At 42.9% G+C, this 57,671-nt stretch carries 46 protein-coding genes, 8 tRNA genes and 1 pseudogene (1 of these 55 running past the window's edge); 26 read left to right on the forward strand and 29 right to left on the reverse strand.

All coding sequences use genetic code 11. The annotated features are described in order from the left end of the window. Window positions 1-316: 316 nt before the first annotated feature. The 9 genes from ACTQ16_RS07610 to ACTQ16_RS07650 form a co-directional block, all read right to left on the reverse strand. Window positions 317-390 (reverse strand) — tRNA-Asp (locus ACTQ16_RS07610). Window positions 391-426: 36 nt separating this feature from the next. Next, window positions 427-500 (reverse strand) — tRNA-Asp (locus tag ACTQ16_RS07615). A gap of 31 nt (window positions 501-531) precedes the next feature. Beyond that, window positions 532-605 (reverse strand) — tRNA-Asp (locus tag ACTQ16_RS07620). Between the two features lie 96 nt (window positions 606-701). Beyond that, window positions 702-1,232 (reverse strand): GNAT family N-acetyltransferase, encoded by a 531-nt coding sequence (locus ACTQ16_RS07625; RefSeq protein ID WP_294972390.1) that lies wholly within the window; start codon window positions 1,230-1,232, stop codon window positions 702-704. Between the two features lie 79 nt (window positions 1,233-1,311). Then, entirely contained in the window at window positions 1,312-2,412 is a 1,101-nt protein-coding gene (locus ACTQ16_RS07630) for a glycosyltransferase family 2 protein (protein ID WP_441936837.1), read from the reverse strand. An 11-nt stretch (window positions 2,413-2,423) separates the two neighbouring features. After that, the gene (locus ACTQ16_RS07635; protein WP_153122728.1) at window positions 2,424-2,852 is read right to left on the reverse strand and encodes a hypothetical protein; all 429 of its coding nucleotides are present in this window, start codon (window positions 2,850-2,852) and stop codon (window positions 2,424-2,426) included. 49 nt (window positions 2,853-2,901) lie between these two features. Further along, window positions 2,902-3,513, reverse strand: a complete 612-nt coding sequence (gene recR / locus ACTQ16_RS07640; RefSeq protein ID WP_294972398.1) for a recombination mediator RecR — start codon at window positions 3,511-3,513, stop codon at window positions 2,902-2,904. A 6-nt stretch (window positions 3,514-3,519) separates the two neighbouring features. Further along, on the reverse strand, window positions 3,520-4,008 hold the full coding sequence (locus tag ACTQ16_RS07645; RefSeq protein WP_217761001.1) for an outer membrane beta-barrel protein: 489 nt from the start codon (window positions 4,006-4,008) through the stop codon (window positions 3,520-3,522). Between the two features lie 21 nt (window positions 4,009-4,029). Beyond that, the gene (locus tag ACTQ16_RS07650) at window positions 4,030-5,538 is read right to left on the reverse strand and encodes a carbon starvation CstA family protein (RefSeq protein WP_441936839.1); all 1,509 of its coding nucleotides are present in this window, start codon (window positions 5,536-5,538) and stop codon (window positions 4,030-4,032) included. Between the two features lie 136 nt (window positions 5,539-5,674). Between ACTQ16_RS07650 and ACTQ16_RS07655 the strand changes: the two genes are divergently transcribed. The 5 genes from ACTQ16_RS07655 (at window position 5,675) to ACTQ16_RS07675 (ending at window position 7,904) form a co-directional block, all read left to right on the forward strand. Further along, entirely contained in the window at window positions 5,675-7,429 is a 1,755-nt protein-coding gene (locus tag ACTQ16_RS07655) for a glycoside hydrolase family 10 protein (RefSeq protein WP_441936840.1), read from the forward strand. 85 nt (window positions 7,430-7,514) lie between these two features. Beyond that, window positions 7,515-7,587 (forward strand) — tRNA-Lys (locus tag ACTQ16_RS07660). A 25-nt stretch (window positions 7,588-7,612) separates the two neighbouring features. Beyond that, window positions 7,613-7,686, forward strand: a tRNA-Arg gene (locus ACTQ16_RS07665). A gap of 37 nt (window positions 7,687-7,723) precedes the next feature. Beyond that, a tRNA-Arg gene (locus tag ACTQ16_RS07670) sits at window positions 7,724-7,797 on the forward strand. Between the two features lie 34 nt (window positions 7,798-7,831). Beyond that, window positions 7,832-7,904, forward strand: a tRNA-Lys gene (locus ACTQ16_RS07675). A 361-nt stretch (window positions 7,905-8,265) separates the two neighbouring features. On the opposite strand, the gene ACTQ16_RS07680 is transcribed toward ACTQ16_RS07675, so the two are convergent. Both ACTQ16_RS07680 and ACTQ16_RS07685 read right to left on the reverse strand, forming a co-directional pair. Continuing rightward, window positions 8,266-9,873 carry an OmpP1/FadL family transporter gene (locus tag ACTQ16_RS07680; RefSeq protein WP_441936842.1) on the reverse strand — a complete coding sequence of 536 codons (1,608 nt, stop codon included), beginning with the start codon at window positions 9,871-9,873 and terminating at the stop codon, window positions 8,266-8,268. A 32-nt stretch (window positions 9,874-9,905) separates the two neighbouring features. Then, the gene (locus tag ACTQ16_RS07685; RefSeq protein ID WP_294967637.1) at window positions 9,906-10,901 is read right to left on the reverse strand and encodes a hypothetical protein; all 996 of its coding nucleotides are present in this window, start codon (window positions 10,899-10,901) and stop codon (window positions 9,906-9,908) included. Window positions 10,902-11,115: 214 nt separating this feature from the next. Here ACTQ16_RS07685 and prmA point away from each other — a divergent pair, with 214 nt between their 5' ends. Continuing rightward, window positions 11,116-11,988: a 50S ribosomal protein L11 methyltransferase gene (gene prmA / locus ACTQ16_RS07690; protein ID WP_441936844.1), complete on the forward strand. Its 873-nt coding sequence runs from the start codon at window positions 11,116-11,118 to the stop codon at window positions 11,986-11,988. Window positions 11,989-12,092: 104 nt separating this feature from the next. Here prmA and ACTQ16_RS07695 read toward each other — a convergent pair whose 3' ends face one another. Together ACTQ16_RS07695 and ACTQ16_RS07700 are read right to left on the reverse strand one after the other, a co-directional pair. After that, window positions 12,093-13,007 carry a GH25 family lysozyme gene (locus tag ACTQ16_RS07695; protein WP_294967640.1) on the reverse strand — a complete coding sequence of 305 codons (915 nt, stop codon included), beginning with the start codon at window positions 13,005-13,007 and terminating at the stop codon, window positions 12,093-12,095. A gap of 146 nt (window positions 13,008-13,153) precedes the next feature. Continuing rightward, the gene (locus ACTQ16_RS07700; protein ID WP_441936846.1) at window positions 13,154-14,803 is read right to left on the reverse strand and encodes a diphosphate--fructose-6-phosphate 1-phosphotransferase; all 1,650 of its coding nucleotides are present in this window, start codon (window positions 14,801-14,803) and stop codon (window positions 13,154-13,156) included. A 195-nt stretch (window positions 14,804-14,998) separates the two neighbouring features. Between ACTQ16_RS07700 and ACTQ16_RS07705 the strand changes: the two genes are divergently transcribed. The 5 genes from ACTQ16_RS07705 to ACTQ16_RS07725 all read left to right on the forward strand — a co-directional run bounded on the left by ACTQ16_RS07705 (window position 14,999) and on the right by ACTQ16_RS07725 (window position 21,425). Continuing rightward, window positions 14,999-15,271 carry a hypothetical protein gene (locus ACTQ16_RS07705; protein WP_441936848.1) on the forward strand — a complete coding sequence of 91 codons (273 nt, stop codon included), beginning with the start codon at window positions 14,999-15,001 and terminating at the stop codon, window positions 15,269-15,271. Window positions 15,272-15,375: 104 nt separating this feature from the next. Continuing rightward, complete coding sequence (locus tag ACTQ16_RS07710) at window positions 15,376-15,933, forward strand: 1-acyl-sn-glycerol-3-phosphate acyltransferase (RefSeq protein WP_153124915.1); 558 nt, start codon at window positions 15,376-15,378, stop codon at window positions 15,931-15,933. Between the two features lie 22 nt (window positions 15,934-15,955). Continuing rightward, the gene (locus ACTQ16_RS07715) at window positions 15,956-18,646 is read left to right on the forward strand and encodes a golvesin C-terminal-like domain-containing protein (protein ID WP_441936850.1); all 2,691 of its coding nucleotides are present in this window, start codon (window positions 15,956-15,958) and stop codon (window positions 18,644-18,646) included. Between the two features lie 117 nt (window positions 18,647-18,763). Beyond that, entirely contained in the window at window positions 18,764-19,105 is a 342-nt protein-coding gene (locus tag ACTQ16_RS07720) for a hypothetical protein (protein ID WP_441936851.1), read from the forward strand. Window positions 19,106-19,115: 10 nt separating this feature from the next. After that, window positions 19,116-21,425 carry a YgiQ family radical SAM protein gene (locus ACTQ16_RS07725; protein ID WP_441936853.1) on the forward strand — a complete coding sequence of 770 codons (2,310 nt, stop codon included), beginning with the start codon at window positions 19,116-19,118 and terminating at the stop codon, window positions 21,423-21,425. Window positions 21,426-21,584: 159 nt separating this feature from the next. On the opposite strand, the pseudogene ACTQ16_RS07730 reads toward ACTQ16_RS07725, so the two are convergent. Beyond that, window positions 21,585-21,908 (reverse strand): annotated as a pseudogene (locus ACTQ16_RS07730) (PDDEXK nuclease domain-containing protein); the annotation flags it as partial. A gap of 519 nt (window positions 21,909-22,427) precedes the next feature. Between ACTQ16_RS07730 and ACTQ16_RS07735 the strand changes: the two are divergent. Both ACTQ16_RS07735 and ACTQ16_RS07740 read left to right on the forward strand, forming a co-directional pair. Beyond that, window positions 22,428-23,312 carry an Rpn family recombination-promoting nuclease/putative transposase gene (locus tag ACTQ16_RS07735; protein WP_441936854.1) on the forward strand — a complete coding sequence of 295 codons (885 nt, stop codon included), beginning with the start codon at window positions 22,428-22,430 and terminating at the stop codon, window positions 23,310-23,312. Window positions 23,313-23,708: 396 nt separating this feature from the next. Then, window positions 23,709-23,966, forward strand: coding sequence for a hypothetical protein (locus tag ACTQ16_RS07740; protein WP_441936855.1), 258 nt, complete (start codon window positions 23,709-23,711; stop codon window positions 23,964-23,966). A 100-nt stretch (window positions 23,967-24,066) separates the two neighbouring features. On the opposite strand, the gene ACTQ16_RS07745 is transcribed toward ACTQ16_RS07740, so the two are convergent. The 8 genes from ACTQ16_RS07745 to ACTQ16_RS07780 are packed head-to-tail and all read right to left on the reverse strand — an operon-like array spanning window position 24,067 to window position 36,785. Beyond that, complete coding sequence (locus tag ACTQ16_RS07745) at window positions 24,067-26,319, reverse strand: hypothetical protein (RefSeq protein WP_441936857.1); 2,253 nt, start codon at window positions 26,317-26,319, stop codon at window positions 24,067-24,069. A 21-nt stretch (window positions 26,320-26,340) separates the two neighbouring features. After that, window positions 26,341-26,940, reverse strand: a complete 600-nt coding sequence (locus ACTQ16_RS07750) for a glycoside hydrolase family 15 (protein ID WP_203041044.1) — start codon at window positions 26,938-26,940, stop codon at window positions 26,341-26,343. Between the two features lie 14 nt (window positions 26,941-26,954). Next, window positions 26,955-29,084 carry an AAA family ATPase gene (locus ACTQ16_RS07755; RefSeq protein WP_264958773.1) on the reverse strand — a complete coding sequence of 710 codons (2,130 nt, stop codon included), beginning with the start codon at window positions 29,082-29,084 and terminating at the stop codon, window positions 26,955-26,957. Beyond that, window positions 29,081-29,317 (reverse strand): hypothetical protein, encoded by a 237-nt coding sequence (locus ACTQ16_RS07760; RefSeq protein ID WP_022328753.1) that lies wholly within the window; start codon window positions 29,315-29,317, stop codon window positions 29,081-29,083. The genes ACTQ16_RS07755 and ACTQ16_RS07760 overlap by 4 nt, the downstream gene beginning before the upstream one ends. After that, a complete protein-coding gene (locus ACTQ16_RS07765; protein ID WP_441936858.1) occupies window positions 29,314-31,554 on the reverse strand; it encodes a DEAD/DEAH box helicase family protein in 2,241 nt (746 codons plus the stop codon). Before ACTQ16_RS07765 ends, ACTQ16_RS07760 begins: the two co-directional genes overlap by 4 nt. A 35-nt stretch (window positions 31,555-31,589) precedes the next feature. Further along, complete coding sequence (locus ACTQ16_RS07770; protein ID WP_441932262.1) at window positions 31,590-32,690, reverse strand: phosphoadenosine phosphosulfate reductase; 1,101 nt, start codon at window positions 32,688-32,690, stop codon at window positions 31,590-31,592. Between the two features lie 29 nt (window positions 32,691-32,719). Next, the gene (locus ACTQ16_RS07775; RefSeq protein WP_441936859.1) at window positions 32,720-35,935 is read right to left on the reverse strand and encodes a hypothetical protein; all 3,216 of its coding nucleotides are present in this window, start codon (window positions 35,933-35,935) and stop codon (window positions 32,720-32,722) included. Continuing rightward, a complete protein-coding gene (locus tag ACTQ16_RS07780; RefSeq protein WP_441936860.1) occupies window positions 35,922-36,785 on the reverse strand; it encodes a DUF4007 family protein in 864 nt (287 codons plus the stop codon). Before ACTQ16_RS07780 ends, ACTQ16_RS07775 begins: the two co-directional genes overlap by 14 nt. Before the next feature lie 520 nt (window positions 36,786-37,305). Between ACTQ16_RS07780 and ACTQ16_RS07785 the strand changes: the two genes are divergently transcribed. After that, window positions 37,306-37,839: a hypothetical protein gene (locus tag ACTQ16_RS07785; RefSeq protein WP_294967667.1), complete on the forward strand. Its 534-nt coding sequence runs from the start codon at window positions 37,306-37,308 to the stop codon at window positions 37,837-37,839. Window positions 37,840-38,258: 419 nt separating this feature from the next. After that, window positions 38,259-38,714, forward strand: coding sequence for a DUF6078 family protein (locus tag ACTQ16_RS07790; protein WP_217761015.1), 456 nt, complete (start codon window positions 38,259-38,261; stop codon window positions 38,712-38,714). A 546-nt stretch (window positions 38,715-39,260) separates the two neighbouring features. On the opposite strand, the gene ACTQ16_RS07795 is transcribed toward ACTQ16_RS07790, so the two are convergent. Further along, window positions 39,261-40,571, reverse strand: a complete 1,311-nt coding sequence (locus tag ACTQ16_RS07795) for a S28 family serine protease (protein ID WP_441936939.1) — start codon at window positions 40,569-40,571, stop codon at window positions 39,261-39,263. A 213-nt stretch (window positions 40,572-40,784) separates the two neighbouring features. Between ACTQ16_RS07795 and ACTQ16_RS07800 the strand changes: the two genes are divergently transcribed. Next, window positions 40,785-41,222 carry a Fur family transcriptional regulator gene (locus ACTQ16_RS07800; protein WP_441936862.1) on the forward strand — a complete coding sequence of 146 codons (438 nt, stop codon included), beginning with the start codon at window positions 40,785-40,787 and terminating at the stop codon, window positions 41,220-41,222. A gap of 168 nt (window positions 41,223-41,390) precedes the next feature. Here the strand turns inward: ACTQ16_RS07800 and ACTQ16_RS07805 are convergent. Next, window positions 41,391-41,463: transfer RNA gene (locus ACTQ16_RS07805), tRNA-Lys, on the reverse strand. Between the two features lie 206 nt (window positions 41,464-41,669). Here ACTQ16_RS07805 and ACTQ16_RS07810 point away from each other — a divergent pair. Further along, window positions 41,670-42,038, forward strand: a complete 369-nt coding sequence (locus tag ACTQ16_RS07810; protein WP_217761017.1) for a DMT family protein — start codon at window positions 41,670-41,672, stop codon at window positions 42,036-42,038. 39 nt (window positions 42,039-42,077) lie between these two features. Then, on the forward strand, window positions 42,078-43,361 hold the full coding sequence (locus ACTQ16_RS07815; RefSeq protein ID WP_294967675.1) for an O-acetylhomoserine aminocarboxypropyltransferase/cysteine synthase family protein: 1,284 nt from the start codon (window positions 42,078-42,080) through the stop codon (window positions 43,359-43,361). A gap of 173 nt (window positions 43,362-43,534) precedes the next feature. On the opposite strand, the gene ACTQ16_RS07820 is transcribed toward ACTQ16_RS07815, so the two are convergent. After that, window positions 43,535-44,338 (reverse strand): MBL fold metallo-hydrolase, encoded by an 804-nt coding sequence (locus ACTQ16_RS07820; RefSeq protein WP_218416730.1) that lies wholly within the window; start codon window positions 44,336-44,338, stop codon window positions 43,535-43,537. 112 nt (window positions 44,339-44,450) lie between these two features. Between ACTQ16_RS07820 and ACTQ16_RS07825 the strand changes: the two genes are divergently transcribed. Beyond that, window positions 44,451-44,930, forward strand: coding sequence for a hypothetical protein (locus ACTQ16_RS07825; protein ID WP_294967680.1), 480 nt, complete (start codon window positions 44,451-44,453; stop codon window positions 44,928-44,930). Here the strand turns inward: ACTQ16_RS07825 and tamL are convergent. Further along, window positions 44,884-47,076, reverse strand: coding sequence for a translocation and assembly module lipoprotein TamL (tamL, locus tag ACTQ16_RS07830; protein ID WP_441936863.1), 2,193 nt, complete (start codon window positions 47,074-47,076; stop codon window positions 44,884-44,886). The genes ACTQ16_RS07825 and tamL overlap by 47 nt on opposite strands. A gap of 153 nt (window positions 47,077-47,229) precedes the next feature. Between tamL and ACTQ16_RS07835 the strand changes: the two genes are divergently transcribed. From ACTQ16_RS07835 to hisB, 3 genes are all read left to right on the forward strand, one after another. Then, window positions 47,230-47,979: an RNA methyltransferase gene (locus ACTQ16_RS07835; protein WP_441936864.1), complete on the forward strand. Its 750-nt coding sequence runs from the start codon at window positions 47,230-47,232 to the stop codon at window positions 47,977-47,979. Between the two features lie 105 nt (window positions 47,980-48,084). Next, the gene (locus ACTQ16_RS07840) at window positions 48,085-48,762 is read left to right on the forward strand and encodes a hypothetical protein (protein WP_441936865.1); all 678 of its coding nucleotides are present in this window, start codon (window positions 48,085-48,087) and stop codon (window positions 48,760-48,762) included. Between the two features lie 28 nt (window positions 48,763-48,790). Continuing rightward, window positions 48,791-49,867, forward strand: a complete 1,077-nt coding sequence (hisB, locus tag ACTQ16_RS07845; RefSeq protein WP_254970427.1) for a bifunctional histidinol-phosphatase/imidazoleglycerol-phosphate dehydratase HisB — start codon at window positions 48,791-48,793, stop codon at window positions 49,865-49,867. Window positions 49,868-49,966: 99 nt separating this feature from the next. Here hisB and ACTQ16_RS07850 read toward each other — a convergent pair whose 3' ends face one another. Next, window positions 49,967-51,028, reverse strand: a complete 1,062-nt coding sequence (locus ACTQ16_RS07850) for a porin (RefSeq protein WP_441936867.1) — start codon at window positions 51,026-51,028, stop codon at window positions 49,967-49,969. Window positions 51,029-51,377: 349 nt separating this feature from the next. Here ACTQ16_RS07850 and ACTQ16_RS07855 point away from each other — a divergent pair, with 349 nt between their 5' ends. From ACTQ16_RS07855 to ACTQ16_RS07865, 3 genes are all read left to right on the forward strand, one after another. Then, complete coding sequence (locus ACTQ16_RS07855) at window positions 51,378-51,884, forward strand: RNA polymerase sigma factor (protein WP_295347978.1); 507 nt, start codon at window positions 51,378-51,380, stop codon at window positions 51,882-51,884. A gap of 76 nt (window positions 51,885-51,960) precedes the next feature. Beyond that, complete coding sequence (locus tag ACTQ16_RS07860; protein WP_441936869.1) at window positions 51,961-52,956, forward strand: hypothetical protein; 996 nt, start codon at window positions 51,961-51,963, stop codon at window positions 52,954-52,956. A 14-nt stretch (window positions 52,957-52,970) separates the two neighbouring features. Continuing rightward, window positions 52,971-53,393, forward strand: coding sequence for a hypothetical protein (locus ACTQ16_RS07865; protein WP_441936871.1), 423 nt, complete (start codon window positions 52,971-52,973; stop codon window positions 53,391-53,393). On the opposite strand, the gene ACTQ16_RS07870 is transcribed toward ACTQ16_RS07865, so the two are convergent. After that, window positions 53,377-54,063, reverse strand: coding sequence for a response regulator transcription factor (locus ACTQ16_RS07870; protein ID WP_441936873.1), 687 nt, complete (start codon window positions 54,061-54,063; stop codon window positions 53,377-53,379). The two genes, ACTQ16_RS07865 and ACTQ16_RS07870, sit on opposite strands and share 17 nt — an antisense overlap. Before the next feature lie 34 nt (window positions 54,064-54,097). Continuing rightward, a complete protein-coding gene (locus ACTQ16_RS07875) occupies window positions 54,098-55,516 on the reverse strand; it encodes a sensor histidine kinase (protein ID WP_441936875.1) in 1,419 nt (472 codons plus the stop codon). Between the two features lie 161 nt (window positions 55,517-55,677). Between ACTQ16_RS07875 and ACTQ16_RS07880 the strand changes: the two genes are divergently transcribed. Then, a protein-coding gene (locus ACTQ16_RS07880) for an outer membrane beta-barrel protein (RefSeq protein WP_441936877.1) crosses the window boundary here: on the forward strand, window positions 55,678-57,671 show its 5' portion. 247 nt of this gene lie beyond the right edge of the window; 1,994 of the gene's 2,241 nt are visible here — the first part of the coding sequence; the start codon lies at window positions 55,678-55,680; its stop codon lies off the right edge, out of view.

Below are 57,671 nucleotides of genomic sequence, written 5' to 3' on the forward strand. Positions count from 1 at the left end.
GGATGGTGGCTACATATTGATGTTGTGCTGTTGCTTTTTACTGAAAGCTGCTACTAACGACTCATAAATCTACCCTTAATCGTGTATTGGATGATAGTTGCGGATTTTAGGATCTATTATTCCTTAACAGAGAATTTTAAACATTCCCTTTATGGATGCAAAGATACAGATAATTAAGGAAATATCAAAATTATTTCTAAACCTTAACAAAGAAATAACATACAGAAAGAAAGTGAAGAGTGAAGAGTGAAGAATGGAGAGAATCAGGGGGTATAAAAACAAAAAACCTCCGAGAATCACTTCTCGAAGGTTTCTGCGGTGCGTACGAGACTCGAACTCGTGACCTCCTGCGTGACAGGCAGGCATTCTAACCAACTGAACTAACGCACCATAATGCTTATGGAGGATTCAAATTTAAAATGTTTGCGGTGCGTACGAGACTCGAACTCGTGACCTCCTGCGTGACAGGCAGGCATTCTAACCAACTGAACTAACGCACCAAACAAGTGGCTTAGAAGACAAATGATTAAGCGGTGCGTACGAGACTCGAACTCGTGACCTCCTGCGTGACAGGCAGGCATTCTAACCAACTGAACTAACGCACCAATTAAATCAAATTGAATTGCTAAACGCTCATTTTTCATTTGCGGTTGCAAAGGTACTACAAATATTTGACTCCACCAAATTTTTCTGCAACTTTTTTACAAAAAACATTGAAAAAGATAGGCATCTACGTAGAAATCACCCTCAAATAGCCATTCTTTGAGCATTTTACTCCCCTCGAACCCTACAGAATGTAACATTTTCACAGCCTTCTCATTTTTAGTAGAGACAATGGCATACAACTGATGAAGGTGTAAAATTTCTTTAGAATATACCAATAATTGGCGAATTGCTTCTTGAGCATATCCTTTTCCACGAACTTCATCCTTGATAACAATGCCGATTTCAGCACGAAGATGACGCGGATCAAAATTTATCAGGTCTACCATACCCACCGTTTCATGCTGTCCATTCTCTATAATAAGGCGCATCTGGCGATCAGCATAAATATCTGCCGAAGCACTGGCTATATAATCTATCAGCATTTGGCGAGAGTAAGGTACATTGGTACACCCTACTCCCCACAAACTTCTATCATTTTCCACTTCATAGAGAAATTCAATATCCTCCATCTCCAAAGCTCGCAAATAAACCAAAGGTTTACTACCTTTACCATTCATTTCATTCATACAGTAATGACTTTTTGATTTATATATATAAATATTGTACGCGCGTACATTAATTACATATCAAGATTACACTTATCCATTATAGACATGGCATTTCTTCCTTATCCACGACATATCTATCAGTTATAACCTTGCCAATGCTCTTGGTATAAATGGCTAATTTCACCTGCTCATCCGACTTTTCCTTAAGATGGCGGAACATATCCTCATAATTCATCTCATCAGCATCGAATAACAAATATTGGGAATCATCTCTCTGGGATGGAGAGAAAAATCCCAAACTCTTACGCATTCTTTTCGAGAGCATCCTTACTAACGCCACAGAAGCTTTGGCGTAAATGGCAATCTTGATAGGAATACTCAACAAGAGAGACATACCCGAATAATGCTTGCGAAAGAAGATAAGCATTGCCTCATAAAAGACATGCACATATCTGAAACTTGATTTTTCTGTACTCTCACCCTTATAATGCAAGATATCTACAGGCAAATAGTAATTATGAAAACCGCCCTTTAATATACGATAAGAAAGATCGATATCCTCACCATACATAAAGAAATCCTCATCAAGCAATCCCACTTTCTCTATAGCCTGACGGCGCAACATGCAGAAAGCCCCACTCACAACATCGATTTGGGCAGGTTCATTCCAAGGAAGATAACCCATATAATAACGGCCAAACACCTTGCTCTTTGGCCAGCGGGCACAAAAGCCCATCATCTTATAAAAAGCTACCATCGGAGAAGGCAAGCCACGCCTGCTTTCCATCGCCACCTGCCCATTAGCACCAATCATTCTCACCCCCAAAGCACCAGCATCAGAATGAGCATCCATAAAGCCAAGACATTCCTCAAGAACATGTTCACCTACGATTGTATCAGGATTCAACAAGAGAACATACGCGCCCTTGCTCTGACGAATGGCAATGTTGTTGGCACGGGCGAAGCCCAGATTATGCACACTGCTCACAATCTTCAGCATAGGATACAAATTCTTAGGATAGCGCTTTTCAAGATACTTCACAGACCCATCGGTAGAATGATTATCCACAACGATTATTTCCACCTGATTTCCTTTGCGTTCCACATCCACCATATCAATGGCCTTCAGTACAGAACGTAGACATTGATCTATATAGTACTTGACATTATAGCTGACAATAATAACAGATAATTTCATAAATCAAGCGTTCAATCTTCACTAACCTCAGCCTCACATCTGCCAATGCTAGGATAAACAAAGAAAAGACAAAGGAAAAGAATAATTGCCATATAGCCAAAAGCCGGTGACATGGTCTGATAATACATGAAAGTATTGATCAACATCGGCAGACAAAGCATATTAAGACGCGCTGTACCCCAAGGCAAAAGCGCATCACCCTTGCGAGCCACCAACTTACGGCGGACAGCCTTCAAACTGAACATTTTCAACGCAACAGGAATAGCCACAATGGTTACCAACTCCATCATGGTGAGAATGACAAACATCAAGGTTGCATCGGATGCCATATCAGTAGGAGTAAGAATTTCCGTCTCATAAAGACCTACCAACAGCAAAGTGACAACAACCATAAAGAAGAAGTTGGTCAATAATATTCGTTGTACTTGTTTGATATTCATTATTATTTAAATATGTAGAGTTTAATATTTGATTACCTTTTATATATAGCTATCTTTCGAAAGGAGTACGATTGAGAATGCTTCTACCCAGGGTAACCTCATCCGTGTATTCCAATTCATCACCCACAGAGATACCACGGGCTATAACCGATAGTTTCACCGGAAAATCAGCAAGTTTACGGGAGATGTAGAAATTGGTGGTATCACCCTCCATTGTACTGCTCAACGCAAAGATTACTTCCTTGATACCTCCAGCTGCCACACGCTGCACCAATGATTCTATTTCTATATCAGAAGGTCCAATACCATCCATCGGTGAAATAATCCCTCCCAACACATGATAGAGACCATGGAACTGCTGTGTATTTTCTACTGCCAATACATCCTGCACATTCTCTACCACACAAACCGTAGTAGTATCCCGACGTGAATCAGAGCAGATTGGACATACATCCGTATCGCTGATATTATGGCATATGCGACAATACTTTACTTCACGCTTCATTTTGGAGATAGAATTGACAAACTGTTCAACCTCTTCCCCACTCTGGCGGAGCATAAAAAGCACAAGGCGCAAGGCGGTCTTACGCCCTACGCCCGGTAGCTTAGCAAACTCAGCCACCGCCTTCTCCAGCAATGCCGATGAAAACTGTTGCTGCATATTCTATTACAAATAAATACCTATTCCGACCTTCACGCCTACAGTAGAATAATCGGAATGATTCTTAAAACTCTGATCATAATACACTGCAGGTTCTATGGTAACCTGCTTACTCACGAAGAATGCATATCCTACCTCAACACCAGGCATCACATCATTATAACTGCCGGTATGAATCAACTTCATGCCAGCCCCCAGATAAATACCATTCTGCTCTATATAATATCTGCCCTGAGCGCCCAAGGCCCAATAATCCTTCACGCCCTCCAAGCCAGAATGCTTATACTCAGCCTGTGCCAGAAGCATCATATCGTCTTCGAAAAAATAACCAGCCTTAGCCTGAATACCAAGGCTGAGTTCCTCTGAGCCATTATAACTCAAATTCAAGCCCGTCAATGACGCACCACAATATTGTTTTCCACTTTCAAACTGGGCATGAGCTCCAACAGATACCATCAGACCCAATGCCACAACAGCTATTTTTTTTATACGCATAATAATGTGTATTAGTTAATATTATTTATTTCTTTTCTTAAACCAAGAGAAGAACCATACCAATGCTACCACCAGGATAATGACACTACCCGAATAGCCGAGAGTACCATCAAGTCCTAACGCCTGTGGAGATATCAACAGGAAGGTAGAGCAAACCACTGTCATAAACAGGGCAGGTACCAAGGTGATAATAAACGGTTTCTTCTGCTGTACCAGATAAACAGTTATAGTCCAAAGAGTGAACACAGACAAAGTCTGATTGGCCCATCCGAAATACTGCCAAATGATATTGAATCCATCCGGATTCTCCATCTGCCATACCAGAATGCCCACTGTAGCAGCAAACAATGGTATGCATACATATAATCGCTTACGCATAGAGCGCTGTTCCAATCCGATAAACTCAGCAATGATAAGGCGTGCACTTCTCAAAGCTGTATCACCACTCGTGATAGGAGCGGCTACGACTCCCAACAGTGCAAGGATACCACCAGCTACACCAAGCCAGCTGGAGCAAACCAGCTTTACCACTTGCGGAGCTGTGAAATTCTGAAGGAGAGACTTACCTCCATCAGCCTGCGCAATAAACTCCTGAGCCACCTCAGGAGATACGCATTCACGCCATCCTCCATAATAGAAGAAGTACATGGAAACGGTAGCCCAAATCACAGCAACAATACCCTCTGTAATCATCGCTCCATAGAATATAGGACGTCCCATCTTCTCATTCTTCATACAACGAGCCATCAACGGACTCTGTGTTGCATGGAAACCACTGATGGCACCGCATGCAATGGTAATGAAGAGGCAAGGGAACAACGGATTGACAGCCATATATCCCTCGGCACCCAACCATGCCGGATTCTCGTTCAGATTGGAATCACTCAAATTGCTCCAAAGTTCTGGCAATGTAGGCCATTTCAAGAACAAACCGATCATCAACGCTCCTGCCATAAACAGAAGCGAAAAAGCGAAGAGAGGATATACCTTACCGATAATCTTATCAATAGGCAACAATGTTGCTATGATATAATAAAGGAAGATAACCAATATCCACATCATCTGACTGCCCCATATATCTTTCAATATCACAGCAGGGCTGTACACAAATACAGCACCCACCATCATCAAAAGCAATACAGAGAATACCAGCATCACCTTCTTGGTGGTTCCGCCGAGATACTTGCCCACCAACTCCGGCAATCCAGCACCGCCATTACGGATACTGAGCATACCACTCATATAATCGTGCATGGCTCCTGCAAAGATACAGCCGAAGATGATCCACAGATAAGCCACCGGTCCGTACCAGGCACCCATGATGGCTCCAAAAATTGGTCCCGTTCCCGCAATATTGAGGAACTGAATCATAAAGATTTTCCAACTTGGCAGCACCATGAAGTCGACACCATCGGCTTTGGTCACTGCTGGCGTAGGGCGGTCATCAGGACCGAACACTCTCGCCACAAATTTTCCATAAAGCATGTAGCCCAAAACAAGAGCCACTAAACTAATGATAAAACTGACCATTTTCTTGTATTTTTTTTAAAATTCTCTCCTATTTTGTGATTAAATCACATGTTTTTTAATTATTCAGTGGCAAAAGTACTATTTTTATTTGAAATACGGAAAAATATCAGTATCTTTGTTGCCAAATTGTAAGATTATGCACAGAATTAAGATATTTTTCTTCCTTTTGTGCTCTGTTTTGCCTTCAAAAGCACAGAGCTACACATACAAGGAACCTACACAAAAAGCAACTAGCATCGTATTCAACGACCAAGCTCCCAAGCACGAAGTGCGTGCCGTATGGCTCACCACTATCGGCGGCATAGACTGGCCGCATTCATACGCTCAGTCATCTCTATCAGCAGAGAAACAGAAGCAAGAGCTTCGTTCTATCCTTGACCGCCTGCAAAAAGCACATATCAACACCGTGCTTCTGCAAACCCGCATAAGAGGAACCATGATATATCCCTCCGACTACGAGCCATGGGATGGTTGCCTTTCCGGATTTCCCGGCAGAAGTCCTGGCTACGATGCATTACAGTTTGCCATCGACGAATGTCACAAACGTGGCATGGAACTTCACGCTTGGATAGTAACTATCCCTGTCGGTAAATGGAATGCATTGGGTTGCAAAAAACTCCGAACCAAGTTTCCCGGCCTGATTCGCAAAATTGGTGCCGACGGCTACATGAATCCAGAAGACTGTCGTACAGGAAACTATCTTGCTCAAATATGCCGAGAAATCTCTAACAGATATAATGTAGATGGAATCCACCTAGATTATATCCGTTATCCAGAAACCTGGAACATCAAGGTAAGCAGAGAACAAGGCAGACGGTATATAACCAATATCGTACAAAAGATCAACGACGCAGTCAAATCACAGAAACCCTGGATCAAGATGAGCTGTTCACCTGTGGGTAAATATGATGACTTGAGCAGATATTGGAGCCACGGCTGGAATGCCAACACCAAAGTTTGCCAAGATGCGCAAGGCTGGTTACGGGATGGCTTGATGGATGAACTCTTCCCTATGATGTACTTTAGAGATGAGCATTTCTATCCTTTTGCTATCGACTGGCAGGAACAGAGCCACGGCAAGATTGTGGTTCCAGGTCTTGGTATCTACTTCCTTGACCCACGTGAAGGCAAATGGAATATCAAAGACATCACGGCAGAAATGCAGCATACCCGCAACCTGGGAATGGGCTACGCATTCTTCCGCAACAAATTCCTGCTCGACAACAGACAAGGCATCCTGGATTTCACGACTCAGTTTAATCCATATCCTGCACTCGTTCCACCGATGACATGGGCAAGCAACAAACAGCCTTCACAGCCTCAACAGTTCAAAGTTGCTAAGGCTGGCGAAAAGTTATGCTTATCATGGAGCAATGTAAATACATATACGGATGGCAGCAAAATCACTACACCTTATATATATAATAATGTATATGCGAGTAGAACCTACCCCGTAGACATCACTGATGCCCGTAATCTGATAGCTGCACGACATCAAGGAACCCATATCAGCATCACCGGAAATGTAGATACCGATGAACATCCTCTCTATTTTGCCGTCACTTCTGCTGATGGATATGGCATAGAGAGCACTGCAACCCAAGAATATCAGGCCGACATCCTAAGAAATCACCAACATTATGGTGCAGCCCAAATCTTAGTTTGCAACGACAACAAGATAATCCTCGGAGAAACTACAAAAATAATGGATGCAAAGATTGCAGAGGTTGAAACGCTCCAAGGAACGGTAATCAAGAGATACTTCATTAACAATAACCAGGTAAATATCAGCACATTACCTTCCGGCACCTACCGACTGTCAGGGGTCAATCATAAGGGTTGTAGACACCTACTGGGTACCTTCACCAAGAAAGAAAATAAAAAAAAATAGAAAAAAGTTGCGAAAAAATTTGGTGGAATCAAAAAAATGTAGTACCTTTGCACTCGCAATTCAGAAATGAGGCTATCAAGAAGATGCACCCTTAGCTCAGTTGGTAGAGCAACTGACTCTTAATCAGTGGGTCTAGGGTTCGAATCCCTAAGGGTGTACAACTTGAGAATAAGCTAAAGAAATGGTTCCGTAGCTCAACTGAATAGAGCACTTGACTACGGATCAAGAGGTTCAAGGTTTGAATCCTTGCGGAATCACTTCAATAGTCAGCCCTACTTAAGAATCAATATGAATGGTTCCGTAGCTCAACTGAATAGAGCACTTGACTACGGATCAAGAGGTTCAAGGTTTGAATCCTTGCGGAATCACTTCTTTTGATTACACAAGCAATCATTAAAAGTTGCACCCTTAGCTCAGTTGGTAGAGCAACTGACTCTTAATCAGTGGGTCTAGGGTTCGAATCCCTAAGGGTGTACAAAGAGAAGCGTTTCCAAAAAGGAAACGCTTTTTTGTTTTATATCATCCCCTCACTTCACCCCGCTGCTTTCACTATATACATACATGACTACCAGCAACAAAAAAAATAGGACCTGTTTCACAACAGATCCTATCACATACTTACTAAAACTAAATTAACCACTAAAAAAACTAATATCATTTTCTTATGAGAACCTCTACATAGAGAGACCTCAAAAGTCTTTTGTAATTTAAACACCGGATAAGAACCGCCTCTTACCCTAATCGCAATGCAAAGATAGAACAAATATTTGAAACAACCAAATAAATTATACTATTTTTTATCGGTTCGTCCAAAATGTCTCTAAATTTTACATTTTTTAAAACTTATAGCCTACTGTCATCAATAATTGATGACGATTATTCTCTACCTGAGTAGCCTTAACAGAACAACCCATATCTGAGAAACTTTCGAATGGATAGAAATCTCCCTTCTGAGTAGAATACTGATAAGCTACATCTATAGCCAGATTCTGGTAATTGAAACCTACACCCAAAGTGAAACGATTCATCGCCTTCCAGTTGGTATAATCGGCAGAAGAAGCTATATAAACACCATTGCTATCAAATGTCTGATCACGCAAGGCATTATCCTTATACATTGGCGATACGTAATTATAACCCAATCGGACAGACAACATGTCAACAGGCTTGATCTCTGCACCCAACTTCAAGGTGCTTACACCTTGCAGATTCAATCGGGTATCGTTATTCATAGCCTCGTCACTGCTACTGCTCTCATAATACTCTCCCCAATAAGCATCATAATAACCGCCATCTTTTACACGGTTGTCCATATGGTCGTACCATGCATACTCATAAGTTGCACCAAGAGCCAGATAATTACTTACTGTATGGCCCAAACTGGCACCCACCTTCCATGGTGTATTGAGACGGAAATCATAATCTATACTCTGACCTCTATCACCCTTGACATAACAAGGCTGCTGACTTCCATCTTTTTCCTCATAGGTAGCAGGATCATTGTTTCCCCAAATACTAATATCATTATCACCACTAACCGTAAGATCATAGAAGATAGGGCTATTGAAATAAGCACCAATACGGAAAGGAGAATCCTTGACAGGACGGAAGATAACACCTGCCTTCACATCAAATCCAGTACCTGTAATCTTCAGCTGTTCAAAAGAATCCATTATATTGCCGTCAACGAAGTTTTCGGAATAAAAGGAATTGCTGTTGTAATGAACGTCATGAAGACCGATGGTCAGACCCAGCCAAACCTGATTATTAAGCGATCCACTGATATTGAAATCATAGGTACCGATATAACCATGCTGATACTGACCAAACAAATACTGATTAGCCTCAGCATAAGCCAAGCCACCATCGGTAGGAACAGTAAACAAACCAGGCTGATAGTTTCCTGAATTATCCTTATACCCACCAAGGTTGGCGTCCTGACTGGTCCACCCCGCATACTCCTTGAAATTCTTAGCTGCGGTTATCTTATTAAGAGAAACATCCTTCAATGCTCCGGCAGCATTCAGAATTTGTCCAAAATCTGCACTCTTATGATAATTGAAAGCCAGATTCAGCCAATTGGTACCTTTGTTTTTCGGACTCCATACGATACCCACCTGGTCAAAGGTAGGATGACTCTTCTTACCATTAAAGGTAATAGTAGAAGCATTGTATTCCGTATAATTCTCTGCGTCTGTCTGAGCAATAACTCCTGCAGTAAGAGTCACTTGATTTCTACGGAAAAGACCAACACCAGCAGGGTTACTGCTGATAGTGGAAATATCGGCACCCAAAGCTTCCATAGCACCACCCATACCCACATAGCGGGCAGTACCGGTAAGCTGGGGTGCAGCCAACTTAGCGTCCTGATAAGTTTCTTGCGCAGCAGCAGTCATGCTAGCCATGAGCATACTGGCAAAGAATATATGTTTTAAATTATTCATAATCTTCTCAAATACTAATTATTGTTATCATTTTATCTTCTTCCACCGAAGCTGCCGCCACCAGAGTGACCGCCACCGCCACCGAAGCTACCGCCACCGGAACGGCCACCGCCACTGAAGCTACCACCTCCGAAGCTGCCGCCACTGTTACCAAAGCCTGAATTGCCGCGACTACCCCAAGAAGAGTTGTTATTGTTGTAGTTGTAGTTGCCGTTATTCTGGCGCTGACCAAAGCTGCGATTAGATCCACTTCGGCGCGAATAAGTATTGCGATTATTACCAGCAATGCCAGTAAACCGATGATTAGAACCATCGATACGGCCCGGGTTGTTATAACGCTTGTTGCCAGCAAATCCGCCATAACTTACATGACCTATCATCGGACCACCCCAATACCATGGGTTATAATATCCACCCCAGCCATAGTACCATGGGCTGTACCAGCCACCATACCAACCAGCATAGCCATAATACCATGGATCGTACCAAGGGTCAAACCAAGGATCATACCAGCCGGCATAATATCCGTAACGCCAAGGATTGTGCCATCCCCACATACGGCTGCGCCAGTAATAAGGACCATAGCCGTAATAGTCATAGAACCAAGGATTATAATATCCATCCCAACGGCTCATTTCCCGAGTACGGCTGAAGTCTTCTTCCGGGTCAGCATATTTCTGTGCAAAATAAGCATCATCATAGATACTGTCAGGAGCAACACCCTTTCCTACATGAAACTGGATGATATCATTACCCAGGGAATCTTTCCCTACATTCTCATAATGACTCAAGAATCTACCACCGCGATTATATTCATCCACGCTTCGGTTGCTTCCACTCCAGTACAAGGCATATATACTGTCTCTACGTGCTTTCTGCTCGGCATAAGCACGCTGTAATTGCGCACGATGCTCAGCTTGCTTCTTGGCCTCTTTCTTTGGATTGAAGTAGAGGTCATCGTCCTGCGCCATTGCCGTAAAAGGCATGGTTGCTGCCATGAGGACTGCTAGAAGATACATCTTTTTCATTTTACTATTCTCCTATTTTGATATGGAGTTTTTACTCCATTTTGGGTTATTATTTATATAAATATAATAATCATAATGCAAAAATATTGCATATCTTACTGCAAAAGTACAGAAAAACCCTAAATAATGGTAGGATTTCCCCTATTTTTTATAATTTTGCAGAAAAATTAAATGAATTCAAACGTTTTTCAACATTTATACACATAAAAAAGGCATGAAATACTTAGTAGCATCATTCAATATTGAGACCGCTCCCGACCTGATGGAAGCAGCTCGCGACCTCCTTGCCGACGGAGCTGCCGAGGCTGGATTTGAATCGTTCGAGGAAACGGAAACAGGCATGGAGGCATACGTACAGAAAGACCTTTTCGATAAGGAGGCGCTTGATGCCTATATCTCTGATTTTCCTATCATGGATACCCAAATCACCTATGACATCCAGGATGCCGAGGACAAAGACTGGAATCAGGAATGGGAGGAACAAGGATTCGCTCCTATTTTTGTGGACGACCAAGTTGTTATATACGATGCCAAGCATCCAGAACTCTATCCAGACACAAGTAACCGTCCGGACATCATCGAGATAGGTATTGAAGCAAAACTTGCCTTTGGCACAGGAAATCATGAGACTACCCGTATGATTATCTCGCAATTGCTCCAGATGCCTATCAAGACCAAACGCATTCTGGATTGCGGTACCGGAACCGGCATTTTGGGACTCACCTCTTCCAAACTAGGAGCCAAAGATGTTGTAGGATATGACATCGACGAATGGAGCGTTGAAAATGCCAAACATAATGCTGTCCTCAATGGCGTTGACAATATGGAAGTATTCTTCGGAAACAGCAGCGTTCTCAACCATGTCAGCGGCGTATTTGATGTAGTGATGGCAAACATCAACCGCAACATCCTGCTTGAAGACATGAAACTGTTCCGCAGCGTCATGAACATTGGTGGCTCTCTGATACTCAGCGGATTCTACGAAGAGGACATTCCTGTTTTGCTGGAAAATGCTACAGAGCTTGGACTTCACGAAACCAACCGTCATGTTGACAACAACTGGGCATGCCTAGTACTTGGGGAATAGAAAAGCCAGAGTGTCAGATTACCCTATCAACAGTAAAAATATAAGGTGTAATTCATAAAGTACATTTTTCATTGTACATGATGAATTACACCTTACACATTTCGTCACTCGTTAAATATTTTCTCATTGTTATTACTTCCTATGCACAATTGCTTCAAGTCGTAATAACTTCCATTGTAGATATCAAAATCTACATATCCCTTGATGCCAGGCAACTTACCAGCATCCGTATGCTGCCAGAACTTCCATTTGCCCTTGTATTGCACCTTGTCCACATAATAATGGGCTATCCAATAAGGATAATCATCAAAAACCGGCGCACTTAGGTATTGCTCCTTAAACTTATAATAAGTATAGATGATAGGCTTCACATGATACCTGTCTTCTACGATATGCAACCACGTAAGTACATCACGCTGAAAATCCTCCACGCTCTTATCATCCGGTTTGTGCTCGATGTCAAGCACCGGCGGCAAATCTCCATCGGTAAGATGCACTTGCTGCAGGAAATAATAAGCCTGTTCACGAGCCGTAGATTTATTGCTCCAGAAATGATATACACCACGGATAAAACCAAAATCGCGAGCCTGATTGAAATTAGAACGGAAATTCTCATCCAACCTGCTGGAGCCCTCAGTGCTCTTAATGATGACAAAACGCACAGGGCATCCCTTAATCATTGCATTCTTAAGCTGCTCCCAATCTATATCTCCCTGATAATGAGAGATATCTATGCCATGAATTTCATATCCTTCAGGATATACCTCATCACCATAAAGCGCACGCCATCTAAAACCGGTAGGACCTACGAAGAAATGGTAAAACAAAAAAACATACAGTACAACAACTGCTATTCCGCCAATCCACCAAGCCCAACGGGGATAACGGCTCCAAAGCCCCGACGAACGTCTGGACCTACGTCTACGGGCAGGTCGCTTCGCCGTGGTTCTGACCGGGGAAGAAGAAGTTTTCTTCGCTCCACCACATTTGTTGTTGTTGCTAGTTTGTTTGTTTACCATGATAATGAATTATATATAAAAAAGAGGGAGGAGGTGCATGCATGGCTATACAGCCTACGGCAAGACATCCCCTCCCTAAAGGTCGGCTAGAAGAATCTAGCACCTATATAAGAATGTTTATTCCTGAATCATCAGAAACATATTTCTTACTTAGCCTGCTCCAACTGGAGAGTCTTTGTGGTCTGGTCGCAAACCTCAGATGGACCCCAGTACTGGATAGGACCTGGATATACAAAAGCTGTCTCCTTAGCCCACTGCTCACGCTTAGAAGCGAAGAACTTGAATGGAGCACCGTCGAGCTCTACGAGAGCCTTGCGGATTACTGGCTTGTTGGCACCGTTACGACGCTCGATGTTCATCATCATTGTGATAGGCACACCACCAGCAATCCACTCAGCAGCAGGAGCTGTTGTGTTCTTGATGATTGACATGTAACCAGTCTTGCCGTTAGCGATGAGGCGAGATGCGTTGAAACCGAGTGAGTAGCAGTAGTCTGCATCGTAGTTAGAAGGAGCTGCGCAACGTCCCTCGTAACCGAAGAAGTGGTGCTGAGCTGAGAACTTACCTACGAACTTACCCTCCTTCTTCCAAGCAGCCAACTTCTCAGCTACCATACGAGAGAGCAACTTCTCTGTCTCGATGAGAGAAACCTGTACGTTTCCGTGAGGGTCACGGTCGAGGCAGAGCTGGCGAGCTACGTCAGCTGGCAATGACTCCAATACAGCGAGGTTGTCCTTAGCGATGGCACCCTTAACGAATGCAATCTGCTCCTCAGCACTTGCAAACTCACGGCTCTCGCCTGTTGCAGGGTCTGTAAGAACCTCGTTCAATTCTGCGATAAGCTTCTTGATAGCTGGGATGAACTCGATCAAGCCCTCTGGGATGAGAACAGTACCGAAGTTGTTGCCCTCAGCAGCACGGTTAGCTACTGCAGTTGCAATATAAGTAACAACATCATCGAGTGACATTTCCTTAGCCTCTATCTCCTCAGAAATCAAACAGATGTTTGGCTGAGTCTGGAGTGCGCACTCAAGAGCGATGTGAGAAGCTGAACGACCCATCAACTTGATGAAGTGCCAGTACTTGCGTGCAGAGTTACAGTCGCGCTCGATGTTACCGATGAGCTCAGAATATGTCTTACATGCTGTATCGAAACCGAAAGAAGTCTCAATCTGCTCGTTCTTCAAGTCACCGTCGATAGTCTTAGGACAACCGATTACCTGAACGCCATACTTCTTGGCAGCATAGTACTCAGCGAGAACGCAAGCATTGGTGTTAGAATCGTCACCACCGATGATAACGAGCGCCTTGATACCGAGTTCACGGAGAATCTCGATACCCTTCTCAAACTGGTCTTCCTTCTCCAACTTGGTACGGCCAGAACCGATGATATCGAAACCACCAGTGTTGCGGTACTCGTCCATGAGCTCAGAAGTAATCTCCATATACTTGTGATCAACGAGACCACCAGGACCGAGGATGAAGCCATAGAGCTTGTTAGCTGGGTTGAGAGACTTCACGCCGTCGAAGAGACCAGAGATAACGTTGTGACCGCCAGGAGCCTGACCGCCAGAAAGGATAACACCTACGTTGAAAGCAGGGAGTTCCTGAGCCTCGCCAGCCTCGAAAGTAATAACAGGCATACCGTATGTGTTAGGGAAGAGAGCCTTGATTTCTTCCTGGTTACCTACTGACTGAGTTGCTGCACCCTCAACTGCCTTAACAGGACCCTGAAGCGCCTTTGGCAACTTCGGCTGATAAGCAGCTCTTGCAATCTGCAATGCACTTTTTTCCATAATTCTTTTATTAATATTTAATTAGTTGAAACTTCAAAAACACTGCAAATTTAAGGTTTTTCTGCGAGATACGGAAAGAAAAATGCTAAAAATGCGTTAATAAGAAGATTTTTTCTGAAAAAATATTGGATTTACAAAGAAAATGATTATCTTTGACCAATATTTCGAATCATTTATTAACTAAAAGATTATAATATGGCTAACAAAAGAGATTTAAAACGCACTATTAACTACATCACCAGCGAGCTTTTCGCTGAGACTGTAGCTGCCTCCTTGTATAACGGCAAACCGAGTCAGGAAGACGTAGATGAAATTCTGTCTTCAGTGGTGATGATTAACAACGATTTCATCAGCCGAGTTTCTCACCCGGAACCTGGCATCAAGGCTGGCGTCTATTATCAGAACTTGATTAAGGATTTCAACAAGCAGGTAAGCGAAGTGGTGAATCAAATCGCTAATTTGGGATAGCGACACGTCAGAAAGAGAAAAGAATTAAAAGAAATAAGGGAATAAGAGGAGTTTCTTTCCAAGAATCCTCTTTTCACCTATTTTTATATATAACATAAAAAATAATGATAAGAAACATCTGTCAGTGGGTATTGTACAAGCGTTTGGGATGGAAAAAGGATGTAGCCTTCGAACTTCCTGAAAAGTATATCATCTGCTTAGCTCCTCATACCAGCAACTGGGATTTGATTCTCGGTCAGCTGTTCGAACACGCAGAGGGTATGAAGTGCAATTTCCTCATGAAGAAAGAATGGTTTTTCTGGCCTCTAGGTCCCATCTTCCGCAGAATGGGAGGCATTCCGGTTTGGCGCAGCAAGCACACCAGCATGACCGACAACCTTGCAGAAGAAGCCAAGAAGCGCGAAAGCTTTGGACTTTGCATTACTCCAGAGGGCACCCGCTCACTGAATCCAGACTGGAAAAAGGGCTTTTACTTCATTGCCCTCAAGGCTGGTCTGCCTATCTATCTCTACGGGGTTGACTTCCAGCGTCGCCTTATCCAGTGCAACAAAGTCGTCATTCCTTCTGGAGATGTAGATAAAGACATGCGCGAGATAAAACTCTACTTCAAGGACTTTAAAGGCAAGAAGCCTGAGAAGTTCACCATTGGCGAAGTAGACTAAAAAAAGAGGGTTAAAAAGAAAAGTGAAACATCAACATATAACATATTGTTTAGTAAGCAGTTTGCTGTTGGCTACCGGAATTATATTCCAAGCTAACGGCAAATCGTCTTTTGCTACCTACGATGAAGGCAACAGCCTGGCTTGGGAAGGTATAGATTACGATGACGACCCATGGGTATTCAATGCCTCCCGTCCTTATTTCCCAACAGCAGGTCTGTCCAACCGGCATATCTCTTTATGGGCTTCCCACGGCCGCTATTATTGCAATGATCTCCGCCGTTGGAAATGGCAACGCCCCAACCTCTTTTGTACAACGGAAGACCTCTTCACCCAAACCATTGTGGTGCCTTATCTCATCCCAATGTTGCAAAATGCAGGTGCCGTGGTATTTACGCCCCGCGAAAGAGACTGGCAAAAGAACGAAATCATTGTAGACAACGATGATGCAGAAAAATCAGTATGCTACAAGGAATTGGCTACCGGCAGGAAATGGACCAATTGCGACTCTGTAGGCTTTGCCAACAAGCAGAACGTATACAGCGATGGCGAGAATCCTTTCCGCATGGGTACGGCAAGAAAAGCCAAAGCTACCAAGCGGAAGAAATTCAGCCAGGTCATCTATCAGCCCCGTTTCCCTGAAGAAGGAAAATATGCGGTTTATGTCAGTTACCAGACGGTACCCAAGAGCGTGAGCGATGCAAGATACATCGTCTATCATAAGGGAGAAAAAACAGAATTCACCGTCAACCAGAAGATGGGTGGTGGAACCTGGGTATACCTCGGCACCTTCGATTTCGACCGTGGATGCAATGAGTTCAACCGGGTGGTATGTACCAACCAGTCTTCCAAGAGAGGCATTGTAACCACAGATGCCGTACGCTTTGGTGGCGGTATGGGCAATATAGAACGCGAAGGCAATCTGAGCGAACTGCCCCGCTGCCTGGAAGGAGCGAGATATTACGCTCAGTGGGCCGGAGCACCCTACAAGGTTTACAGTGGAAGAGAAGGCAAGAACGACTATGCAGATGACATCAACACCCGCTCTCTGATGACCAACTGGCTGGGTGGCGGCAGTGTATACATGCCTGCTTTGGAAGGAAAAAATGTTCCTATCGAACTCTCGCTGGCACTACATAGCGATGCTGGATATAACAGGGACGGTAAGTCAACCTGGGGCACACTCTCTATCTGCACCACCGATTTCAACGATGGTATGCTGAACAGCGGTGTATCCAGAATGGCTTCCAAGGATTTTGCCAGAGCACTACGTGATAATCTGGTAACAGATATCAGCGCTATCTATGGCGAGTTTGGCAAGCGCTATCTATGGGACCGCAACTATTCGGAGACTCGCCTGCCCGAGGTTCCTTCAGCCATCCTTGAGATGCTCTCTCATCAGAGTTTCCCGGACATGCGTATCGCACAGGACCCAATGGGAAAATTTGCCATAGCCCGGTCTATCTACAAGACCATCTTGAGATATATAAACAGCAATCATGACAAGCCATACGTGGTTCAGCCACTGGCTCCCAAGAACTTCAGCGTAGAACTGGATGATAATTTTGCAAATCTTTCCTGGACTCCACAGCTCGATTCCATCGAACCTTCTGCACGCCCTACCCGATATATCGTATATAAGGCTGAAGGCAAGGGAGGTTTTGACAACGGAACCGTTGTAAGACGTCCCAACTGTCAAATCAAGATGGAACCAGGCAAACTATATAGTTTCAAGGTGGCTGCCCTTAACGCTGGTGGCGAGAGCTTCCCAACCGAAACGCTCTCGGCACTCTACAATCCAACAGCTACGAAGTCGGTATTGGTTGTCAACAACTTCCATCGTCTCGCTTCACCACAAGTAGAAGACAATGATTCTATCCAAGGTTTCGACTTCGACAAAGACCCAGGTGTCAGCTATGGACTCACAGCCGGATGGAGCGGAAAGCAGACCAGCTTCGATATTAACAGGATGGGACAGGAAACCACCAACGGACTAGGTTATTGCGGCAATGAGATGATAGGAAAGTTTGTGGCAGGCAATGATTTCAACTATGTAGTAAGCCATGCACGGAGCATCGCTTTGGCAAACAAATACAACATTGCCAGCTGTTCCAGCGAAGCAGTCGCCAATGGCAAGGTTAGGATGGAAAACTATCAGGCAGTAGACCTTATCAACGGTCTGGAGCGAAATGATGGTTATACCCGTGAATATTACAAGACATTCACCCCTGCCCTGCAGAAACGCATCACCTATTATGCACTCAGTGGAGGCAAGATGCTTATCAGCGGTTCGTATAACGGAAGCGACATGCAGACTGAAGAGGAGCAAACCTTCATGAATGACATTCTCAAGGTGAATTATGAGCCTACGGGCACCAGATTCATCGTACAGGACATCAACCCGGAAGATTCCACCATCACGGAACGAGATAGTATCGTGTATACTACGGATAGTGTGGCAGGCATGGGGATGGAGTTCAACTATTACAGTCAGTTGAACGATCGCCACTACGCCACCACCCATCCTGAGATATTAAATCCTGCAGTGCAGAAAGCCTTCACAGCGATGCAATATACTTCAGGTGCCAGTGCAGCCGTAGCATACAAGAGTTCCAGCTATCGAACCTTCGTCATGGGATTTCCATTGGAATGTATCATCGATGAGAAAACCCGCAACGGCATCATGCTGGGAATCCTCAAGTTCCTGACAGAATAATCAAAGTCTTAACGGAATAGGAGAATAAAAGAATAAACATAATAATAACAATTTGAGCAAACTTTGCAAATCATAAAGTTCAAAGTTCAAGGTTCAATGTTCAAAGTAAAAAAAGATATGTATAAAATTCAAGCAAACCAGTCTGGCACACGCTCTATCGAAGTGAGCGCCCAGCATTTAGAGACTATTGACAAGTATCAGTTGCTCCGCAACCTCGTAGATAGCAATGGTATCATCGACGAGGAAGTGCTCGACAAGTTGAAGTTCAATGTTCGTTCTCTCCTGGAGAGCAGCGACATCAAGGACAAGGCATTGCTCGACCTCTGCCTCGACGTAATCTACCATCAGAACATGAAGGCTCTCGGTCTCCACAATCTCGTATTGCTCTACGTAGACTGGAAGGACAAGAAGGCAGCAGAAGAAGCTGCAGGAGCAGAACCTGATGCAGTAAATGATTAAATAATTTTGAATGGATTATAAGTTAACAGACTTCCTGCCAACCACCAAGAAGGAGTGCGAACTCAGAGGATGGGATGAACTGGACGTCATCCTCTTTTCGGGAGATGCCTACGTAGACCACCCATCCTTCGGGGCTGCTATCCTCGGAAGAATTCTGGAGGCAAACGGCTATCGTGTAGCCATCGTTCCACAGCCCGACTGGCATGGCGACTTCCGTGACTTCAAGAAGCTCGGTCGTCCTCGCCTCTTCTTCGGTGTATCTCCGGGAGCTATGGACTCGATGGTGAATCGCTACACGGCAAACCGCCGAATGCGCAGCGAAGATGCTTTCAGCCCCGACTCCCGTCACGACATGCGCCCCGACTATCCGTCTATCGTCTATACCCAGATACTAAAGAAACTCTATCCCGATGTACCTGTGGCACTGGGCGGTATTGAGGCTTCGTTGCGCCGCATCAGCCACTACGACTACTGGAAGGATGAGCTGCGCAAGTGCATCCTCTGCGATTCGGGTGCCGACCTCATTCTCTACGGCATGGGCGAACGCTCTATCGTGGAACTTGCCAACGCCTTCGCCGAAGGCAAGACCATGGACCAGATTCACGAGATGCCGCAGGTGGCTTTCTACTGCAAGGAGAAGGACATTCCGGGCGGATTCAAGGACGATGACATCATCCTGCACAGTCATGAGGAGTGCCTTCACAACAAGAAGGGACAGGCAGAGAACGTGCGCCATCTGGAGGAAGAAGCCAACAAGATGCATGCTCAGCGCATGATTCAGGAGACCGACGGCAAGTATGTGGTGGTGAATCCACCGTTCCCGCTGATGACCACCGAGGAACTGGATGCCGCCTTCGACCTGCCTTATACCCGTCTGCCTCATCCTAAGTACAAAGGCAAGACCATTCCGGCATACGAGATGATCAAGTTCTCCGTAAACCTGCATCGCGGCTGCTTCGGCGGTTGCTCGTTCTGTACCATTTCAGCGCATCAGGGCAAGTTCGTGGTTTGCCGAAGCAAGGAGAGTATCCTGAAAGAGGTAAAGAAAATCATCGAAATGCCAGATTTCAAGGGATATCTGAGCGACCTGGGCGGTCCTTCGGCCAATATGTATGGCATGCACGGCAAGAACCAGAAAGCTTGCGAGGTATGCAAGCGACCATCATGTGTGAACCCACAGATTTGTCCGAACCTGAATACCGACCACAGCAAGCTGCTGGAGATTTACCATGCCGTAGATGCCCTGCCAGGCATCAAGAAGAGCTTCATCGGTAGTGGTGTGCGCTACGACTTGCTCCTGCACAAGAGCAAGGACGAGAAGGTAAACCAGGCAGCAAGGGAATATACCCGCGAACTGATTACCAAGCACGTGAGCGGCCGATTGAAGGTAGCACCGGAACATACCAGTCCAGAGGTTCTGAAGTTCATGCGCAAACCATCGTTCGACCTGTTCTACGAGTTCAAGCGCATCTTCGACAAGATCAACAAGGAAGAAGGACTCAACCAGCAGATCATCCCATACTTCATCAGTTCGCATCCGGGCTGTCATGAAGAGGATATGGCGGAACTGGCGGTCATCACCAAGGGTCTCGACTTCCATCTCGAGCAGGTGCAGGACTTCACTCCTACCCCAATGACGATATCTACGGAAACCTGGTACACGGGATATGATCCATATACATTGGAACCAGTATTCAGTGCCAAGACGCAGAAGGAAAAGCTTGCCCAGCGCATGTTCTTCTTCTGGTATAAGCCAGAGGAGCGCCGTGCCATCGAAAGTGAACTTCGCCGCATCGGCAGAGCCGACCTCATCGACAAACTCTACGACAAGAAGAGTTTTGACCGCGGATTCAAGGGAAAGAAAACCAATTACGATGACAAGGCTATTGGATCTACCTATGATAATCCGGGGGTTGGCAGAGGAGCTAAAGGCAAGCGTGGAGCCGGCAGAAATGTTCCAGAAGCAAACGCTGGCAGAGGTCGTGGAAGAAATACTTCAGACCGCTTTGCCCCAAAGGGTTACGGCAACGTGGGTTGCTATGACGAAGAGAAATACCTTAACAATGGAAAATCTCTCAAGTCAGGCAAACCCACGAATGCAAACATCCGCGATGCGGTAGCAGCAGCAAGAGCCGAACTCCGTAATCAGAAAGACCCAAATGCCGGTTTCTTCAAGGATAAGAAGAAAAAGAGTTTCAATCCTAATTTCGATAACGACAACCACAATCGCAAGAACCGTTATAACAGCGGTGACAAGAACGAGCGTGGAGGCAATCGTGGAAATCAGGGAAGAAACGAAGGCAGAGGAAGAAGAAGATAAAAATTAAGCCTGGATAGGATGATTTCTTTCTATCAACCCTATTCAGGCTTAAATTATCTTGCTGCACTCATCAAATAACTCCTTAAATTTTGTAGATTCTTTAATTCTTTACAAACTTAGTGGCAAATTTGTGAGACGCTGTCTCACAAATTAAAAATATTATTCGATGTTGTTTTCCTCAAACTCTGCAATCCATTCCCTAACCTTAGCTTGCAACAAAGCTTTATCTGGCAAGTATAATTGATATGCCGAAGCATAGACATGAGAGTCTTTTGGCAAAGTCAATTCTACAAGTGCATCATTCTTGCTCTCACAAAGTAATATGCCAATGGTTGGCTTTTCAAAATCCTGTTTTACAAAGCGGTCGTAATAGTTGACATACATCTGCATCTGTCCTAGGTCTTGATGAGAAAGCTTATCTGTCTTCAAATTAATAAGAACATAGCACTGTAGCAATCTATTATAGAAAACCAAATCTACATAATAGTTCTTTTTGAATTTGCTAACCACTGGTTAGCATTTTTGACATCAAAAGGATAACCACTATTTAGCCTTTTGGCATATACTATATAGAACTGCCTAATATTGCGGAGATTAGGATATGACCAACCCACCCCAAACCGCACTTACTAAATAAGTCCTCTATGCTATCGGAGGTCTTTATGATTTCATTTGCCATAACCCTATTATTGCTTAAGACATCATTAATCTTGTTTAGTTTCATAAATTCGCCGAATTTTATTGCAAATATACATTAAATGTTGCAATAACCGTTATAAATTAAACTATTTTATACAAATTTTCCAATAAAGCTATTGCAGCTTCAGATATGAAGATGACTTCAGGGCAAACCGAGGATTCCTTGACAATTTCTTCAATAAAAGCAAAAAACAGAGGGCCTCTTGTCCACAGAAACAATTTAAACTATATTTTCTTAAAAAACAGCCTAAAAGTTTGGATGTTACAAATATTAAGTTTATCTTTGCATATAATATAAATCGTATGAAACAGGTAGAAGAACGATACATCAACTTGCTGACCGATTTTGGCTTCAAGCGCATTTTTGGAACGGCAATGAACAAGGATTTGCTCATTTGCTTCCTCAACAGCTTGTTTAATGGCAGACAGGTTGTGAAGGACGTGTCGTATCTGAACCCGGAGCACGTCGGTGATGTTTATACCGACCGCAAAGCAATCTTCGACGTGTATTGCGAAGGAGAAAACGGCGAGAAGTTCATCGTAGAAATGCAGAATGCCTACCAGACGTATTTCAAGGACCGCTCCCTCTTCTACTCCACTTTCCCTATCCGCGAGCAGGCACCAAAGGGGAGTGAATGGGATTTCAAGCTCAATCATGTCTATACTGTTGCGCTGCTCAACTTCTACATGAATGAGGATGCCTTCGACAAGGAGAAGATTCGCCATCATGTACAATTGTGCGATACCGCTACCCACAAGATTTTCTACGATAAGCTGGAGTTTATCTATGTAGAGATTGCCAAGTTCAATAAGACCTTAGGAGAACTGGAGACACTCTACGAGAAGTGGCTCTATGCCTTGAAGAACCTCTATAAGCTTACCCAGCGTCCGAAGGAGTTGTGCGACAAGGTTTTCGACCGTCTCTTTGAGGAAGCCGAAATAGCCAAGTTTACTCCACAGGAAATGAGGGAGTATGAAGCAAGTAAGATGGCATACCGGGATATCAAGAACTCCATTGATACGGCTAAGCAAGAAGGACTTGCTGAGGGTATGGAATTAGGTGTGGAAAAAGGCAAGAACCAGAAAGCCCTGGATATTGCCAGGAATATGCTGGCAGATGGTGTTGACATCAATCTGATCATGAAGTATTCCGGACTAACCCAGGAACAACTCGATAAATTGAAATAAGATAATATCTCAGAGGTAAAACATAACAAAAATATACCCCAACCTACTTACTCTAGCGGGTTGGGGAATTTTGTTCCAGTATAAAATGTGACAATAGCATGGTACCGATACTGCGCTATCGTCAGCTAAATTAACGTTGCATATACAAAATGAGCCGATAAATGAGCCTGTAAATGAATGTTTTAATTCACTCATGTTTACATTGTTGTTTGCCATTATTCTATATCATTGTTATCAGTTTTTGGGGACACGTCCCCAAAATTCCTATTATAAGTGAGACAGCGTCTCACCTTTTCATAATTTGCGGAACATTGTCTCACATTTTACAATTCTTCTACATTCACATTAATCCCTAAGATACGCAGTTTTCTTCAACGTGACTTCAAGCTATACCTCATGATGTTGGTGGCAACAGGCATGGAGTGCGAGCCTTTCTTGGAAAACAAAGACGAGCTTTATACCCAGGATGACTGCTACCCTTTCATCTTTACAAACATCAAAGGTCCAATCCTTGTTAAGGAGGAAGATATGGATGCTTATATCAGAAGCCATGAAGATGACTTCATCGGTCAAGCCGAAGAATCCGTGCCAATCAAATCCTGCAGAAGATTATTTGAATTATTCGACATAGATACCGACTGGTTGGAATTATAATATACCGCCAAAGTACATGATAACAGGAGTACTTTGGCGGTACGGAATTTAAGGTTTACCCTTCGAATTAGTATCTATTCTGCGTTCTTCTTATCGGTAGTTATCGATTGAGAAAAGCAACTAAACTATCTTGCATAAAAGTTAACAAATTAGTTTGTTCAACCCTCAAATACTTTTTCCAAATAGGATTAACCTCTATAAAAGAATCAAATTTTTTGAGATGCAAAGAGTATAAGCATCTATTTACATAATTAGCAGAATGCAATACCAAATCTCGCTCATCCTTATCGTCCAACCATAATCTTAGAACATTAGCAGGAGATTCCTCAACAAGCTCATCTACTAAATCCTCAAAAATACCACTCATTGGATATTCTTTGATAGAACTATACACTTCGAAACTTGGAGTAGTCCAACCTAGTTTTTGCTCCATATTATCCTCAGATTCATTGATCAAGAACTCAATACACTCTACCAAAGACTCGTTATTCATCTTAAGATGAGGATATTTGTCCAACAGCCTCCAAGCCTCAGCTATCATCATACATGCTATTTCATCGAAATCGAACACACAGGCATGTTGGTGAACATTCACCAAATCAACAATGGCCATCAACCAAAGATAATCGTAAGAACTGCATAACTTTGTGGTGATAAATTCAAGTCCTCCTTTGAGCACAAAATCTTTCCCTGCATTTCGAACCTGGATTCCTTCACATTCAACATTGCCCAATATATCAGGGAGTTGTTCTGTTGCTCTACCTATTAAATTACCATCAAAATCATACCATTTTCCATCGACACGAATTTGATTTTGCTGCATACAACTACCTTCTTTAATATCCTCAATTTGGTCCAGATAATAGGTTCTATCCAATAACGGGAACAAATCAGTTTGCATATAAGCAACTATTGTCTTCTCGCCCTTATCCCAAACTCCATTTGTACACACCATGTCCTTAACTGTGAAACAAATATCATCTTTGTAATTGAAACGATAGAGCTTACCATGCAGAATCTTTAATTTTCCATCTGTAGAATAGACACGTTCACCATTTCTGTTCAAGATAAAGCACAGCCTCTCCATGTTCTCAACATAAAAATCAAGAGTTGCCAATTCCTGATCAGTATTTTTAGAACCTTCAGTATTTTCACTTTGTGTAAAATCATACTTTATCTTTCCTAAATTGGCGAGACGCAACTTAATTGAGTTCTGTGGTCTCCCTAGAATACTAGCAATATCCTCTATGTTTTTTCCCTTTTCATAACAAAGTAAAAGTAATTCTTCTTCATTCTCGGTCCATGGCAAATCCTTTCTTCTATAATTCACGACAGAAGATTCGTCATCGGCAGAAGATATAGAATCATCTGAAAGCGTTGAATCTCCAGAAGAGTTTTCTTTTTTTACAGTATCATCTTCTATTCCAATATTCGACGAGTTGAACACATCCTCTTGATGCTCATGAGCATGAAGCTGGTTGATAGCATTTTCAATACAATCTACCAAACTTAATGTAGCATCCACACCTAAAAGATTTACTTTTAAATCCATCAAGAAGTTCTCATAAAGATACAGCAAAGAACTTGTTACATCTTCCTGCTTTACTGGATGAGCCGAGATTTTATCATATAAATCAAAGACCGTTGGACATAATGATCTAAACATTTCTCTCTCAGCCTTATGTTCCTTGAGGAAAGTATAGTATTCTATGTTTAATTGAATTTGTACATCTTCATCTAAAGCATAAAAAAGGTTTTGCTTTTCCTCATCACACGACTCTGCCACAAGATTATGTTTGGGTTCATTTTCAGATGACAAAATCTTTTGATACTCCGCCAAAGCCTCTATAGACTTATCTATGGCATTGTCTTTACTTGTTGCCAATTCACCTATTTTCTCTTCAGTAAGAGCTGAATAGTTCTCTAATAGAGCACGCTTCAAAGAAGAACGTCCTGACGGTAAAGTCATAAGAAAAAACAGATCCTCATCAAGTTCCACGTAATCAACACATTCCTTGATTTTACTCTCAGAAGGTCTAACCTGTCTTTCTTTCAGCAGAGTCAAGTTCTCTTCTTTGCCACGATAGGGAACAAGATGCCAAAAATCTTCATTTTGCATAGTCCAGAATGGGAAATACGCATCCACAAATAAAGAATCATCATCAGGCAGGGTTCTTTTCCATACCTTATGAAAAGTATCTATCAGCTGCTGATTATATCTAATTTCATTAGAATAAATCTCATCCGATTCACACATTTCTATAATGGTAAGCAAAAGAACCGCCTTATGTGGAGTTTTACGGCCATATTTCTCATTCGGCTTTAAATTTTCAAAAGCCTCTACATAGTCCATATTTTCCCTTTCTATATTACTTTATAATTCTTCTGGCTCCTCTTCATCATGTTCTTCATCAACCTTTTTGGAGGTTAACTGTAAAAACATATCCAAGAAGGAACGATGAGAAAAGAAATATCCCTTATCTTCTTTTAATTTATCCTCCATAACAGAGAAGCCATAATTAGCATACTCTTCCATTGTAGTTATCAATTGTAAAACTACAGTATTTGCCTTTATATCACCTTTATCCAAGGCAATCCAATCAATATCTGTCTTTGCCACGAGAGCCATAAATATATAAGAACGCAACGCAGGATAAGCTTTTCGAGTTTTCTTCGAATCAAGATTGCCCCAAAATTGCAAAGGCTGTCCCAAAACCTTCAAATCATCGGAATCTTCTGATAATGGAAGTTTCTTACCTGCATATAGGCCGATAAAGAAAGCCATGATGTAAGGTTCATAACCTGCACCCAACACCTTTCCTTTTGCACCTGTATTCTCTGATGCTCCAACCCCATAATCCGAGATTACTCTCATAACGGTTTGCTCATATTTCTTTTCAAATTTTGGAGTTCTACGCCCCCATATATCTATAAGCTTCTCATTTTTATCAACGAGTTCCTCTATATTATTCATATCCTCTGTCATAGTTACTTTATTTTTGTTATAACTGTTTGAATTGTAGCCAGATCCTTATCATCGAAAGGCTTTTTCTTTTCAATACGGAACACTCTACCAGAGACTTCATTTACTTTGTTCTGATCAAGAACCAAATTACCCTCATAACTTTCCTTTAAGAAGCTCTTAGTCACGATAACAACCTGCTTGTCCAAATTGCTAATCACATTGAAGAACTCCGTCTCCTTAGCATCAGTAAAGGAAGAAGTTGGAGCATCGAATATCAAAGGAAACTCCGTTTCACTTCTTTGAGTGGCTAACTTGCCTATAGCAAACAATACCGACATCAAGTAAGTTGTTCTTAAAGCTGTATTAGGATTGAAGATTCTTGTATTATCACTATTCATAAGAACAGCCTCTCCTTGTCCATTAGCCTTTTCCAAAATACGGATGGTACCCTTGAAATCATTGGTATTCAAACTTTCCAAGAAGACATTCGCCTCATCTTCAATTGAATGAAGAAGACGTTTCTTGTTGGTTTCCTTTGCAGACTTGAATGCTTCCGATATTTGACGAATAATTGATGCAGCCTTGGCAAATACTGCCGCAGAAGTACCTTCAGCCAACTTACCCAACGCATCCTGAGATTCCTCAAGAGTCTTACGATGTTTTGCTCTCTGTTCCTTCAATTTTGCTATGCGATTCTCTGCACCAATCTTTTGATTCATCCAATTAGAAATATTCTCATAATTAGATAACAACTGCTCTTCAGACAAACCGTCAGTTTGAGCAAGAATACGTTTTTTCTGCTCAATCTCTACATTCAGATTTGCCTCAATCTTCTTTACCTCATCATGCAAACGATTGTTATAAGAAATAACCTCCTGAATCTTATGACGGAGTTTAGTAATCTCTGCAAGATTATCATTCAGAGAAGTATCTCTTTTTTGAAGCTCAACAATATAATTGTTCTTATAAAAAGGCTCAACTTCCTCATCTTCATTTACTTCCAAAGACTTTTGATACTCTTCTAAACGATGAAGCATAAAATTCCATGCATCACTATGCTTCTTTGCTGGACGACCACATATTTTACAAACTTCTTCATCCAACATTTCCTGCATAATTTTTTGTCCAGGAATATGAACCGGAAGTGGCACAAAGTCAGTTTGCATCTTCTTGATAGCTTTTTCTGCTCCCGCAGAAAGCAAATATGCCTTTTCCAGTTTTCTGCGTTTCAGATCCACATCATTAACCTTCTTTGAATATTCCTCTGCAATATCACCAAAGCCCATTAAAATCCACATGTCATCAAGAAGACTTGTCGTATATTCTTCCTTGATAAGAGCCTGAGTTTGAGCACGTTTTTTAGATAAAGTTTCAATTCTACGATTTACCATTATCAGCAATTTTGATGCTTCTTTACTCTGCTCGATACTCTTCAATAGATTAGAAAAATTAGAAGCTTCATCTTCTTTACGTCCAATTTCTTTCTCTATATCATCCAACATTCCCGTTTCCTGCTCAATGGTACGTCTCAATTGATTAATTTTCTCACTATTCTTACGATCTGACTTTTGGGCATTATCACGAGCCTGTTCTGCTTTTTTGGTAGCAAATTCCATAAACGAGAAATAAGCTTCAAAATCCTTAACGTCACTAAAAGTTTCTACTAACATTTTTAATGCATTTGAATTTTGAAAAACATCTAAATCACTTTCGCCTTTGAACATAGTGTATTTACGAATCTCCGAAGGCAAATCATAATCAAATTTAATGCCATCTCGAACCATGCGTTCCACTCCATTCTCCTCTATTAAAGAGAAAGAAAAATTAGACATGGTGATTTCTCCATCGAAAGATTTCGTAAAACGAAAACTCTTTTCCAAAGTCTTGACATAACCTTTATGTTCGTATGTCATTGAAACACGAACATCGTCAGACTCATCAGCCATTAGTTCCTCGCATCTTTTCTTTGAGATAAGCTTTGTGTCCATTTTACTTGTTCCGTCAGTTCGAAACAGCCACTCTAAAGCTTCAAAAAAAGTTGTCTTACCATCACCATTTGAGCCGATAATCAGATTCAATCCGTTATCAAGTTCAAAAACATTAAACTTGTAATAGCTACGGAAATTATTTATTTCAATCTTCTTTATTATCATATTATCAAGTTTTCATTTATGTAATTAAACACTGTCATGTACACTTTCTTCTGAACACTCTCATCAGTAGAACCATCAAGCTCCTTTATGATGCGAGCAACAGAAGCCACAACCACATTATCTGAATTCAAGGCTGTATATAAGTCCTCATATTCAGACTGGTCGTAATCATAGAGTTCTTGCAACTTTGTGTCATCGAGAACCATGTGAAGCATTCTTTCTTTATTTGTCATTGTATATTATCATTATTATATAAATTCAAACCATAATGTTCCATCACCTCTCTCAGTTCCAATTCTGAGTAAGAAGGATTCTCTGATAGCAATGCGAAGTTGTTCACTCTAATCAGTTCACTCTTCAGCATGGCACGCTCCATTCGATAACTACTACTATTTGGATTAATCTCAGGAGCAACAACCAAATCATGCAACACCGCTATCTTCTTCTCAGGATGTGTTCTCAACACACGTCCTCGTCGCTGAATGAACTGACGTGGATTTCCTGTACTTGAACAAAAGATTGCCAATTCACTTCTTGGAACATCAACACCCTCATCCAAACATTTCATAGAAGTCAGCACTTGAAGTTTACCACTGGCAAATTCTTCAAGAATTTCATCTCTATCCTTTTGCCCTGATACAAACTTACGCACCGTTATTTTATCATCCAGCTTCAATATCGACTTTGTATATAAATCTATAAGATGCTCAGAATCCTCATCTTGATTAAGCGTATCATCTTCAACTTCAAGATAATTAGGTTCATTTCCTTCAGGGACATATATCAGAGAATATTTCAAATTTCCTTTTTCTTGATACCGCTTCTTGATGATGTCCTCAAAAGCTTTAAGTTTGTTTGCAGCCTTATGAACAATTCGCTTTCTTGCCAACAAGAGCATTTTAAGTCCCTCATCCATTTTTGCAAAAGAGCAGGTATCATCATTGAAATACTTAGCTATTCTTTCAGACAGTTCAACATAAGCTTCTAGTTCTTCCGTGGTCAGCCGTACTATATGTGGATAATACAGATACTTACAAAGCACACCTTTTCTGATAGCTTCTTCCATACTATACTCATAAGTATAATGATTCTCTGCACCAAAGAATTTACGCAAGTTCCTGTTACCTTCATCATCGTATTGACGATCAGGTGTTGCCGATAAGCCTATTCTACGCAGATAAGGAATATAGGCTAATCGTTTCAACATACTACCCGAAGCCATATTATGGCATTCATCAGCAATCAACAACAACTGTTTTTTGCTGAAGCCATTCAATGTATTAAATACTTTTTCACGAGTATAAGATGCATAAGTAGATATAATCACATAAGAGGTCTCACGCTCATTCTTCAAACGATATTCCTCATTAAAATGAATCGACTCAACATCCTCTTTCCATAAAGGATTCCTAGAATAAACCTTTATGACATTCATAAAATTAAACTTATGACATTCTTGCTCCCACTGATTTACCAAAGTAATCGTTGGTACCAGAATTATCGCCTTATAGTATCTATTGCGCTTATAAATCTCCAACAAGCAATTCAGCGAGGTGATTGTCTTACCCGTTCCTGTGGCCATGGCAAAAAGACCTTTCTGCTTATTGTTTTTCCAGTTTTCAAAAGCCTGCTGCTGGTATTCTCTTGGACCTGATGGATATGGAAAACGTGGAGTTATCTCTTCCAGACAAATGTCCTCCCTAACCATATCTCCACCCATAAATGCCTTTTGAGCTTTTCGTTCCTGGCGAATTCTATCCAACTTCTTTTCTACATCTAGCAGCTCTTCTATGGTCGTGTCCTGATAACATGACGATACTGCCGTCTCCAACTGACTTGGAGACAGATACTCTATATCGCTTTCCTGCTCATTCATGATAAGCTCAAACTTTGCTCTTTGAGATTTGATTCTATTCTGAGTCATCTCATCAGGAGAATCGCTTCGGTCTATCTTGATTTCCTCTATGTTATAAAGCAAGCCATTAATTGTAAAATTGGCTGAACCAGTGAACGAAGTAATGGTATCATCATCACGGAATTGCCCAGTCTTAGTATGAGCAATTCCCTTATGTTTCTTTGGCTTAATGATTTTGATTTGAATTCTATTTTGAGAAATCAGATACGCCAAGCATCTGAAAAACTGATTCTGATACTCATCAAATGTCTTTCGAAGAGACTCAAAATCAGACAGATCCATACAATCTACCACTTCACCAAAGACTCCTTTCTGGATAGCTTCCTTATCTTCTTCAGATACAATCTGGTTGATGATAAGACGCATAACTCCGCCTTTTGCAATAAACGTAGCAAAGCCTTCTGCCAATACACTAATAGTGGCAGAACTGAAATAGCCCAGTTGCAGATCGAAACTGCAACTGTTCTTCAATCCATCATTAAAAAACCTTTCTGGAGAAAATTCTTCTCCAGGTATATAGGTTCCATCCTTAGCCCATTCTACATCTTTCAACATAGACGTCCCTCCGATTATATTCTAGTTATAAAGTCTTAAATAAAACAGTTGGCACAAACATATTCATCACCGAAGAGTTCGGCAAGACTAGTGCCTTTATTCTTATTTTTGTTTGTTTCCTGTCGCTTGATGATATCCAGTTTCACCTGGCGAATACGCTCTGGTTTTATCAAGTCTGCCAGACTCTCATTCTGAATCCAGGTATAACCATCCTTCTCAAACGACATTGCTTTTTTGTATAAGTCAGGATGCTGCTCATAGAGCCAAATCCATTCTATTTTCTGCTGGAAGAAACAGAAATAGCATCCGCTTCGGCTTCTACAATAGGTTCCCGTCTTACCATCCACCTCGAAAGGAATTTCCTCATAATAAGATGGTACTCCTACTCCACTATCCCTCAGCAGTCTGAAGATATCTTCCTTTACAAGCACCTCGTCGTTATCTATCAAAGGGAATGAATCCAGATGACCAACAGGATAATCCGTAGTCTTCAAGTATTCAAAGACGGCATGGTTAAACATCTTCACGTCTATATCCAACAATGCATTCAGCTTTTTGGAATAGTAGAATTGCTTGGTAATCGGTTTCTTCAACACATCTATCAAGTCTTCCTTCATCAATCCCTCAGGGCATAACTTATTGTAGATGTCAATAATCTGCTCCTGGTTTTCTTTGTGCAAAAACTTATTGATGACATCCACGCTCCAGATATTTCTTCTAAAAGGAAAGACAGACTGAATATTAGGTTTAGAAGACACATAACCGTCACGGTCTTCATCACCTCGAATACCAACATATGATACTGCATAGTCATCACCAACATATCTTTCAAACTCATCAAGTTTCATCTTCTTGGTACACCATCGAGCTTGTGGCGAAGGCAAGAATCCACCTGTAGCCTTCAGAAAATGCTCAAAGGGTGTAGGCTCAGGACTGTCTTCAGCAGCCCTAAGTCTTTTGATGTTTCCCAGATAAGCGCTCAATCTATCAATCAGCAATTCCGTCTCAGCCAATTCACAGCCTGTATCAGAATTATAATACTCAATCTTTAAGTTTGGGTATTTCTGCTTGAGATAGATGGCCAAAGCCGCACTATCCTTTCCGCCAGATATTCCTAAAATATTTCTTACTTTCATTTTGCTCTATTCATTTTACGGAAGAGGCTTTAACCCAACTTCTTATTCAATATTTTCAACAATGTACATACCGATACATTGTCATTTCCAATGCCATCAAGTAGCTTGTCGATGCTCTTTTCCAATTCCTCAGCCTTCTGCATCTCGCTTTCTGGCAATCTGAAAGTCTGAGAATGGATACTGCTGCCCTTCGTTGAAACCAAATCCAACGAATAAATCTCATCTGATTCATCCTCTGCCACCTTGGATATGTCAGAATATTTCTCACATTCATGGAAGAGCATAAGCAAACTGTCAATCAGTTTTTCTTCTTGATCGTCGCGCAATCGCTCTAATGGTTGCTCCAATGCCGTATAGCAAATAGACTGATACCACTCATTACGATTATCAAACTCAGCCATCACATGCTGATAGAATTCCTTTAGTCTATCTGTCAGGAGATATTCCTTAACATGAGCCAAACGCTTTCTGATCTCTACCACATATTCAGAATAATCGTATGACTCGATGCCCAATGTTTCCAACAAGCGACCTTCCACACGGTCTATCATATCAGAATAGCAAGAACGAAGTTCCTTGACTGCCCGATTAATGACATAACAGAACTCTTGTACTTTATCAGGATTCTGCAAAGCTTCCTTGTCGTAGCCCAGAGCCTCAGGCAAATCCTCAAAGAATGTCTTCTCCGGGTCCTTTGCCCTAGCCAGAGTATCACGGAATCTTACCGTCTGCTCATGGTTGAACTTACGGGTATGCTTGGCATAATCATTCAATCTCTTGTTATAGAAGAAAAAGAATGGCTTGATGGTTTCAATGAAATCATCGCTCTTGATACTTCCCATGGCTTCTACATTCAGGAACTTGCGGTACTGATTGAATATCTGCACCTTCACACCTGTCACGTCGAATGCCTTGACCAGATATTCTCCCGGATGCTTCTGCAATAACTCGAAGAACTCCATGTTGATATTTGGGATATATGCTCCATTGGTTCCATACAGAGAGAAATCCTGCTTCTTTATATATAAATAGGTGGGAATCCAGAAATCCAGGAATCCCTGCTTCAACTTATATGGTTTTGCTGACAACTTCTTAATCAGCTCAGAAATCTTACGAGGTTTGAAAGTCGTAGATTTCAGGAATTCCTCACATGCATCCCACAAAGGCATGATTCCTTCATTGGATGGCACATCAGCAAACTCTCCATTCACATGAAGTCCCGTACTCTTCAAGAGAGAATAATAGATGGTTTTCTCCGGTGGGAACTTGTCGCCAGGGAATCCTAAGTCCTGTTCATTGCTCTGGTTCAGCAATGCAGCCAGGTACTTACCTTTCGCACTAGAGATTGAACCACTCAACTTATGCTTGTTGAACAATTCATTGTTCATCACAGGAGTCTGAGAATAAATCTCATCGCATACCACTGACAGCAACTGGTTGAAGTCTCTTAAGGAGCAAACCTCTCTTTCCTCTCCCATGAAAATCCAAGTAACATCTCCATTATATGCAAACAAGCTATCACTGATAGATTTATTGAGAACCACTTTCTCATACTCCATCAGATTATTGATTTCGTTGATAGCAACCTTATCAGATTTATCTACCAACACCTTGCTCAATATATATTTGTACTTTTCTATCAGATAGAGGTGAGACACCAACTCGTCTGTATTTCTGAAACAAACAAAGATGATGGCATTCTCACTCTTTTCACTCAGCTCGCAAATCTCCTCCAACACTTTCTTACGGGAAGAGAAGATCAACTGAATATATCCATCAGTATCGCCAGTAGGAGTCTTGTCCACTCCTTCACCCAGCACTTCATACTCAAAGTATCTTGGAGTACCTTTCTGGAAATAGCAAGCCTTGACAGGAGCCACCTTCTTGAAACAATAGTTTCTGATATCATCCACAAAGTTTACAGGACGGCTAACCACCAAACCAGCCTTGCGGATTTCATCTTCTATATTGATATCTGTGCCATCAAAAAGAATGTAGCGGAACTTATAGCTGGCATATCGGATAATCTTGAATTGCTCCAACTTCTTTAAAAGCCCCGTTGGGTTTTCTATATTCAAAGCAGTCTTGGCATACAGAGCAGTATCTTCACGGTTCATCTTAAATGAAGCATTGCCGAAAAGATTCTGTAATCCGATGGCTTTCACCAGCTTGATGGCATCTACAAGGTCTGTCTTGGTTTCCCATAGTTGACCTTCCACTCTCTCGATGGCAACCTGCATTGAACTCCATTGCATGGAGTCGGCATTCGCCTCCTTCAGGTAAGAGTAGAAATTATAGTAGATATAATCATAGCAGCACTGAAGCTGATATATCTTTCCCTCATATTCAGACAAAGAGTTACGTCCCCTTGCATTCAAGAAAGAGAACAAAGAACGCTCATTCTGTCCATATCTCTGAATGGCCTGTGTAATGACGTATGCAGCAAATGGTTCCAGCGGAGCCAATGCCTGTGCAGTTGCTTCTGAAAAGTTTTGAGAAACAAAGCCAGTTTTCTTTGCCAACGAAGCCAGTGAATCAATCAAAGAATCATCATTTTGCATGGTTCTACTGGCATCAATCTGCGTAGAAGCCAGATAGAGAAGTTGCTCTATCGGTTCTACGAATACCAACTCCTGGAAACGCCCCTTTACTTTCGTCCACTCTTCTTTCTGTACTTCATTCAACTTACGGGAGTAGGCGTTGAAATTCTGATGAAGCGTAGTCAGAAGAAGGATATTTCTGGATGGCACATTCACGAACTCAGCCAATTTCTGCATGAAGTAAAGTTCACGCTCCGGATTATTCTTGGCAGCATGCTCCAGCACCTTGCCAAACTCATCAATGAAGATAACCAGGAATTTTCCCTGGCTCTTCAGTTTGTTATATTTGGTTTTGAGTTCATCCAGAATGCTATCAGCAGTGCCATCAACAGAGAGTTTTTGACTCAACAAGACAGACAGTTCCTTATAGTCGCCAACAATTTTAAGAACTTCAAACTTCTTCTCTGAAAGTTCAGAAGGATTCAACAAATCATATTGCTTACCTCCCATCAAGTCTCTTTCCAAAGCCAATAAGAAACTTGACTTACCTGTTCCATAAGAGCCAATGATGGTATAAGAATGAACTCCCGATCGAAATCCATTCGCAATACCCTCTGCCACTTGGCGAGCATTAGGAGTTACGATATATTTGGCCTCACTAGCAAAGCCTTCCTCTATGTTTGCTGATAAACTAAACTGTCGCATTCTTATAATACTTATCTAAAACATCAATGTCCTTCAAAGAAGAACCTTCCTTAAACAATAACTGACGGATACCTGCATTATCACTATACTGTACATACTCTAAATAATGCTCACCTATAGACTGGGCCATATCTATGACCTCTGCATCTGTCATGCAGAACATTAAGCCTATTTCCTGCAATGTATCATATGATACAGACTTATCTTTACCTTTTTCCTGAAGAATGGCATATAAGAAAATCTCCATCGGAACCCTGCGCTTACCTTCGATATTGAAGGCGAACGTCTTACCATTATCTTCAGTTCTTATCAGATCCAAATCAATCAAAAGAGAAGAATAATCCTCAAACGACTTGGCTTTATAAGGCTGGGCATAGTTCTGCAACAGTACACCCACATCTTTCTTGGTGGTATTCACATTAAAGATTTTGTCCTTTCCATCCTCTATCATCAGTCTTTTCACGAAGTTTACCAATTGCTCCCTTTCAAAGACCTTGCGTTCTTTTTGGAATTGCACAAAAGTAATATGATAAAGCGTTGCTTCTTTCAAACTGACCAGAAGGTAGTGAAGCAACCACAAAGTTCCCAAACTTTCAATGTACTTATCTACGCCTTCTGATTCATCGAATAAATAAACTGCTATTCTGCTTGGCTTATCCTGATTGGAAATACCAAACACCTTGAGCCAATATCGGATAGAAGAAACCATGTTTTTTCCCACTCCCAAAGCTATTACAGCATCAGAAGCATTGAAGTTTCCTCCATCTATCATAAAGTTATATCCCTTGGTGAGCCATAAGGTTTTGCAAGGAAAAGATTCATGTCCAGAGAGTGTATATTTGTTGTACATCTATCTTCTTCAAAGCGATAGAATCCCGGTATCGTGAGTTGTGTTAGTATTCTGTTAGGCCTCTATAAAACGGAAACGTGGGATTCTCCTTGCCCATCCCACCACTCGAAGGCCTTCGCATTGCCCTAGTTGAAAGAGACGGACAATGCAGAAAGCCCACGTTATGGTATATGATGATTCCATGTACGAACATATAGTCATACACGATACCAAAACATACAGTTATGGTATGTATACGACAAATCGCAGCAGGATACTATACACCCTCCGTGAGCATTCACCATTGTCACATCTACGTCCAACTAAAGGTAAAGTTGCGAAGTTTACGAGTAGTCGCAGACGAACGTTAGTAAACGCTCTATTTCATAAAAGTCACACCCACCCGCTCAGCCCTACGGGCTTTCTGCGGTAGAATGCAATTGCAAAAATAACAATAATTTCCGAAAAACGTGCGCTTATCTCGAATTATTTTAGTATATTTGCAGAAAAAGTTATCAAACCCATAAAAATATAGCAGATTATGACTACATATCTCAGATTCTTTGACTACGATGAAGCCTTCGATTACTATTGCGAGCTCATCGATAAGATGCTACAATGTACTAACAAGAATAATCATACACGCATCATCGCCAAACCAACACTTATCCTATCCATCATAGAGCTGATGGAAAACGGAAAAACGGTCAACCATTTCACTTATGAAGAGATTGCACCTATATACCAAGGCATTTTCGGGAAGTTTTTCTTAAAAGCTCATCAAGAGAACCTTACCCCCTTACATTATCCGTATTATTTCTTGAAATCAGATAAGTTCTGGCATTTAGTCTGGACAAATGCTGAAGTAAAAACGGAATCTCCTTCAAAAGCGTGGCTAGATAGAAATACCCAATATGCCTACATTGATCAAGAGCTTTGGATACTACTCTCTCATCCTACTTATCGAGATAGACTAAAGGACTATATCATAAAGGAAAAAGTTCTAAAAGTATTCAAAGAAGAGAAAGACAAGGGCATATTCAAAACTTTGGTGCAACTACTAATGATAATATAAAACCAGAAGAATCCTGTCAACAAGGCGATAAATGGCAACATCAAACATGCTCACGCAAAAAAGTTTTTTCTCGAAAAAAGTCTCAAAGTATCATTATTCGACTCAAATATAGGATTATATCATTAATATTCAACACTTTAGCAAAATGAGACTTCTCTAAAAAATGGAGGGAGAAGTATCATCGAAGTATCATAAATCAAGGAGAAGTATCATCAAAATCGGGCTTGGTGCTAGAAAAATATGCCAAAATGTGTTTAAAATAAGCATAAAAAAGATAAAATACTCATGCTCATGGGGAAAAAGATAAAATACTTATGCTCATGGGAAATAGAAAATAGATAAAACACTCATGCTCAAGGCAATAAATACACTTTTTCTGCGTTAAGAGAGAAAGTTATTTATTTAAATACTTACGAAACATGGATGAAAAGGAATTATTGAAAAAGGCTTTTAAGTACGGAAACGTACCTAGCAACATCACCTATTGCTTCACCGAACCATGTCCGATGAAAGACAAATGCATACACTATCTCTCTGCACTCTACAAAAACGAGGAGACTGATAGAGGAGACGCCATCTTCCCTAATGCTCTCAAAAACGGGAAATGCAAGTACTTCGCACCACTCCGTGTCGTGAAAATGGCATGGGGATTCGACAAACTCTTTGCTGAAATGAAAGTAAAAGACGCTCCTTCCTTGCGCGCTGAAATGAGAGACTACCTCGGCAGCAAAGGACAATACTATCGATACAAACTGGGACAACTCAAACTCTTGCCGGAACAGCAGAAATATATCAAGCAACTCTTCGCTCGATACGGATATAAGGATGTTGAGTTCGAGCACTTCTCTGATGAGATTGACTTCACTAAAATCTAACCTTTCTAGAAGTGTCTAGTATTTCAGTTTTATAAAACTGATAGTGTCTACTTTTCCAGTTTATAAAGTATGTCAATACAAACTAGGAATAAGGTAAAAAACTGACAAGTAGGACTAGGAATAATGACCATAAGGAGATCTGTCACAGCCCGTTAAGCGGTCTATCTGTGCCCATCAGACGGGCACTCAGAGACCAAGTGGTGGGCATCGAGAGAACAAGTAACGGGCACTGATTGCCCGTACCGCGGGCATCGAGTGCCCAAATTGAGAGCCTAAATTTGGGCACTCAATGCCGGTGAGTTGATTGATTGTTATTTTGATTTTAAACATTAAAAACGAATAAAAAACGAATAAAAAACGAAGTACCTTGTAAAGAAAAAGTAAAAATCATGACACTTCTATGATACTTTAATGATACTTCTCGGCTCTAAAACCGAGAAGTATCATTTTGTTATCTCTCTATCCATCAAGTCTTTAAGTCAATATTTTCAACAGAAAAATGAGACTTTGAGACTTTTTTCGAGAAAAAACTTTTTCGCGTAAAACTTATTCCTTTAACCATCCACTAATCAGGTTGATGATTTCCTGTCTTGTTGGCTCAGGGAATGAAAGGATGCGAGCCTTGTGCGAACCACCAGGACACATATATACATGCAGGTTCTTCTTGTTCTTGGTGAACGGCAAACCATAGATACCGGATGCTCCCCATGGGTCAATGTCACCATAGATATATACCATCTTCGGATCGTTCTTGGTCAGGAAGTCGACAGTATGATTGTAAAGCGCTGGCGAGAACTTCACATTCTCAGCACCCTTTGGTACCATCAATCGCTTCAGATATCCCTTAGCCGTCTTGATGCTGAGATATTTCTTGAACGGTTTGGTATAATAGCCATAATATCCCAACTCTCTTGCAGCCTGCACGTCAAACGAAGCGGTAGCATTATAATTGGTGAAATAGCTTGGCTCACACATATTGATCCAGTAATCAAACACTTTTTTGTCATCCGTATCACTTGCAGGAATCTGATTGATATCCTCGCCCCACTGCCAGAAAGCAAAAGCATATTCAAATACCGAGAAGTCGAAAATTTCTGGCAATGGAGCATTAAAGACATACTTCTTCTCATTGCAATACTTCTCGAACATTGGCAACAAGGCTGCCTTGCGCTTAAAGAGAAGCAACTGGAAATTGAGCACCTTCAGTCTGTTCTCCTTTGTGGATACCTGATACTGCAGGAACTTTTCATGTCTGCCATCCTCTACACCCTTATTGAGCGGTGCTACGTATGGTACTGAGATATCTACATCATCAGGAAAATAAGAACGATAAAACATTGTTGTCTGTCCACCCTTGCTGATACCGGTAGCAATCCACTTGCCCTTATACATCGCATGCAAAGTTTTGTTCACATGATGCAGGTCATAAAGCGAATTTTCTACGGTAAGGTAATCCCAGTTACAAGGATTAGGCATCGACTTATCGAAATAGCGATACTCCACGGTGATGATATTGGTATCGAAGAGTTTGGAAAGTTCCTCGATATATCCCTCATGCAAGGCATAGTTGGCATCATATCCTTCTGTCACGAGAACGGTAGGACGGTCGAATCCACGATGGCACAGAACCACTCTCTGCTCAAAGCTACCCTTGGAAGCATCCTTGCCATCCAATTGCTGCTTGATGAAGAACACATATTTCTCCGGGAAATGTGTACTCTTCAGTGTTTCCACATCACTTACTCCTGGCAAAGCTGCCAATCGCTTACCAGCCTCTCCTAATTCTGCCGCCAATATCTGCAAAGGCAGAATCAACAAAAGCAGCATTAGTCCGAAGGCAGACTTCACGCTGCTCATTCGGTTTCTAAAAGTTTTCTGATTCATTCTTATCTCTTTTATAAATTCTTATTCAGCGTTCTGAAGTGCAAAGGTACTTCAAAAAATAGAGAATAGAGAACATGAAGAAGAAAAAAGCAAATATTTATAATAAAAAAGCGCAAATATCTTATTATATTTCGTATCTTTGCACCTAGATAGATAAAATAATAACAAATACATATATATAATAAGGTGGAAACAGAAGATATTATCCAAAAATTGGAGGCAAAGGGTATTAAACCGACAGCCAACCGTATACTCGTGATGAAAGCTTTGAAGAGCGACTCTCATCCCCAGAGCCTCAGCATGCTGGAACGAAAGATGATGACGATGGACAAGTCGAGCATCTTCCGTGTGCTTACGCTTTTTCTGGAGCATGACGTGGTTCATGCTTTTGAGGACGGACGAGGTATCCTGAATTATGAGATATGCGAAGAGGACGGCGCATGTGATCATCACGATGGTCATATTCATTTTTATTGTGAATCCTGCCAGCGTTCTTTCTGTATGGAAGACATTCATATTCCGAGTTTCCAGTTGCCCGAAGGTTTCTTCCCCCACTCTGTTTCTTTCGTCATCAAGGGGGAATGCCCTGAATGTAGGAAGAAAGGCTGTGGCAGAAGCATCTAGACTAGAGTATAGTTCATAGTATAGATAAGGCACGGATTACACGGATTTATAGCGCTCATGTAAATAAAGCGCATTTATAATCTCATAGAAAAATCCGTGTAATCCGTGCCTAAAAACAGAAAGCAAAAAAACTCCGAAGAACAAAAGTTCCTCGGAGTTTTCTGTTTGTACACCCTTAGGGATTCGAACCCTAGACCCACTGATTAAGAGTCAGTTGCTCTACCAACTGAGCTAAGGGTGCATCCATTTCGTAAAAGCGAGTGCAAAGGTACTACTATTTTTTGAAACTACCAAATTTTTTCTCAATTATTTTCACTTATTATGCAAAAAAGTGGTAAAAAGCACTCAAAACAGACTTTTTTTCATCTAAAACACGATGTTTTCGGACAAATCCTTCGTATTTTCGATGTTTTGTAGTACCTTTGCACACATTAAACAATTATTGTTATGAATGGTATATATACTATATTATTATTGGTACTGAGCAATATTTTCATGACATTGGCTTGGTACGGGCATCTCAAACTTCAGCAGACAGGGGTGAGCAGCAACTGGCCTCTGATAGGAGTCATCGCCTTCAGTTGGGCCATAGCCTTCTTTGAATATTGCTGTCAGGTACCAGCCAACCGCATCGGATTCATAGACAATGGCGGTCCTTTCAATCTGGTACAGCTGAAAGTGATACAAGAATGCGTATCGCTTATCGTCTTTGCCATCATTGCCAACATCCTCTTCCAGGGACAGGGATTGCATTGGAATCACCTGGCTGCATTCATCTGCCTGATAGCGGCAGTATATTTCGTATTTATGAAATAAACATATAATACAATAACAACATAAAAAACATAACCGACAATGGAAAAGAAATTGCGTGTTGCTTCCCTCTGCGTACAGGGAGGCTATGAACCAAAGAACGGCGAGCCGATTGAGGTGCCAATCTATCAGAGTACGACATTTAAATATGACAATTCTGAGGAGATGGCGATGCTCTTCGATTTGAAGAAAGAGGGATATTTCTATACCCGACTCCAGAACCCAACTAATGATGTTGTGGCCAAGAAGATTGCTCAGCTTGAGGGTGGCGTGGGCGCAGTGTTGACTTCCAGCGGTCAGGCTGCCAACTTCTACGCTGTGTTCAACATCTGCGAGGCAGGCGACCACATCGTCACCTCTAACGAGATTTACGGTGGCACCTTCAATCTCTTCGGTGTAACCTTGAAGAAACTCGGTATCGAGTGCACCTTCGTAAATCCTAACGACAGCGAGGAGGAAATCCAGAAGGCTTTCCGTCCAAATACCAAGGTAGTTTTTGGTGAAACCATCAGCAATCCTGGCTGTGCAGTACTCGATATCGAGAAGTTTGCACGCATCGCTCATAAGAACGGTGTACCTCTCATCGTAGACAACACCTTCGCCACACCTATCAACTGTCGTCCATTTGAATGGGGAGCCGACATCGTTACCCACTCTACCACTAAATATATGGATGGTACAGCCTCTCAGGTAGGTGGCGTTGTTGTGGATAGCGGCAACTTCGACTGGATGGCGAATGCCGAGAAGTTCCCTGGTCTCTGCACACCGGATGAGAGCTACCACGGATTGACCTACGTAAAGGCATTCGGCAAGATGGGATATACAACCAAACTGGTGGCTCAGCTGATGCGTGACCTGGGTTCTATCCCTGCACCAATGAATTCGTTCATCCTGAACTTAGGTCTTCAGAGTCTCCATCTCCGTATGCGTCAGCATTGCGAGAATGCACAGAAGGTAGCAGAATTCCTGCAGAACGATGAGCGTGTGGCTTGGGTTCACTATAGCGGACTGAAGGGCGATGAATATTATAATCTTGCCCAGAAGTACATGCCAAACGGCACCTGCGGTGTTATCGCATTCGGATTGAAGGGTGACCGCGAAACAGCAATCAAGTTCATGGATTCGCTCGATATGATTAATATCGTGACTCATGTGGCTGATGCCCGTACTTGCGTGCTCCATCCAGCCAGCCATACCCACCGTCAGCTTTCAGACGAGCAGTTGAAAGAGGCAGGTGTTGCCCCAGATTTGATTCGTTTGTCAGTAGGTATCGAGGATGTCGAAGATATTCTGGATGATATCAAGCAGGCATTGGATAAAATTTAGAAGAAGAGGGTGGCATAAACTTCTCAGGATATAGATAAGGCACGGATTACACGGATTTATGGTGCCAATATAAGTTAAGCGATTATCATCTCTCATAAAAAATCCGTGTAATCCGTGTAATCCGTGCCTAAAAACTGCAAAGGAAAGACTTTATGCCACACCTTCCTTTTTATTTACTCCAGTTTATAAATCTCACTAGGCGTCTTCCGCTTCAGCACTTCCAGTTCGAAGTCCTTTCCTGCAACTATTCCTTTGCTTCGCAGAATCTGCTCCACGGTCTTTCTCGCCAGTTCGGGATGATTGTTCTCCTCACTGAGATGGCAGAGCCAGACATGGCGAAGGAGGGGTGTGGCATAATCGGCCAATGCATTAGCACAGTCATCATTGCTGAGATGACCGTTAGGTCCCAGAATTCGATCCTTCAGATACTGAGGATAAGGTCCCTGCTGAAGCATCTCTACACTATGGTTGGCCTCTATCACCAGATAGTTGGAACGACTGATAAAATCGTGCATCTCCTCAGTGATATGCCCCACATCAGTAATAAGACAGAAGGTTACGCCTCCACACTCTACAAAATAGCCCACATTATCAGTACTGTCATGAGGCACCCCAAAAGGAGTCACCTTAAACTCCCCCACATTGAAAGGTACGCTTTTCTCGATGACATGCACATGATTGGGCGCAATTTTCTTTCGGACGCAATAATTGCGCTCGATACCTACATGAACTTTACGGGTTGTATATACTGGTAGTTTATAATCAGTACTCAAGCTGCCCACCGACTTTACATGGTCGGCGTGGTCATGAGTGATGAGGATGTGATGTACATCCTCGAAGCGTAATCCATAGTTATGGAAGTGCTTCTTCAGTGTTCTGATTCCTACTCCAACGTCTATCAATATCGAATCCGTATCAGTGTAAAGATAGTAGCTGTTGCCACTACTTCCACTGCCAAAGGATATAAATCTTAGCATTTTAATTGTTATTTTACTGCAAAGTTAGCAAAAAAGATTCTTATTACAAAGTTTTTTACTATCTTTGTGCACAAAAAAAGCAAATAAATAGATATTTTAAGAAATAGGAATCATGATAAAAAAACATATAATTGCCATAGGAATGGCTGTAGTAGCCATAACTACAAGCCTTTACACCCTTACAGGATGTCAGGCACACGAAGGTAACGAAGAACAGTTGGAAAACGACCTAGATTCTTTTGCCACCTATTATTATAACTGGCAATTTCCAAAGGCTGTCAAGTTCTGTACTGCCAGTTCAGAACCATGGCTGAAGTATGCTGCCAGCAATGTACATGAAGCAGATGTGGAACTTTTAAGGAACAAGGCAGAGGATGCCACGGTAGAAATCAACGACATCGATTTCGGTGATGACGAAGTAAGCGCCATTGCTGATATCACCGTGCGGAACTTCCTGCAGATGGACAGCATTGGCGAGGAAGCACACCTCGTAGAAGAGGCCGACTTCCTGTTGCCAATGTGTATGGAAAATGGGGTATGGAAGGTTAGAATGGCAAGCCTACCGCAAAGTGGAAAGAAAAATCACGACTAAGCTTTGGATGAATAATCGCCCAATGCTCATCTCCACTCTCATAAGCAGGATTAATCGCCTTCATACCCATATCCAGACGTAAGATGAAATAATCAAAATTCAATCGGAGTCCCAAACCATACGCTGCAGCTATCTGCTTATAGAACTCATTTATCTTGAACTGTCCTCCTGGCTGTTCGGCATAATTGCGGAGCGTCCAGATATTACCGGCATCCAGGAACAGCGCTCCTTCAAACTTCCAGAAAAGAGCAGTACGATACTCTGCATTCAAATCCAGCTTCAAATCTCCCGTCTGGTTGATGAAGTCGATTCTGCCATCATTTCCTTTATATTTACCAGGACCCAATTCTCTGACTCCCCATCCTCTCACCGAGTTGGCACCACCTGAGAAGTATCGCTTCTCGAAAGGCAGCACGGTACTGTTGCCATACGGATAGGCCACACCAAGACCGGCATGCAGCGCCAGGGCATTGCGCTTATCCAACTGCAGGAGATGGGTATAGTCGAAATCAAACTTGGCATACTGAGCGTATGCGATGTTCAGGAACGTATGCTGTCCCTGCGAATTGGTTCTGAATCCCAGGGTCTTAGAGAAACCATCGAGCAGATTGCCTGCCGACTCCACATTCAATCGGAAAGCATCTACCCCATTGCTATAGGTCAGTCCAAATCCCATCTTCATGATAAAGATATCTTCGTAATTATAGCGCAAGATGGCATTTCTATTATCAACATTGTCGAGATAATCCTTCTTGAATGTCTCCGAAATCCAAGGCATATATACATAGTTGAGATCGAGCAGGTCGAAACGCCAAGCCAGATGATGACGTGGTTCAGCCCAGCGATAACGCCATGCCGTTGAGAAGACACGGCGATGGAACTCCGGACGGTTCTGTAAATCCCAGCTTACAGACAACTCGCTATTAGCCGTTTGTCTACGACGGAAATTCTTGGAAAGGAAAGGTGCCACGAATCGTGGGAACACCAACTTTCCCTCTACCGAATACTCGGTATAGTTCTGGTCCTGGTATCCCTCCAGACCAGTTATTGCCTCGTAAGCGCCACGGAGTTCGATGCTCAGCTGTTCACTGCCACGGAATAGATTTCTGTTGGTATAAGTGAGCGATGCAGCTGCACCAAAATCGCCTGCCGTATTGGTTCCTTCCGGCTGGAAAGAAATAGTAGAAGGCTTATTAGTGCTAACCTGAATATTACAATCCAGCAGACGGTTGAAGTCATCATCACCAGCATTCAGATTTTTTCCGAAATAAGCTATCCTATCACTATCAGGCACTTCCGTAAATCGGATATTGGTATACTTCACCGCTTGCAGACGGGCAAAATTATTATAGGTGCGCTGCAAAGCAGAGGCACTATAAGGTCTTCCCTCCTTCAAGGCTGTAGCATTGAGCAATACCTGACGGCGAAGGTGAATACGGTCACTATCATTGCTGAGATAATTGATATTGCGAATCTGATAACGGGGATGATCTGTTTCGGGTGCATTACTGCTAGCCTTATACTTCGTAAGATGCAAGGTTAAAGCAATATCATTCTGTCCTGCTATCGTATCGGCACTAAAATAGATAAAGTCTTTGTTAAACCTAAAATAACCGTCATCCATCAGCAGGTTGGCAATGCGTTTGCGCTCATTATCAAGCGCCTCTACCGAGAAGCGCATACCCGGCTTGAGGTTCTGGTTGTCGGGGTCATCGAGATGCAGAATGTTCTGTATGTTCTCATCCTCAACATCATACTCCACCTTACCCAAGACATACGGAATGCCGGGATGCAAAATATACTTTGCATCCAGTTTCTTGCCTTCAGTGGTGGTATTGAGCGAAACGCCAGCATGCATGAATCCCTGGTTCTGCATTGCCTTGACAAGGTCCTGACAAGTAAGCCGAGCCTGCAAGGTATCGTAGATGACCGGCTTCCTGCTGAAAGGGTTCTTAAAGAGCGAAAAGAGTTTCGGCTTCTCTTTCTGGCGCACATACTGCTTGAGCGCCCCAGCATCATAATCATCTGAGTCGCTCTCCATCTCTACCTTATTTAATATATACTCTCCCTCTGGCACGTATTTGCTGGAAGAACAAGCCCCCAAGAGCAACGGCAAAGAAAGGATGAAAATCGTTTGTTTCTTCACTAATCTTATTCGTTATTTGCCTAATAAGACAATGTAAATATCCATTTTAGACTGCAAAGATAATGCAAATCACAGACAATACAAAATTAAATGCGAAAAGAAATCTTAATTTATTTTGTATTGTCTGCTTTTTGCTGTATCTTTGCACGCATAATGATTAGCAAGAATAAGATAAAATACATTCGTTCACTTGAACTGAAGAAGATTCGTAATAAGGAAGGCAAGTTTGTTGCCGAAGGTCATAAGGTGGTAGACGACTTACTCGTTCTGCAACCTGCCGACCTCATCGTGGCTACAGGTGAATGGCTCAAAGGCAAGCATTTCCCAGCACAAACAGAAGTGATTGAGGTTACTGAAGAGGAGCTGAAGAAAGTAAGTTTCCTGCAACATCCGCAACAGGTTCTTGCCGTTTTCAAACAGGCAACATCAGGAGATTACAGCATCAACACCAATGAACTGAATCTGGCTCTTGATGGCGTACAAGACCCAGGCAACCTGGGTACCATCATCCGCATTGCCGACTGGTTTGGCATCACACATATCTATTGCAGTCAGGATACTGCCGATGTATACAACCCAAAGGTGGTGCAGGCTACAATGGGCAGCATTGCAAGAGTAAAGGTAGAATATGGCGATTTGCTGGGTCTGGTAGAATCTCTTCCAGATGATGTTCCCGTATACGGAACCTTATTGGACGGTGACAACATCTATCAGCAAACGCTCGAAAACCGAGGACTCATCGTGATGGGAAACGAAGGAAAAGGTATTTCGCCTGCCCTGGCAAAAAAGGTGAACCACAAATTGCTTATCCCAAACTTCCCAGAAGGAAGAGCCACTGCTGATAGCCTGAACGTGGCTATCGCAACAGCCATTACCTGTTCTGAATTCAGAAGAAACTTTTAAGGGTAAAAGGGTAAAAAAGTAAAAAGGTAAAAAACTTTTAAAGGTAAAAAAGTAAAAGGGTAAAAAAATACAAAAGCGATAATTAGAAATTAAAACAAGATAGTTATGGAAGTAAATGAATTATTTAAGCAGCGCAGCATAACTGCTTGTATGAAAGCATCCTACAATACAGTGACGAGCGACATTAAATCGTTTGTCAAGCAAACTTGGGCTACAAATGTTCCGTTTGCGGTATTGTTGGCTATCGTACTCTACTTTCTCCTCCCCAACAAGTCGCTTCACGATTGGGGAGTAGTAAATCCGATGGCATCATTCATTCTGCAAACCATCATTTACTTAGCCACCATCGTCATGGCAGTCATTTCGTTCTGGCACCTCATGCCACGAAAGCAACTGTGTGCAAAGGGCGAAAAGGGCAAGGTTGGCAAGTCTTTGCTCCGTATCCTCCGTCATTTCGGAGGTTTCTTCATGACTTGCTTCCTCGGCATCATGATTGTAGGCATTGCCACCTTTATCGCAGCCTTGCCTTCCATCATCCTCATCATCGCCCAGTTCTACTCACAGCTAGGCGCTCTTGATGGCGACCCACTGGGAGTACCAGGGTACTTCACCCCACTCCTCTTCCTCGTCTTCACCATCACCAGCCTCCTTATCATCTATGCACTGAGCTGGCTTGGCATATCCTTGGCCTACCTTTATGGTTCGTACAAGGTAACAGATGAAGAAAAGCAGAAACAGAAGGACAGCCAACAGATGACAACCACAGAAATAAAAAAGTATTAATCATATTAGCATAAAACACTAAGAGAAAATGAAACAGACAAGATTACTCTTCATCGACCGCGATGGAACCCTGATTCAGGAACCAGAGGATGAGCAGATTGACAGCTTCGAGAAGTTGGTATTTACCAAGGGCGTGTTCCGCAACCTCGCCTTCATTGCCCAGCACACTGACTACGAGCTGGTGATGGTGAGCAACCAGGACGGCTTGGGCACCGACTCCTTTCCGGAAGATACCTTCTGGCCTGTACACAACTTCATCATCCAGACCCTGGAGAGCGAGGGCATCCACTTCGCCAAGCAGCACATCGACCGCCACTTCCCTGAGGATAACTCACCAATGAGAAAGCCAGGCACAGGCATGCTGACCGAATATATCGACAACCCAGCATACGATATGGCAAACAGTTATGTAATCGGCGACCGTGAGACGGATGCCCAGCTTGCCGAAAACCTAGGCTGCAAGAGTCTGATTCTCGGAAAAGACGGTATGGACTGGGATAAGATTGCTGAGATTCTCTTTGCCGGCGACCGCATTGCCGAGGTGAAGCGCACCACCAAGGAAACGGATATCTACATCAAGGTAAATCTCGATGGTTCAGGGAAATGCGACATTTCTACCGGTCTTGGTTTCTTCGATCACATGCTGGAGCAGATAGGCAAGCACGGCATGATGGACCTCACCATCCACACTAAGGGCGACCTCTATGTGGATGAGCATCACACCATTGAAGATACGGGTATTGCCCTGGGCGAATGCCTGCTGCAGGCGCTGGGCAACAAGCGTGGCATCGAAAGATACGGCTACAGTCTGCCGATGGATGATTGTCTCTGTCAGGTGGCATTGGATTTCGGTGGCCGTCCATGGTTGATTTGGGATGCCGAGTTCCATAGAGAGAAGGTGGGCGAAATGCCAACCGAGATGTTCAAGCATTTCTTCAAGAGTCTGAGTGATGCGGCAAAGATGAACCTCAACATCAAGGCTGAGGGCGAGAACGAGCATCACAAGATAGAAGGCATATTTAAGGCGCTTGCCCGTTCGCTGAAAATGGCGGTAAAGAGAGACATCTACCACTTCGAGCTTCCTAGCTCTAAGGGAATGCTGTAACTTTTAGGCACGGATTACACGGATTACACAGAGGCTGGCGCTATGAGTTTTTTAAGTTACGCAAGTCAAAAAAATCCGTATAATCCGTGCCTAAAAAAATTAAAACTTTGTCATGAACTCCACAACAATCTTATCCTTTTCTGAAGTCTTGGCAATGCCACCCTTGCGATAGAAATACTTCTCGTAGTTGATACGGATATCCGAGATGAATGGCTTGGCAAGGCTCAGGGTTACACCGCCCGTAACACGATGGCGCTTGTAATCGTTTATCTTCAAGGCATCAAGCTCAGTATCAGAACCGCCATATCGAGTACCATCGCTGTGGTCGCTCATGAAATCATATCTTGCCAAAGGCGAAACCTTCCTGATGATGCTCTTCTGATTGATGACCGGAATGTCATAGCAGATGAAGCCATCGAAAGCATGCACATCGTGGAAAGCATCCTTGCTGTAATGCTTGTAAAGATACTCAGCCTCAGCAATGAAACCACCTTTGTGGAAGGTGATACCACCATCATACATCGTTACCGTGATATCAGATGGCTTGATCTTCTGGGTGCTCAACACCAGGTTCACATTCGGGAAGAGGAACTGTGCCTTGGCAGAATAGTTAACGCCCTTGGTCCAGTAATCCTTCTGGTTGGTCAAGCCCGAACCGTTGAAGATACCGGCATTCACCACGATAGGGAAACCAACATTCCAGGTATATCCTATTTCTGCACCCACGTCGCGAACGTTACCTACCTGCTTGGCGATGAACGAACGGTTGGCAAAGTACTGCTGATGAGGAGAACGGTGAGCATCGATGGTGAATGGCACACGCTCCTGACCGATGGTGAACTGCAGGGTCTTCCAAGGCTTGATGCGTGTATAGGCATCGAGCATCTTGATCTTACCCTCGTCGCAGAGGTCGATTTCTGCCTTGTAGCTTACCTGAGGTGTTACATTGCCTGTCACGTTGATGCGGGCTGTACGCACCTCGAATCGACCCTCCCCCTCTTCGGTCTGGTACTCATACTTAGAGCGGATGGTTCCACCAATTTTCATGGTCTTGGTGAATTCCCCGATGCCCTTCTCCAAAGAGCTGTTTCCAGAATTCTGGGCATTCATTCCCATCGACACCATCATGAGTGCCATCAACAAATACGTCTTCTTCTTCATTTCTTACCTTATTATATATACACGTAAATCTGATTTTCTTTATTCCGAATGAAATCTTTTCCGATGATGCGGAAAGACATCTTCTTCATTTTGACTGCAAAGGTAAAGAGAAGATATTTCTACCGTAAAACATAAGTATTACAAAGCTGTTACATCACTGATTTTCTGCACCTGTAATATCATTGTAATGATGGCAAAAACAGAGGAATAACCACTTCATCCACAAATAAAATAAAAGATATGTCTATATCTCAAATTTTTATGCTATCTTTGCACGGAAATGTACGAAGGTAGCATTTTTTTGTTTACCTTCCGCCTCTTCTTGCGTCATACACATAAAAAGAAACAAATGGAAGAAACAGAATTTGAACATATCGTCCAGGAAATGCGCCCCAGGTTGACGGCACATTGTCAACGTTATCTCTCGGCAGGAACCCTTGCCGAAGAAGCCGATGACATCGTGCAGGAAACCCTGGTGAAGCTCTGGAAGATGCGCGACAGGCTCTCTGAATACCAGAGCATCGAGGCCTTAGGTATGACGATAGCCAGGAATCTCTGCATCGACCATCTGAGACGCAACAAAGCCCAGACGGCATCGCTGGAACAGATGAAGCATCCCGCAGAAATCTGTACGGCAACCGAGCGTACCGACCAGACCATCATCGGCGAGGATACGCAAAGGCGACTCAACAGGGCGATGGACAGGCTTCCGGATACGCAGAGAAGAATGCTGCTATTGAGAAGCGAGGGAAAGAGCCTCGATGAGATTGCCGAAATCTGCGGAGCCAACAAGACGAGCACCAAGACGATGATTTCTGCAGCAAGAAGATCATTGCTGAAAATGATGAAGTCATAAAAGGCTGGTGCTCAAATTGAGCTCTAAATTAAACTTCAAATTGAATTCTAAAAAAGGAACTCTAAAAAGGAAAGAAATGAAGAAACTAGAAGATATAACCTATCGCCACGGGCTGATAGAGCGCTACCTCGATGCTGATACCAGCGTGGAGGAAGAACAGGCATTGGCTGATTTCTATCGCCATTGCGAGAATAAGGATTTAACGGATGAGGATCTCGACATCAGAAACCTGATGCTGGGGATGGAGAACTATACTCCGAATTTCCATCAAACAGAAATGGAAATGATGGAAGAATTGGACGGAAAAGAAGAGATGAAAGAACTGGACAGAAAAAAAGAAGCTGATGGACAGCCGCAAATGAAAGAGATGTCCCTTGCAGCTTCTAAGAAGCACAAAACAAGATGGGTACGCCTCTCTGCCATTCTTCTCGCTACGGCGATGCTGGCAGGCCTCATCTTCCTGCTCTTCCCTATCAAGGATTATTTCTCATCCTCTTCTGAACAACAACCTAGCCTTGCCAATCTGGTTCCTACAGAGCAGGTAGTTCGCTCGCAGCCATCTTCCAAGGATGAAGACGGGAACCTGAACGCATACGAAAAGATGGAACGTGCCGACTCCCTCTTCCTGGCTGCAACCCAGGATATCGTGACCCCGCAGGAAATGAAGTCAAGCAAGATGGCCCTTGCCAAAAGAAAGAATATCGCAGAAAGAAGCGAGAAACATGCAGGGAAGACTGCAGAAAATACAGAAGAGACCTCTTCTGGCAATACGGAGAAGACTGCAGAAAATACGGAGAAGACTTCAAGAAGAAATGAAAAGACTTCCGGCAATGCCGGGAAGACTTCATCTGAAGCAGAAAGAAGCATTCATGAAGATTTCACTCAGTTTTATGAAGTAGCCTCTGCCGCCCTGCCTTCTGCCGAGCAGCTGACCATCAACCGCCAAGGCAATAACATCGTTATCTCAACCCTGGACAACGAAGGCAACATGCAGCATTACACCATCAATGCATCAGAGACACAAGATGGTAGTTATCAACTACTTCCACAGGCACAGTTAAACGATTTATAAAACTCTCTACGCTTATGAAAAAGTATATTTTCACCATTGCATTTGCTCTGCTGGGCATAACCAGCAGTATGGCATCGAAGGCAGATACCCTGCGTATCTACAGCATTGACGGTGAGCGCATCCCAAATTTCACCGGCAAGGAGCTTATCGGTAAAACCATCAAGAATTACCGGGTAAACACCACCGTCTTGCCGGCACCCAAAAGCGATGTGATAGAGATTCATATCATCACCACTACCACACCTCCTGCCCCCAAGCCAGACCCTCACTATCTGATCAAGGGCAGAGAGCAGGAGCTGACTAAAGAGGAATTCAACAAGATTTCTCCCAGCAAAATCAAAGCCATCGAGATCTTGAAAGAGGGCACCAAAGCCATTCAGGAAAGAGGTCTGAAAGACGATGGCAGAAGCTACATCATCATTACTCTGGTGAAATAACAGACAAAACATATCCCTTTTTCTTCAGCGACTCAATCTTAACGGTCGCATCATGCTGAAGAGCATGACGGAGATACGTCATCTGCACATTCACAGCCAAGGAGTTGGCATAGCTCACGGTTCCCCACACCGCCTCCTGTATCATCTCCTTGCTTACTACATTACCGATATTCTTCGCCAGCAGACGGAGGATGTCGGCTTGTCGGCTGGTGATGAGCACACGAGAGGAACGGGTACGAAGCTCATTGTTGTTATAGCTGAAGGTGGTTTCACCGAAATGATACACCTCCTCTTCTATCGTCTCACTCTCATTCATAGAGAACCGCTCCTCTATTCTTGCCAGCAACTCTTCCGGATAGAAGGGTTTGGCAAGATAATCGTTTGCCTTCAGGGAGAAACCTTTCAGTCGATCGTTCTTCTCCGTACGGTCGGTGAGAAAGAAGATTAGTACCTTCGGGTCGATGGCTCTGATGCGATCAGCCACCTCATAGCCATCCATCTCCGGCATATTGATGTCGAGCAATACCAGGTCGGGCTTCACCTCCGGGAACTGCTCCCATGCCTTTTTGCCATTGCCGGCATAAGTCACATCGTAGCCATGCTGCTGAAGGAAACTCTTCAGCAACATGGAATACTTCAAGTCATCGTCTGCAAATAATATCTTGATCATTTTTTCTGTTGTTTATAGCGTTAAACCGGATGCATCAGGAGTGCTGCGGGATGACGATTGAAATCCTGGTTCCCTTGCCCACTTCGCTCTGCATCATTTTTCTACCCCCATGGGCCTTCACAATTATATCCACAAAACTCAAACCCAAGCCGATGCCCGGCTGCATCATATCCGGGTAAGCATTGCTGCGATAGAACTTCGTCCAGACTCTCTGCTGCTCGTCGGGCGAAATTCCGATGCCATTATCTGATACAGAAATCATGACTTCCTCCTTCTCGGTATCTCGGCAGGCAACATGGATATTGACAATATCGCCGGAATACTTCACCGAGTTCTCCATCAGATTGCTGACCACATTCAGAAGCTGCTCTCTATCTCCCATCATCCGGTTGGAAGTGCGCTGGTAATCGAGCGAAACATTCACCTCCTTCTGTCTGTTCTTTCGATACACAGCCACCAGATTCTGCAAGGCGGCATGGATATCGAAAGACGTTATCAGGAGCGGGATATGTTCCTCTGCCCTGATTACTTCCCGGAGTTTGGCGAGATAGGCTGTCAGGTTATCGCTCTCCTCTCTAACCGTCTCCATGATGAGTGCATTCTCATCCTTCTCATCTGTCTTTTGAGCAGAGAATACAGATACACACATCTTCAGCGTCTGCACGGGGCGTTTCAGCTCGTGAATCATCGTATGCACGAAGTCGCTTCGCATCTTATCCACCTTCTTCTGCAGGAGCATCACCTTGATGAGATATGCTATGCTCAGGAGAAGCATGATGGTAACCAGCAGACTTCCTATTATCTGCCACATCATTCCCTTCAGGATGGGCAGCATCGGCACCTGCATTCTCATCTGCATCGACTGATACTGGATAGGATTAAAAGGCACTTCCACCAGCATTTCGTGACGAAACAAGGTAGGAGGCTCTACGATTCTTGTCTGCCACAGACGATGCTTTCCCGTCTTCATCTCTGCCCCGATGAAATCATTACCCAGTTTCTTACTGATGAAACGGTCAAAATGCGCCTTGTCAAAGTGGGTAAGCTGGTAAGTGATGTAAGTATTCAGACAATCAAAAGAATTGTTGGAATCCGTCTCACGCAAATCGAAAGTATCTCTCTTCTGCATCACGTTGCTGAATCCCGGCTTGCTATACACCACTCCACCTATGATTGTATCCGTATCCAGCGGAGAGCAAACCGTTGTAACGGGACGCTTGTAGTCTGAAAAATATGCCGTGACGACATAACCGATATGTGATTTTTCTTTTACCGCCTCTCCGATATTTGTCTGATAAGTGACTATTGCCTGTTCCGCCTTTTCGGCATTTTTCTTCCCCATCTCTCCCATCGAATAGGTCACGCTATTATAGAGCCAATAGGTCTGCAAGCCTATCAGCAGGAAAGAGGAAAGGATGGCGAGCAGCCAGACTTGTTTGATTCTTCTATTCATATCATTTTTCTTTTTTCGATGCAAAGGTACGAAGATTTCACTATATATAATAAGGTGAAGCAAGATTATTTTGCCAGCGTAATGTTTCAGTAATGATTATTTGCGATTTTGAGCCCGAAAAGCTGTTCCTTTGCAAACGAAAACAAAAAACAAGGAAGAATATGAAGAAAGAAACAGTTTTATGCGCGATGCTAGCCACCGCCACCTGTGCAACAGCACAAAACGGGAAATTCCCGACATCCGGAGTTTCCGCAGACTCGGTACAGACTGAAAAAGATTCGATCAAAGCTGATAAGGAGACTGAGATCTATGCTGATAAGGAGGCTGAGACAAAAGCTGATAAGGAAGCCGAGATTCAAGCCGTAACCGTAACAGGTCATCGCCCGATGTACAAGATGAGAAACGATGCCTTGGTTACCCGTGTCCGTAATACTCCTTTGGCAAAGGAGCCAACGCTGGATGATGTATTGAAGCACATCCCCGGCATGAAACAAACCTCCGATGGAACTCTGGAAGTAAACGGGCTGGGAGCACCCATCATCTATCTCAACGACAAGAAGGCGACTTCAGCCGAACTCGCTCATCTCGATGTGAAGCTGATAGATGAAATAGAACTCATTACCACTCCTGGTGCAAAATATGATGCAACGACGGGAGCCGTACTGAGAATCCTGACGAGAAGAACAGACGAGGGTATATTCGGCAAGATGCAGGTGTATGATAAATTGAGCGAGGTGAACACCAACCACGAGGAATTGACCCTGGGTTGGGTAACGAAGAAGATTTCGCTCACAGGATTTTACGGCTACACAGACAACCGATACAATGTGCATCAGCCACAGGAAGCGCTCGTAAGAGCCAAAGATGGCGAATATCTCTTCGGAACCGACCGCCATGGCAAGAACAAGGCAAATTATAACGCTACAGAACTCAACTTCGACTGGTTGCTCAGCAAGCAACACGAAGTGGGAATACAATGGGAAGGGCTTTGGCTGAATGGCGGCAGAAGCGAGAAACAGCAGCAGTACTATCGCTATCCTAACCCAGCAGGAGAAGATACAAATAGAGAGATGAAGCTTTCTGATGCGGATGGCGAAATGAAGTATTTTAATGCGGAGAGCCAGCAATGGGGACACCAGCGCAGCCACCACTTCAATCTCTTCCATCTGGCTAAATGGTCGAAACATCTCTCATCACAGATTTATCTGGACTATGCCAGGAACAAGGATTCTGACAGCCAGCCTATCACGGAGAAAGAAGGTAGCGAGATGCAGGAAACCCTCAACCGCTCTAATTCCAACTACGATATCTATAGTGGAAGAATCGAAGTCAAGCAACTCATCTCTGATAAACATTCCATCAACTATGGTGGCGAATGGAGCCTGATGGAAGGCAAGGGTAGAACCGAAAGTTCTGCCGATATGCTTGGAACTACGGAATACAAAAACCACGATACCAAGACGGCTGCTTACCTGCAATATCAGGGTGAAGCTGGCAGATGGAGCTGGTGGGCAGGCATCCGATACGAGCATCTCACATCCCGATACACCAATCTGTCGGAGGAATCTCCCGACAATATGGAGCGCCATTACGACCAGTGGTTTCCATCGTTCGGTATCACTCTCAAAGAACCGTCGTGGCATCACTCGCTCAGCTTCCGCACTACCACCGCCCGACCTTCTTTCAGTCAGCTCAGTGGGAACATCTACTATATCTCGCGCTTTCAGTATCAGATCAGCAATCCGAAGCTACAGCCTGTCAACACCTATCGTCTGACCTACTCGGTGCAGTGGAAAGATTTCATGGGAATGCTGAGATACACCCGTACCGACCACTCCATCATGTATGTGCATAAAGTACCGGAAGACAAGCCCGTAAGATACGTGAGTACATTCATGAACTTCAACAAGATTCAGAAATACATGGCATATCTCAACTGGGGTCACGTCTTCGGCTGCTGGCGCCCAAATGTAAATGCGAACATCACTTACCAGCGCTTCTCCGTAAATGATCATGGAGAGCTAATCAGCTATAACGGAGCAACTTGGAATGCATCGTTTGACAATTACTTCACGCTACCAAACAACTATCAGCTGTCGCTCTCCTACAGTTTTGACAACGGAGGACAAGTGGGCAAAACGAAGTTCAGCCCCAC

This window comes from Prevotella sp. LCP21S3_D2 (assembly GCF_052118345.1).
Classification (GTDB): domain Bacteria; phylum Bacteroidota; class Bacteroidia; order Bacteroidales; family Bacteroidaceae; genus Prevotella.

Coding starts and splice junctions, on each gene's coding strand:
- ACTQ16_RS07795 (WP_441936939.1), bottom strand. CDS start 40,571: ATGAGCAGCGTGAAGTCTGCCTTCGGACTAATGCTGCTTTTGTTGATT.
- ACTQ16_RS07680 (WP_441936842.1), bottom strand. CDS start 9,873: ATGAATAATTTAAAACATATATTCTTTGCCAGTATGCTCATGGCTAGC.
- ACTQ16_RS07745 (WP_441936857.1), bottom strand. CDS start 26,319: ATGGACTATGTAGAGGCTTTTGAAAATTTAAAGCCGAATGAGAAATAT.
- ACTQ16_RS07645 (WP_217761001.1), bottom strand. CDS start 4,008: ATGCGTATAAAAAAAATAGCTGTTGTGGCATTGGGTCTGATGGTATCT.
- ACTQ16_RS07810 (WP_217761017.1), top strand. CDS start 41,670: ATGAATGGTATATATACTATATTATTATTGGTACTGAGCAATATTTTC.
- ACTQ16_RS07815 (WP_294967675.1), top strand. CDS start 42,078: ATGGAAAAGAAATTGCGTGTTGCTTCCCTCTGCGTACAGGGAGGCTAT.
- ACTQ16_RS07655 (WP_441936840.1), top strand. CDS start 5,675: ATGCACAGAATTAAGATATTTTTCTTCCTTTTGTGCTCTGTTTTGCCT.
- ACTQ16_RS07775 (WP_441936859.1), bottom strand. CDS start 35,935: ATGCGACAGTTTAGTTTATCAGCAAACATAGAGGAAGGCTTTGCTAGT.
- ACTQ16_RS07635 (WP_153122728.1), bottom strand. CDS start 2,852: ATGAATATCAAACAAGTACAACGAATATTATTGACCAACTTCTTCTTT.
- ACTQ16_RS07630 (WP_441936837.1), bottom strand. CDS start 2,412: ATGAAATTATCTGTTATTATTGTCAGCTATAATGTCAAGTACTATATA.
- ACTQ16_RS07780 (WP_441936860.1), bottom strand. CDS start 36,785: ATGTACAACAAATATACACTCTCTGGACATGAATCTTTTCCTTGCAAA.
- ACTQ16_RS07755 (WP_264958773.1), bottom strand. CDS start 29,084: ATGATAATAAAGAAGATTGAAATAAATAATTTCCGTAGCTATTACAAG.
- ACTQ16_RS07870 (WP_441936873.1), bottom strand. CDS start 54,063: ATGATCAAGATATTATTTGCAGACGATGACTTGAAGTATTCCATGTTG.
- ACTQ16_RS07750 (WP_203041044.1), bottom strand. CDS start 26,940: ATGAATAATATAGAGGAACTCGTTGATAAAAATGAGAAGCTTATAGAT.
- ACTQ16_RS07735 (WP_441936854.1), top strand. CDS start 22,428: ATGAAACAGGTAGAAGAACGATACATCAACTTGCTGACCGATTTTGGC.
- ACTQ16_RS07865 (WP_441936871.1), top strand. CDS start 52,971: ATGAAAAAGTATATTTTCACCATTGCATTTGCTCTGCTGGGCATAACC.
- ACTQ16_RS07785 (WP_294967667.1), top strand. CDS start 37,306: ATGACTACATATCTCAGATTCTTTGACTACGATGAAGCCTTCGATTAC.
- ACTQ16_RS07740 (WP_441936855.1), top strand. CDS start 23,709: ATGATGTTGGTGGCAACAGGCATGGAGTGCGAGCCTTTCTTGGAAAAC.
- ACTQ16_RS07855 (WP_295347978.1), top strand. CDS start 51,378: ATGGAAGAAACAGAATTTGAACATATCGTCCAGGAAATGCGCCCCAGG.
- ACTQ16_RS07710 (WP_153124915.1), top strand. CDS start 15,376: ATGATAAGAAACATCTGTCAGTGGGTATTGTACAAGCGTTTGGGATGG.
- ACTQ16_RS07825 (WP_294967680.1), top strand. CDS start 44,451: ATGATAAAAAAACATATAATTGCCATAGGAATGGCTGTAGTAGCCATA.
- prmA (WP_441936844.1), top strand. CDS start 11,116: ATGAAATACTTAGTAGCATCATTCAATATTGAGACCGCTCCCGACCTG.
- ACTQ16_RS07875 (WP_441936875.1), bottom strand. CDS start 55,516: ATGAATAGAAGAATCAAACAAGTCTGGCTGCTCGCCATCCTTTCCTCT.
- ACTQ16_RS07720 (WP_441936851.1), top strand. CDS start 18,764: ATGTATAAAATTCAAGCAAACCAGTCTGGCACACGCTCTATCGAAGTG.
- ACTQ16_RS07860 (WP_441936869.1), top strand. CDS start 51,961: ATGAAGAAACTAGAAGATATAACCTATCGCCACGGGCTGATAGAGCGC.
- ACTQ16_RS07625 (WP_294972390.1), bottom strand. CDS start 1,232: ATGAATGAAATGAATGGTAAAGGTAGTAAACCTTTGGTTTATTTGCGA.
- ACTQ16_RS07770 (WP_441932262.1), bottom strand. CDS start 32,690: ATGAAAGTAAGAAATATTTTAGGAATATCTGGCGGAAAGGATAGTGCG.
- ACTQ16_RS07725 (WP_441936853.1), top strand. CDS start 19,116: ATGGATTATAAGTTAACAGACTTCCTGCCAACCACCAAGAAGGAGTGC.
- ACTQ16_RS07835 (WP_441936864.1), top strand. CDS start 47,230: ATGATTAGCAAGAATAAGATAAAATACATTCGTTCACTTGAACTGAAG.
- hisB (WP_254970427.1), top strand. CDS start 48,791: ATGAAACAGACAAGATTACTCTTCATCGACCGCGATGGAACCCTGATT.
- ACTQ16_RS07705 (WP_441936848.1), top strand. CDS start 14,999: ATGGCTAACAAAAGAGATTTAAAACGCACTATTAACTACATCACCAGC.
- ACTQ16_RS07820 (WP_218416730.1), bottom strand. CDS start 44,338: ATGCTAAGATTTATATCCTTTGGCAGTGGAAGTAGTGGCAACAGCTAC.
- ACTQ16_RS07765 (WP_441936858.1), bottom strand. CDS start 31,554: ATGTTGAAAGATGTAGAATGGGCTAAGGATGGAACCTATATACCTGGA.
- ACTQ16_RS07840 (WP_441936865.1), top strand. CDS start 48,085: ATGGAAGTAAATGAATTATTTAAGCAGCGCAGCATAACTGCTTGTATG.
- ACTQ16_RS07700 (WP_441936846.1), bottom strand. CDS start 14,803: ATGGAAAAAAGTGCATTGCAGATTGCAAGAGCTGCTTATCAGCCGAAG.
- ACTQ16_RS07790 (WP_217761015.1), top strand. CDS start 38,259: ATGGATGAAAAGGAATTATTGAAAAAGGCTTTTAAGTACGGAAACGTA.
- ACTQ16_RS07695 (WP_294967640.1), bottom strand. CDS start 13,007: ATGGTAAACAAACAAACTAGCAACAACAACAAATGTGGTGGAGCGAAG.
- ACTQ16_RS07850 (WP_441936867.1), bottom strand. CDS start 51,028: ATGAAGAAGAAGACGTATTTGTTGATGGCACTCATGATGGTGTCGATG.
- recR (WP_294972398.1), bottom strand. CDS start 3,513: ATGCAGCAACAGTTTTCATCGGCATTGCTGGAGAAGGCGGTGGCTGAG.
- ACTQ16_RS07650 (WP_441936839.1), bottom strand. CDS start 5,538: ATGGTCAGTTTTATCATTAGTTTAGTGGCTCTTGTTTTGGGCTACATG.
- ACTQ16_RS07760 (WP_022328753.1), bottom strand. CDS start 29,317: ATGACAAATAAAGAAAGAATGCTTCACATGGTTCTCGATGACACAAAG.
- ACTQ16_RS07685 (WP_294967637.1), bottom strand. CDS start 10,901: ATGAAAAAGATGTATCTTCTAGCAGTCCTCATGGCAGCAACCATGCCT.